The following is a 56561-nucleotide window of genomic DNA, read 5'->3' as shown; positions in this document are numbered from 1 at the left end:
CCCCAGGCGATCGATATCGTGCTGTTGATGTCGGCCAGGGACACGCCGAGGGCGCTGGCCTTCTCGTCGTCGATCTCCAGCTTGTATTGCGGCTCGTCGCTCATGCCGTTGGGGCGCACACGCTGCAGCGCAGGGTTCTGCGAGGCGAGCATGAGGAACTTGTTGCGCGCCTGGAGCAGGACTTCGTGGCCGACGCCCGCCTGGTCCTGGAGGAACAGGTCGAAGCCGGTGGCGTTACCCAGTTCCAGTACCGACGGCGGAGCGAAGGCGAACACCATCGCGTCCTTGAAGCTGAAGAAGTGCATCTGCGCGCGCTTGGCCAGTTCGAACACGCTGTTCTCGCCACCGGGACGCTCTTCCCAGGGCTTGAGCATGATGAAGGCCATGCCCGAACTCTGGCCGCGGCCGGCGAAGTTGAAGCCGGTGACGGTGAACACCGAGCTGACCGAAGAGCTTTCCTTCTCCAGCAGGTATTCGCGCATCGAGTCCACCACCACCTGGGTACGCTCGGCAGTGGAGCCCGGCGGGGTCTGTACCTGGGCGAAGAGTACGCCCTGGTCTTCGTCGGGGAGGAACGCGGTGGGAATGCGGGTGAACATCCAGATCATCCCGGCCACGATCACCACGTAGATCAGCAGGTACGGCGCGCGATGCTTGAGGATCGACGCCACGCCACGCTCGTAGCCGTGGGTGGTGGACAGGAACATCCGGTTGAACCAGCCGAAGAAGCCGCCCTTGTGCTCGCCGTGATCGCCTTTCTCGATCGGCTTGAGCATGGTCGCGCACAGCGCCGGGGTGAGGATCAGCGCCACGATCACCGAGAGGGCCATGGCCGACACGATGGTGATGGAGAACTGCCGGTAGATCACCCCGGTGGAACCGCCGAAGAACGCCATCGGCAGGAATACCGCCGAGAGCACCATGGCGATGCCGACCAGCGCGCCCTGGATCTGGCCCATGGACTTGCGCGCCGCCTCCCTTGGCGACAGGCCTTCCTCGGCCATCACCCGCTCGACGTTCTCCACCACCACGATGGCGTCGTCCACCAGCAGGCCGATGGCCAGCACCATGCCGAACATGGTCAGGGTGTTGATCGAGAAGCCGAACGCGGCGAGCACGCCGAAGGTCCCCAGCAGTACCACCGGCACGGCGATGGTCGGGATCAGCGTGGCGCGGAAGTTCTGCAGGAACAGGTACATCACCAGGAACACGAGGAGGATCGCCTCGCCGAGGGTCTTCACTACCTCATGGATCGAGGCCGAGACCACCGGGGTGGTGTCGTACGGGTAGACCACCTTCATGCCCTGCGGCATGAACGGTTCCAGGTTGGCGATGGTCTGGCGGATCGCCTTGGCGGTATCCAGCGCGTTGGCGCCGGTGGCCAGCTTGATCGCGATACCGGACGCCGGGCTGCCGTTGAACTGCGCGTTGATGCTGTAGTCCTGGCCGCCCAGGCCGACGTCGGCGACGTCCTTCAGACGCACCTGGGAACCGTCGGGATTGACCTTGAGCAGGATCTTCTCGAACTGCTCCGCGGTCTGCAGGCGGGTCTTGCCGATGATGGTGGCGTTGAGCTGCTGGCCCTTGACCGCCGGCAGGCCGCCGAGCTGGCCGGAGGAGATCTGCACGTTCTGCGCCTGGATCGCCGCACTCACGTCGCCGGGGGTCAGCTGGTAGCTGTTCAGCTTGGCCGGGTCGAGCCAGATGCGCATCGAGTACTGCGAACCGAACACCTGGAAGTCACCGACGCCCTTGGTCCGCGACAGCGGGTCCTGGATGTTGGAGACGATGTAGTTCGACAGGTCTTCCTTGGTCATGCTGCCGTCGGTGGAAACCACGCCGACCACCATGAGGAAGTTCTTCACCGCCTTGGTCACCCGGATGCCTTGGCGCTGAACTTCCTGCGGCAGCAGCGGGGTCGCCAGTTGCAGCTTGTTCTGCACCTGGACCTGGGCGATGTCGGGGTCGGTGCCCTGCTCGAAGGTCACGGTGATGGTCATGCTGCCGTCGGAGTTACTCTCCGAGGAGATGTAGCGCAGATTGTCGATCCCGTTCATCTGCTGCTCGATCACCTGGACCACGGTGTCCTGCACCGTCTCGGCCGAGGCGCCCGGGTAGCTCACCTGCACGGCGATGGCCGGCGGGGCGATGGCCGGGTACTGGTTGACCGGCAGACTGAGGATCGACAGGCCGCCCGCGAGCATGATCACCAAGGCGATCACCCACGCGAAAATGGGCCTATCAATGAAAAACTTCGACATTACGAATCCCCTTGATCAGCCCTTGCTGTCGGTTTTCGCCGGAGCGGCGTCGGCCTTCTGCGCGGACGCGACATTCTTCGCCGGCACGGTCTTCACCTCGACACCCGGCTGCACGAACTGCAGGCCTTCGGTAATGATCTTGTCGCCGGCGTTCAGGCCTTCGGTGACCAGCCACTTGTCGCCGATCACCCGGTCGGCCTTGATCACCCGCAGCTCGACCTTGTTCTGCGCGTTCACCACCAGCGCGGTGGCCTGGCCCTTGAGGTCGCGGGTCACGCCCTGCTGCGGGGCGAGGATGGCCTTCTGCTTGACGCCTTCCTGCAACTGCGCATGGACGAACATGCCGGGCAGCAGCTCGTTGTTCGGGTTGGGGAACACGGCGCGGATGGTCACCGAACCGGTGCCCTCGTCGACCGAGACCTCGGAGAACTCGAGACGGCCTTCCAGCGGGTATTGGCTACCGTCTTCCAGCTTCAGGGAAACCTTCGCCGCGTTGTCGCCGGCGCGTTCCAGCTGGCCGCTGGCCAGCTCGCGACGCAGGCGCAGCAGGGCGGTGGACGGCTGGGTGACGTCGACGTAGATCGGGTCGAGCTGCTGCACGGTGGCCATCGCGTTGGCCTGGCCGTTGGTCACCAGAGCGCCTTCGGTCACCGCGGAACGACCGATGCGGCCGGAGATCGGCGACAGTACCTTGGTGTAGCGCAGGTTGATCCGCGCCTGCTCCACCGCGGCCTTGGACTGCAGGTAGGCGGCGTTGGCGTCGGCGTACTGCTGCTTGCTCACGGCCTGGTCGGCGACCAGCAGCTTGAAGCGCTGGGCCTGCTCCTGGGTCGAGGCCAGGTTGGCCTGGGCGCTCTGGTAGTCGGCCTCGTAGGTGGCGGGGTCGATCTGGTAGAGCTGCTGCCCGGCCTTGACGTCGCTGCCTTCCTTGAACAGGCGCTTGAGGATGATGCCGTTCACCTGGGGACGCACCTCGGCGATGCGGAACGCGTTGGTCCGGCCCGGCAGCTCGGTATTCAGCGTCACCGTCTGCGCTTCCAGGGTCACGATCCCGACCTCCGGCGTCTGCGCCGGCGGCGGCGCCTCGCTTTTTCCGCACCCGGAAAGGGCCGAAATCGCGACCAGCAGGGCCGGAACCAGTACACGCATGGCTGGCGTTCGTTGCATAGCGTTGTCCTCATGAGCGAAAGCGGCCGATGCAGCGTGAAGGCGCTGCACCGGCTCGAAGAAGGCAGGCAAAATACTTACATTCATAGGTGTTTGTAAACGTCCGGAAGCCTCGCGTGAAAACACCTGAAACGTTTTAGCTCGATGGCCGGTTATCCACCCGGCGCCATGGCCCATATTCAGAACCTGAAACAAGGTTGATAAGGTCAACTAAAATAAGCAAAATGGTTGACTGGATCAACCACATTTACATTAGGTTTACTCGGCCAGACCAATGAACTACCCCGTCAACCCCGACCTGATGCCCGCGCTGATGGCGGTCTTCCAGCATGTACGGACGCGCATCCAGAGCGAGCTCGATCGCCAGCGGCTCGACCTCACCCCGCCCGACGTCCATGTCCTGAAGCTCATCGACGAACAGCGCGGGCTGAACCTGCAGGACCTGGGGCGGCAGATGTGCCGCGACAAGGCGCTGATCACCCGGAAAATCCGCGAGCTGGAAGGCCGCAGCCTGGTCCGCCGCGAACGCAACCCCAGCGACCAGCGCAGCTTCCAGTTGTTCCTCACCGACGAGGGCCTGGCTATCCACCGTCACGCGGAAGCCATCATGTCATGCGTGCATGACGAGTTGTTTGCCCCGCTCACCCCGGAGGAACAGGCCACCCTGGTGCATCTCCTCGACCAGTGCCTGGCCGCGCAACCGCTTGAGGATATTTAAGAACATTCTTTTCGAAGCACAATGAAAAACGCCGGCGATCGCCGGCGTTTTTCATTTTCAGGTATCCGCTTACTGGCGAATGCCTTCGACGGAGAGCAGCAGCTCGACTTCCTGGGATGCCGGGCCGAGGTCCATCTTGATGCCGAAGTCCTTCAGCTTCAGGGTGGCGCTGCCTTCGAAGCCGGCGCGGTAGCCGCCCCACGGGTCGTTGCCCTGGCCAAGCAGCTTGGCCTTGATGGTGACCGGCTTGGTCACGCCGTTCAGGGTCAGGTTGCCGGTGATGTCGGCGCTGTCGCCATTGGCCTTCACCTCGGTGGACTCGAAGGTCGCGGTCGGGTTCTTGCCGACGTTGAGGAAATCGCCGCTGCGCAGGTGCTTGTCACGCTCGGCATGGTTGGTGTCCACGCTGTTGGTGTTGATGGTCACCTTGACCTTGTCGGCCGACGGGTTCTTCTCGTCGAAGGTGAAGCTGCCGTCGAAGTCGTTGAAGCGGCCATACAGCCAGCTATAGCCCAGGTGCTTGATGCGGAACTCGATGAAGGCGTGCTGGCCTTCCTTGTCGATCTTGTAGTCCGCGGCCATTGCCTGGCCGGCGGTGAACAGGGCGGAGCCGAGCGCCAGCGCGGCAAGGGTCTTCTTCAGCATGGACATTCTCCTTAACGTGGTTGTTGTTCATTCGACGAGCGACCGAGCATGCGCTTTAGGGTCGGATCGCGGTCGATGAAGTGGTGCTTGAGGGCGGCGAAGGCATGGAGGACGGCGAAGACCACCAGCGCCCAGGCCAGGTAGAGATGGATTTCCCCGGCGACGTCCGCCTGGTCGGGCAGGCCGCTGAGGGTGGCCGGCACGGAGAACCAGCCGAATACGCTGATCGGCTCGCCGTCGGCGGTGGAAATCAGGTAGCCGGCGACGATCACCGCGACCAGCAGGGCGTACAGCGCCAGGTGGCCGAGCTTGCTCGCCACCCGGGTGGCGGGGCCGTGATTGGCCGGCGCCGGCGGCGGCGGGCTGACGAAACGCCAGACGATCCGCACCAGCAGGGCGATCGCCAGCAGGATGCCGATGCTCTTGTGCAGCGCCGGAGCGGGGTGGTACCAGGGGTCGTAATAGCTCAGCTCGCGCATCCACAGGCCCAGGCCGAACAGGCCGAAGACCACCAGCGCGCTGCCCCAGTGCAGGAACAGGCTGAACACGCCGTAACGAGAAGAGGTATTGCGCCACTGCATGAAAAAACTTCCTTGAAAAGCGAAGCATCAAGACTAGCGGCAAACCGATCGAATTAAAGCAAGAAAATCCTGCTTTGAAACATCGACTCACAAGATAGGTTCGCAGGCTAAGGAAAATTCCCTGGACGCCCGCGCCAGCGGCTGCGCAGGGCGCCGGAGGGTCCGGCGCCCGCGAGGGGAATCAATCGAACAGGCGGGTGAACCAGGCGAACGGGTTCTTCTTCTCGCCATCGGCCTTCGGCGCGGCGACCTTCTCGGCCTTGGCCACCATCGGCGCGCCTTCGATGACCGGGGTCTTGCCGGCGTACAGGTCGCGCACCTGGCTGGCGGCGCGCTTGCCGCTGCGCAGCGCGCCTTCGATGGTACCGGGATACAGCGCGTCGGTATGCTCGCCGGCGAAGGCCACCCGCGCCAGCGGTTGTTCCCAGATCCGCCAGAAGCGCGTGACCTGGCCCGGACCATAGGCCAGGTAGGACCCGCCGGTGCCCGGATCGGCGCTATAGCGGCGGATCTCGTAGCCGGCGAAGGCGCCACGCATCTTCGGATAGAACTTGTTCATGCGGATCAGCACCTGGTCGACCATCTGCCGGTCGCCGAAAGCCTGCAGCACGCGGGCGTTGTCGCCGGACAGGTTGATCAGCACGTTGGCGCCGCCCTTCAGCGCCGGCTCGACCCAGATCATGCCCAGACCCTGGTCGCTGAAGATCTCGCCGGAGAGGCGCGACTTGTCGTCCCACACCGGGCGCTTGAACTTCAGCAGGATCTGGTCGCGCCAGCCATAGTTGGTGCCTTTCAGGGCGGACATCTGGGTGCCGCTCAGGGCTGGGGTCATCTGGATCTGCGCCAGCGCCTTCAGCGGCACCGCGAGGACCACGTAGTCGGCCTTGTAGGTTTGGCTGCCGGCCTTGACGGTGACGCCGTCCCTGGCCTGGACGATGCTCGACACCTTGGCCTTGGTCTTGATCGTCTTGAGCTGCTTGACGAAGGCCTCGGCCAGCACCTGGCTGCCGCCGGGCAGGCGCGCCGCACGCAGGTCGCGGTCGTCGACGCCGCGGTAGGCGCGGCCCTGCTGGGCCAGGTAGAGCAGCGACAGGCGCGACGGTTCGTCGTAGCGCGAACGGATGCGCTGGTTGACCAGCAGGCGCGCGGTCGGCGACAGGTTCAGCTTGTCCAGCCAACGCGCGGCGTTCATCTGGTCGAGGGCGAACAGGGTGTTGTTCGAGGCCGGGTTGAGCGGATCGGAGATCGACGCCGAGAGGTCGTCGAGGGTCTGCTCGAAGCGCTTGAGGTCGGCGGCGACGTTCGGCTGCTTGAGGGCGAGGTCGCTGCTGCTGTAGTACAGGCCGTCGATCAGGTAGCTGGGGGTACGCACGAAGTCCGGCGCCGGTACCGATTTCAGCTTGAAGGTGTCCAGGTAGCCGTTGAGGTTGGGCTGGACCTTCTGGTTGCCGACCCATTCGCTGGTGGCCAGCCCGGAACGCCCGCCGACCTGCGGCCGCGCCTCGAGGACAGTGACCTGCCAGCCGTCCTTCTGCAGTTCGTAGGCCGCGCTCAGGCCCGCAAGGCCCGCTCCGACGACGATCGCCGTCGGTTGTTTGTCCTTGCCCAGCGCGACCGCGCTGAACACCCCCAACACGAGAAACGCCGCGGCGCGCAGCCACCTTAACGACATACAGGACTCCCCAGGAAAAGAAGCGAAGACACAACGGCGCGCAGCATACGCCAGAGCCGTTTGAGCCACCATAGGAGTCCGTCGGCGACTGCTGTCGGATGTGTCCCAACCTGCCGGGTTGTTCATCTCACCCCCATTGCATAGGCTTTGCCGACCGATCCGAGGAGACAGCCCATGGGCCTTAACGCCGACTGGATGCAGCGCGACCTGAACGTGCTCTGGCATCCCTGCACCCAGATGAAAGACCACGAACGCCTGCCGGTGATCCCGATCCGCCGTGGCGAAGGCGTCTGGCTGGAAGACTTCGAGGGCAAACGCTACATCGACGCGGTCAGCTCCTGGTGGGTCAACGTCTTCGGCCACGCCAACCCGCGGATCAACCAGCGCATCAAGGACCAGGTCGACCAGCTGGAGCACGTGATCCTCGCCGGTTTCAGCCACCAGCCGGTGATCGAGCTGTCGGAGCGGCTGGTGAAGATCACCCCGCCGGGGCTGGACCGCGTGTTCTATGCCGACAGCGGCTCGGCGGGCATCGAGGTGGCGCTGAAGATGAGCTACCACTTCTGGCTCAATAGCGGCAGGCCACGCAAGAAGCGCTTCGTCACCCTGACCAACAGCTACCACGGCGAAACCATCGCGGCGATGTCGGTGGGCGACGTGGCGCTGTTCACCGAGACCTACAAGTCGCTGCTGCTGGACACCATCAAGGTGCCCAGCCCGGACTGCTTCCTGCGTCCGGACGGCATGTGCTGGGAAGAACACTCGCGGAACATGTTCGCCCACATGGAGCGCACCCTGGCCGAAGGGCACGACGAGATCGCCGCGGTCATCGTCGAACCGCTGATCCAGGGCGCCGGCGGCATGCGCATGTACCACCCGGTCTACCTCAAGCTGCTGCGCGAAGCCTGCGACCGCTATGGCGTGCACCTGATCCACGACGAGATCGCGGTGGGCTTCGGCCGCACCGGGACGATGTTCGCCTGCGAGCAGGCCGGCATCGCCCCGGACTTCCTCTGCCTGTCCAAGGCCCTCACCGGCGGCTACCTGCCGATGTCCGCGGTGCTGACCACCGAGACCGTCTACCGGGGCTTCTACGACGACTACCAGACCCTGCGCGCCTTCCTCCACTCGCACACCTATACCGGCAACCCGCTGGCCTGCGCCGCCGCCCTGGCGACCCTGGACATCTTCGAGGAAGACAAGGTGATCGAGGCCAACCGCGCGCTGTCCACCCGCATGGCCAGGGCCACCGCGCACCTGGCCGACCACCCGCATGTGGCCGAGGTGCGCCAGACCGGGATGGTCCTGGCCATCGAAATGGTCCAAGACAAGGCATCCAGAACACCCTACCCCTGGCAGGAGCGCCGCGGCCTGAAGGTCTTCCAGCATGGCCTGGAGCGCGGCGCGCTGTTGCGCCCGCTGGGCAGCGTGGTGTATTTCCTGCCGCCCTACGTGATCACCCCGGAGCAGATCGACTTCCTCGCCGAGGTGGCCAGCGAAGGCATCGACATCGCCACCCGCGACGCGGTCAGCGTGGCGGTCAGCGACTTCCACCCGGACCACCGCGACCCGGGCTGAACGTCGCCGCCCCTTCGTCCCGAGGGGGCCGGTTCCAGCGCCCCGCGGCAGGCAGTACACTGCGCGCCTGTCGCCACTACCCTCGAATCGCCATGCGCCTGTCCCGCTTCTTCGTCGACCAGCCCCTCGCCCTCGGCCAGCACGACCTGCCCGAGGCCCAGGCCCACTACATCGGTCGCGTGCTGCGGCACGCCACGGGCGACGCCGTGCAGCTGTTCGACGGCAGCGGCCGGGAATACCTCGGCGAGCTGATCGAGGTCGGCAAGAAGAATGTCCGCGTCGAACTCCGCGAGCAGTTCGCCGGCCAGCCCGACTCGCCCCTGCGTATCCACCTGGGGCAAGGCCTGTCGCGCGGCGAGCGGATGGACTGGGCGATCCAGAAGGCCACCGAACTGGGCGTGGCGGAAATCACCCCGATCCTCAGCGAGCGTTGCGAAGTGCGCCTGAAGGACGAGCGCGCCGACAAGCGCCTGCAACACTGGCGCCAGGTGGCGATCAGCGCCTGCGAGCAGTGCGGCCGTTCGAGCCTGCCGCGGATCCATCCGCCGCTGGCCCTGGAGGACTGGCTGCGGCAACGCGACGACGAACTGCGCCTGGTCCTGCACCCGGTCGCCGCGCCCCTGGCCAGCCATGCCCGCCCCGCCAGCCTGGCGTTCCTGGTCGGCCCCGAGGGTGGCCTGGGCGATGCCGAGGTGGAGCAGGCGCAGGCGGCCGGCTTCCACTCCGCGCGCCTCGGCCCGCGCGTGCTGCGTACCGAGACCGCGCCGGTGGTGGCGCTGGCGGTGGCCCAGCAACTCTGGGGCGACTTCGCCTGATATCTCTCCCGCCGCTTTACAACGGCGGCAGCCAGTGAATACCGTTGCGCAGCCCACTTCGCAACGGATCGCACGCATGGACACGCCCGTTACCTTCGATTGGAAGATCCGCCTGCCCGATGTGCTCGGCGTACTCCGCCGAGACTATGCCGGACGCTTCCCGCAACTGGCCTCCGCCGCGCTGGAGACGCTGCTGGAGCGCCTGCGCGACGACCTGCCCGAGGATTTCCTGCCGGCCCTCGGCCAGGAGCTGGAGTCCCTGGGACTGGCGTTAGTGGAACGCCTGGACGAAGACGACAGCCTGAACCTGTACGTGGTCGGCGCCCCCCACAGCCAGCGCCTCCTCGATGCGCTCGCAGCGCAGGGCCACAACGCCCGCACGCTGCGCCAGGAAGACGCCGCCGAAGGCGCCCCGGCGACGCTCCCCGCCGCCACGCCGGCCGGCCTGGCGGCGGCTTCGGCCTACATCTGCCTCGAACGCGCCGAGCACCTGGCGCCGGGCCTGGCCACCGGCCGCCTGCCGGGCGAGGACAGCCGCGACCTGTTGGACCTGCGCCAGTGGCCCAGGCTACGGCGCCTGCCCGATGGTGCAGAGGAAACCCGGGGCGCGCTGCTCTGCCGGGCCAGTTCGGCGGACGGCCTGCACGCCTGGGTCAGGATGACCGGTTCGGGAAGCCCCTACGCCTGGCTGCAACGCTCCCGCGACCTCGCCTCGTTGACGCCCGAACTACCGCCTTTGCCGCTGCCGCCGGCGCAGTCGTTGCGCCAACGCCGCACCCCGGAACTTGCCATCGGCCTAGCCGGAGAGGACCTGCTGCTGGTCGACCGTGGCCTGGTCTTCCTCTATCCCGGCTTCGCCCGGGGCAACGGCGAACCGCGGTTGCTCTTCGAGGTGCCGCAAGCGCGGCGCTCCATCGAGAATCCGCCGGCGGTCTTCACCACTCCGGACGAGCGCGTCTGCCTGCTCTCCCGCGGGCAGTTCTTCGAATGGCGCGAGGCACGCATCCAGCCCCTGCCGTTCCCCGTCGGCAAGGATCTGCCCGCCGATCCGGCGCAACCGACCTCGGTGGCGCCCGGGAGCATAGTCTGGCTGGAGCGGGAGACGCTCTGCGAAGGCCGGCTCGACAGCGGCGAGATCCGCAGCCACTCGCTGGACGGCCTGGCCGAGGGGCCCTACCTGAAGCTCCAGGCCCTGGACGGAGGCTGGCTGCTGCTGGCGCCGTGGCTGGAACCGCATCGCTCGCGCGACCTCGCCCAACTCTGGCACCTCGAATCCGGCCGGGCGCTGCGCATCCGCTACGGCGAACTGGACCTGGAGGGCGGACTACAGCACTGGGCGAAGTTGCCCGACGGGCGGATCGTCGTCGGCGACCATGCCCGGCATGTCGACCTCGGCACGTTCGAAAGCCTGCGCCAGCGCCTGCTGCGGCGGCGCCCGGCGCTGGCCTGAGACGCTACAGGCCGCGCAGCGCCAATCCCGCCAGGCCGAGCAGGAGCACGCCGCAGCCGGCGTAGCTGACGCGGTGCCAGAACAGCGAGGTGTTGCGCCGCAGCCAGTCCACCAGCGCCGCGCAGCAGAAGCACCAGATCAGCGACGAGAGCATGAAGCCGGCGAAGAACACCAGCGACTGCGCCTGGTTCGGCGTGCCGTCGACGATCCCCGCCAGGGCGCTGCCGAGGGCCCCCCAATAGACCAGGTTCTTCGGGTTGGACAGGGAGATCGCCGCGCCGGCGCCGAAGGCGTTGCGTCCCTGCTCGCCGACGTTTTCCGCCGCCAGCGGCGGATTCCAGGCGTCGCGCAGGCCCTGCACGCCGAGCCAGGCCAGGTAGGCGGCACAAACCAGGGTCAGGGGCATCCGCACCTGCTCGTAGCCCAGCAGCAGCGCCAGTCCGGTAAGGCCGAGCAGGGCCCAGACCGCATCGCCGATCAACGAGCCCAACTGCACCAGCAACGCCGGGCGGAAGCCGCCGGTCAAACCGCGGCGCAGCGTTTCACTGAACACCGCTCCAGGGGAAACATTGAAGGCAAAACCGAACAGCAGGGCAGCGAGAAAGATGGCGAGCATGGAACGGCGACTCCGCGGGTGGGTCGCCGGATTATCCCCGTCGGCGACGCTGGAAACTTGAACCGGATTGCGCAGGTCAGCCGCGCACGGCGCGCTGGTAGCGGCCCGGCGAGATACCGTAGGCGCTGCTGAAGTAACGGGTCAGGTGGCTCTGGTCGGCGAAACCCAGGACGTGGGCCACCTCGCCCACCGCCAGGCCACGGCGCAACAGGCCGAGGGCGCGGCGGGCGCGCAATTGCATGCTCCACTGCCGGGGGCTGAGACCGGTGGCCTTCTTGAACGCCCGCAGCAGGTGGTATTTCGACAGGCCCACCTGCTCCGCCATGCCATCCAGGTCCAGCGGTTCGGCCAGGTGCTCGGCGAGCAGCGCCTGCAGGCGGGCGACAGCCGGGCGCCCAGGATCGGCCCTCTGCGGCAGGCGGGTGCCACTCGCCGCCAGCAGGCGGCCGAGGAATTCCAGCAGGCGCTCCTCGCCCCGTTCGCGGGCGAAACGGTCGCTGGCCAGCAAGGCTTCGATGCTGGCGGCCAGCTCCCGGCCCAGCGCCGGACTGCGCAGCAGCGGGCGGTCGAACTCGACGGAGGAAAGATCCAGGCTGTTCGCCAGCTCGGCGGCAGGCAGATAGAGGCTGGCGAAGCGCCAGGGCTGGCCGTCGCGGACGCCGCCGCCCTGGATCTGCCCCGGGTTGTAGAGGGTCAGGTCGCCGCTGTCGGCCTGGAAGGTGCGACCGTCCAGCCAGATGTCCTCCAGCCCGCACAGGTTGGCGCTGATGACGAACTCGTCATGGCTGTGCTTCTCGAAGCGATGCCCGGCCAGGCTGGCGCAGGCTACCTCGAGGGAGGCGCCGATCCGCGCATGCTGCAGGCCGGCCATGGGCGGCTCAGATCAGGCCGGCGTCGGCGAGCTTCTCTTCCAGTCCGGCCAGGTCCGGAATCCGCGCGGTTTCGCCGCCGATGTCCACCGCCGCCAGTTCCAGCGCCGCCAGCGGCGCGGCAGTGGCCGCAAGATTGGCGTCCAGCCGCACCGAGCGGGGGATGCCCTGCACCAGCAGGGCGAGGAATTTCACATGGGGTCGTCCGCCGAGGGCGTTGATCACCACCACCCGCGCGCTGCTGCCGAGGACCGGCTGCCGCTCGCCGCTGGAAGCCGTTTCGAAGGACAGCAGCGGCAGGCGCAGGTCGCGCCAGGCGACCTGGCCGAGGTACCACTGCGGCAGGCCGGCGGCGACCTGCGGGTTGCGATAGGCGATCAGCTCGGCCACGGCGACGTTGGGCAACAGCAGGGTGCGGTCGCTCAGCGGCAGGAGCAGCCCGGTGAGGCTGTCCGGGGTCGGGGTGGCGAGGGGTTTGCGGCTCATGCCATCCTGCTCGATCACGGCCTGGTTCATGTTTCGACTCCTGTCGGCGCGCAGCGTGCGGCCAGATGCTTGACCAATGCCTCGGCCAGTTCGCGTGGGCTGGCATTGAAACTGCTGTAACCGGCCTCGCGCAAGCTGTCCGGCATGCTCGAACAGACGCAACTGTCGGCGCGCTGGGTCCACACCTCGCCGCCCTGGCGCCGCACATAGGCGGCGGCGGCGCTGCCGTCGCTCCCCATGCCGCTGAACACGATCACCCCGCAGTCCGGGCCGAACTGCTGGGCCAGGTTGAGCATCATCTGGTCGATGGACGGCGTGTAGGGCTCGGGCCAGGGACGCTGGCTGCATTTCAGCCGCCCGTCATGGTGAAAACCGAGCTCATGGAGTACCGGCACCACCTGGACTTCGCCGCAGCGCAGCGCTTCGCCATCGCGGACGTTCTTCACGTGCCACTGGCTGTGCCGGCCGACGGCCTGCGGCAGGCTCTGCTCGAAGCTGGCATCGATGTGCTGGGCATAGAGGAAGGCGATCGGCAGGCCGCCGGGCAGGGCGTCGAGGAACGCCTTGACCGCTGCCGGCCCGCCGAGCGAGGCCGCCAGCAGCCATACCTCGCGGGCCGGCTCACCGGCCTGCAGCGGCATCGCCGCGAGATCGCCGGGAATCTCCAGGCGCGCTGGACGCTCTTCGTCGAGCAATGCGCCGAGGCTATCGCCAACGCCATCGCTGGGGTCGCCGATCAAGCGCTTCAGCTTGGCGATCAGCCGCCGCTCCCAGCGCGGGTAATGTTCGGTATGCCGCTCCGGCGCGTGGCCCTCGCCGAACAGCACCGGCGCGCGGTCCTGCTCCAGCAGGCTGTCCAGCAGCGGCGAGTCGTCCTGCTGGGTCAGGTCCACCAGCCACAGGTCGGGAGCGCACTCCAGCGCGGCGTCGTCGACCCTGGCCGGGTCGGCGTTGAGCACCACCTCGTAGCCATGGCCGAGCAGCGCCTGCTGCAGCACGTGGCGCTGCAGCGAGGTGTCGGCGATCACCGCGACCCGCGGCGTGGCACGCTCAGTCATGCTGGCCGACCAGGGACTGGATGGCTTCCAGCAGCTCGGTTTCCTGGTAAGGCTTGCCGAGGTACTGGTTGACGCCGATGCCCAGCGCGCGCTCGCGGTGCTTCTCGCCGGTCCGCGAGGTGATCATGATGATCGGCAGGTTGCCCAGGCGCTCGTCGTGGCGCACCAGGGTGGCGACCTCGAAACCGTCCATGCGCGGCATCTCGATGTCCAGCAGGAGGATATCCGGACGGTGCTCCTGGAGCTGGGCGATGGCGTCCACGCCATCCTTCGCGGTGAGCACGTTCATGCCGTTGCGCTCCAGCAGGCGCGTGGTGACCTTGCGCACGGTGACCGAGTCGTCCACCACCATCACCAGTGGCGGCCGCTGCTGCTCGCTCTCGCTCGCCGCCGTTTCCTGGCGCAACGCCAGGCGTTCGCGGCGGCTTTCCTGGCCGAGCAGCGCGTGTCGGGAACGGATGGTCGCCAGCAGGTCGAGGATCACCACCACCCGGCCATCGCCGAGCAGGGTCGCTCCGGAAATCCCGGCAACCCCGGCGAATTGCGGCCCGAGGCTCTTCACCACGATCTCGCGGGAACCGGCCAGCGAGTCGACCTGCACCGCCACCGCGTGTTCCGAGGAGCGCACCAGGATCACCGGCAGCGGCAGCGACTGGCCGACCAGCTTGGGCTCCTGGCCGTTGTTCAGCAGTTCGCCGAGGTATTTCAGCTCGTAGGACTGCCCGGCGTATTCGAAGCTGGGCGTATCCAGCCCCGCCTCGCCGCGCTGTTCGTAGAGCGCCTCCAGTTCGTAGGGGGAAACCCGCACGATGCCCTCGATGGTGTTCAGCGGCACCGCGTAGAGATCCTCGCCGGAGAGCACCATCAGCGCCCGGTTCACCGACACGGTGAACGGCAGCCGCACGTTGAAGCGGGTGCCCTGGCCCGGCTCGGTCTGGATGCTCACCGAGCCGCCGAGCTGCTTGACCTCGGAGTTGGCCACGTCGAGGCCGACGCCGCGTCCGGAGATCTGGGTGACCTTCTCGGCGGTGGAGAAGCCGGACTCGAGCACGAACTGCAACACCTCATGATCGCTCAGGTCGCTGTCGGCGCTCATCAGGCCACGCTCGATGGCCTTGCGCCGCACCGCGTCGAGGCGGATGCCGGCGCCGTCGTCGGAAAGGGTGAGGAGGATGTCGCCACCCTCGCGGCCGATGTTCAGGCGGATCGTCCCGTGCTCCGGCTTGCCGGCCGCGCGGCGCGTCTCGCCGGTCTCGATGCCGTGGTCCACGGCGTTGCGCAGCATGTGCTCCAGCGGCGCGACGATGCGCTCGAGGACGGTACGGTCCATCTCGCCGTCGGCGTTGCCGACCACGAACTCGACCTGCTTGCCAAGCTCGCCGGCGACCTGCCGGACGATCCGCCGCAAGCGCGGCACCAGGCGGTCGAACGGCACCATGCGGGTGCGCATCAGGCCTTCCTGGAGTTCGGTGTTGACCCGCGCCTGTTGCAGCAGCAGGGTCTCCGCGTCGCGGTTCTTCGCCGCCAGGGTTTCCTTCAGGTCGAGAAGGTCGGAAGCCGATTCGAACAGCGCGCGCGAGAGCTGCTGCAACTGCGAATAGCGGTCCATTTCCAGCGGGTCGAATTCCTCGTAGCCGGCGCGTTCGGCGTCGGCCTGGTGGCGCGAGAGGATCTGCGCCTGGGTCTCGGTGTCGAGGCGGCGCAACTGGTCGCGCACCCGCTCGATGGTGGACTCCATCTCGCCGAGGGTGAAGCCGACGTCGCTCACCTGCTGCTCGACCCGGCCGCGGAAAATCGAAGTCTCGCCCGCCAGGTTGACCAGGTTCTCCAGCAGTTCCGCCGGCACCTTCACCAGTTCCTGCGGGGCACGCCGGGAAGCGGCTTCCTGGGCGGCTTCCCGGGCCTTGCGCACGAACGGCAGGGTGGTGGCCGGGGCAGCCGGAGGCGCCGCCTCGGCCGCCATGATCGCGCCGGCCGCCGGGGCCAGGCGGGTCAGCTCGGCCAGCGCGGAGGCCACCGCGCGATCGGTATCGTCGGCCTGGACCGGCGCCTGGGCAGCCTCGGGGCGCTCACCGGCCTCGTCGTCCTCGGCCAGCCGCTCGCGCAGCAGGTCGACCTGCCGCTGCAGGCCTTCCAGTCCCGACTGCGCATCCAGCAGCAGGCTGTCCGGCCACGGCGCGCCCTGTTGCTGCGCGTCGGTGAGATGCTGCTCGAGGTCGTGGGCCAGGTTGCCCAGCTCGGTCTGGCCGGCCAGTCGCGCGCCGCCCTTGAGGGTGTGCAGGATCCGCAGCAGGTCGTCCAGCGGCTGGGCGTCGCCGCTGCCGCCGTCCCAGCGGCCGAGCGCCAGTTCGAGATTCTCCAGCAGGTCGTCGGCTTCCTCGAGGAAGATATCGAGGATCTCGCTCTCGTCGGCCGCCGCGCCCCTCCCCGCCAGCGGCTTGAGGCTGACGCTGGTGGGTACGCTCAGTTGCTCCTCGGGATCGCTGCGCAGGCGCCTGATCTCCGCGATCAGCGCCTGGCCGTCGGGCAGCTCGCGCTGGCCACGTACCGCCTCGAGCATCTCGGCCAGTTCGTCGTGGCAGCGCTGCAGCAGGCCGAACAAGGTCGGGCTGGCGCGCAGGCGTCCGCCGCAGAGACCCTCGTAGAGGAATTCGAGCTCGTGGGCGAGGTCGCCGATCTCGGCGATCTCGGCCATCCGCGCACCGCCCTTGAGGGTATGCAGGTCGCGCTGCAGGGCTTCCAGCTCGATGGTGTTGTCGACGTCGTCGATCCAGCGTTGCAGCGCGGCGGCGGCGCTGTCGAGGATATCGAGGCCCTCTTCGAGGAAGATTTCCACCAGCTCGGGATCGCGCTCCTCGAAAGCCTCCGCAGCGGGCTGCGGCGTCTCGGCAGGCTCCTCGCCGGCAGGCGCGACGGGTTCCTCGGCGGGACTCTGCGCCTCGCCCTGCGCCGCCTCGGCCAGCGGGCCCTGGCGGAATTGGCGGATCGCCAGGATCAGGTCTTCCGGGTCGGCCAGCGCCCGGCCGGCGCTCAACTGCTCGAGCTGCTCGGCCAGGCGGTCGTGACACGCCTGCAACAGCTCGGAGAGCCGCGGGGAATGCTGGTAGCGGCGGTCGACCAGGCCCTCGTAGAGAGACTCCAGTTCGTGGGCGAGGTCGCCGATCTCGGCGATCTGGGCCATCCGCGCGCCACCCTTGAGAGTGTGCAGGTCGCGCTGCAGGGCGCTGAGCGAAGACAGCGCGCCCGGCTCGGCTTGCCATTGGGCCAGTGCCTGGCCGGCGCTTTCGAGGATATCCACCGCCTCTTCGAGGAAGATCGACACCATTTCCTCGTCCAGCTCGCGGCCGGGAACCGGCGCAGGCGCCGCCGGCACGGTCTCCTCGACAGGCACCCCGGTCTCTTCGAAGACCGCCCCGGGGAGGGTCGACTCTTGGTCTTCCGGGGGGAAATCCTCGGCGTCGAGGCTCTCCGGATCGATGAACGGAACGGTTTCGGCGGTGGGCGTTTCCAGCAGTTCCTGCAGGGCCGCGACCCGCTCGGGACGAGGCGTCACCTGCAGGCCGGCGGCGACCTGGTCCATCATCCCGATCAATGCTTCGTGGGCCTGGCGGGCTTCCTCGAAGAACGCCGGGCTGACCGCCAGGCGGCCCTGCTCGACGGCCTCATACAGCGTCAGCAAGGCCTGGCAGAGTTCTTCCACCTGCGGCAACTCGGCGTGCTGGGCGCCGCGGCCCAGGGCGCTGAGTTCCTCGCGCAGCGCACTCAGTTCCTGGCGCTCCTGCGGATGCTCGTGCCAGCGCTCGAGCAGGTCCTCGGCGTCCAGCAGGATGTCCATGCCTTCGGCGAGGAAGGCTTCGATCAGCAGCGGATCGCGGCGCTCTCCGGCATCGCTGTAGCGATCGGCCTCGAGCGAGGCGATGCGCTCCTGATGCAGCGCCTCGATCCGCTCCAGCAACGCGACGCTGCCGGGAATCGGATTCAGCGGACGGCGCTCGCCGACCTGCTCCAGGCCGATGCGGAACAGCTGCTCGGCGTCGTGCAGCAGCTCGGCTTCGCGCAGGTCGAAGGCGAGCAGGTTGGACTTGTATTCCTTGACCAGTTTTTCCAGCGGCGTGGCGATCTCGGCGATCGGCAGGATGCCGGCCATGTGCGCGCTGCCCTTGAGGGTATGCAGGGCGCGCTGCAAGGCGTCGGTGACCGGCTGCGGCAGTTCGCGGGCGCAGTCGGCGAGGAAGCCGACCAGGGCCTCCAGGTGGGTCTCCGCCTCGTTGGTGAAGATTTCCAGCAGTTGCGGATCGAGCAGCTCGACGTCGCTCTCCGCCTCGGCGGCGGCCTGCGGCGCGTCGGCCAACGGCAGTGCCGGGGCGCCATCCTCCGGGGCCACCGGCTGCTGCGCCTCGACTTCCGGCGGTACGCCACGGTCGTCCGGCGCCGGCGGTTCCGGCAGCGGCTCGCCCCTGGCCAGGGCATGCGCGGTGGCCGCCAGCAGATCGACGTCGTCGCGCTGGCGCTGGGCGTTGGCGGCGAACTCCTCGACCAGCTCCGGCAACAGCGCCACCACCTGGTCGACCACGCTCCGCACCGGCTCGCTGGCGGCGATGCTGCGGTCGAGCACGCGATTGAACAGGTTCTCGATCGACCAGGCCAGTTCGCCGATCACCAGGGCGCGGACCATCCGTCCGCTGCCCTTGAGGGTATGGAAGGCACGGCGCACTTCGGTCAGCGCCTCGCGGTCGTCCTGGTCGGCCTTCCAGGCCGGCAGGTACTGGCCGATGGTCTCCAGGACTTCGCCGGCCTCCTCGATGAAGACCTCGCGCAGTTCCTCATCCACCGGTTCCTCGTCGGCCGGCGGCGGCAGCAGGCTGACCGGCACGTTCTGTGCCGGCGGGTTGATCGGCTGCACCGGCGCGGCCATCACCTCGGCCAGCGACAGCGCCGGCGCTTCGCTGGCGAGCGCCTCGGCAGCAGGCGGAGTCTCGACCTCGGGCAGTTGCACCTCGGGGAGATCGAGGTCGGAAAGGTCCAGCTCCTCCAGGCTCGAGCCTTCCCAGTCGGACACTTCGACCTCTGCCTCCGGCAAGGCTACATCCAGCGGCAACGGATCGAACGAATCGAGAGCCAGCTCCTGTTCAGCGGGCCCGTCGAAAGGCTCCGGCGCCGGCAACGGTTCCAGGCTTTCCAGCGGCGCGTCGAAGACCAGCGCCGGCTCTTCCAGGCTCGGTTCCAGCGCCTCGCCGGCCCGCGCCGGCTGTGCCAGGTCATCGCCGAGGCCCCACTGCTCCGGCAGCGACCAGTCCGCCAAGGGCGCCGGCTCGGAGGCCGGCGCCGCATCGGCGGGCAGGTCGAGGCCGGAGAGGTCGATCTCGTCGAGGTTGAAGTCTTCCAGGCTGCGGGCAGGCGCCGGGGACGACTGCGACTGGCCGCTCTCCTCGACCACCTCCGGCAACGCCGGCGGTACTTCGCTGGAGCCGTCCAGCGACAGGTCCAGGGCCAGGTCGAGGGAAGCCTCGCCGGCGTCGGGCGCGACTTCGCCCAGGGTCCGGTTGTCGTCGCTGGCCAGCAGCGGGGCATCTTCCGTCGTCGCCTCGGCAGAAGCCGTGTCGGCGGGCGGCTGTAGCGGCGCTTCGGCGGCCTCGGCGATCGCCTCCGGCATCTCCGGCTCGGCAACCGGTGACTCGACGGCACCGGGCTCGGACAGGCTGGGTTCGGCCGGGGCCGACGAATGCGGTTTCAGCGTATAGCCGAGGTTCGCCAGGCTGTCCTCGGCAACGTCGAGGATCAGGTCGCTCTGGCTCTCGTGGTCCTCGCTCAGACGCTCGAGATAGTACTCGACGCTGGTGATGGCGTCGGCCAGGGTATCCAGGCTCTGCCAGTCCGGCACCGCCCTGCGCGCCAGAAGCTGTTCCTGGATGTAGCGGTTGCAGGTTTCCAGCAGGCTCGCGGCGCGCTCCAGCGGGATCATCGCCAGGCCGCCACGGACCTGGGTCAGCAGCTCGGGCACGCGGGCCAGGTGTTCGTGGTTCCACTGCGAGGCGATGAACTCGATGATCGCGTCCTTGGCCTGCTCCAGGCCATTGCGCGCTTCCTTGATGACCAACTGGTGGATCTGCGCCACGTCGGTGGTCGGCAGCCGGCTTTCCTCGCTGTTGCGCTCGTCGCCGGGACCGGCCATGCCGGCCAGGGTCGCTTCGACGTAGAGCAGTGCGCCGGCGACGTCCATCAGGGTCGCGTCGCTCGGCTCGCGGCGGCCCTGGGCCAGGGCATGGACGACGTCGAGCTGGTCGAGGATGACCTTGCGCGGCTGGCCGAAGCCGAGCACCGCCAGGGTGTCGGCGATCTGCTTGAGCGGCGCCAGCAGGGCGTCCAGCTCGGCGGGATGGGCGCGGTCGCTGCGCACGAACAGGTCGAGGCTGTCCTTGATCCGCACCAGCTCCTCGCACAGCGCGCCGACCACCGACCGCATGGCGTCGCGGTCGGGTCCGGCCAGGCGGGCGCGCTCGGCGTCCACCGTCTCGTGGTCGGGCAGCGCCTCGTCGAGGCGGTACTGCTCCTTCAACGCACGGATCCGCGGCGACTGCGACGGCGCCTTGGCCACGTAGAACAGCAGGTTCTTGATCAGTTCGTCCGGCGCGGCCTGGTTCAGCCCGTCGGCGCCCTGCTCGACCAGGCGCTTGAGTTCGCGGTCGAGCTGGCGCAGCAGGGTGCGCACCGAGGCGCTGTTGACCACGCTGCCGTTGGCCAGGCCCTCGACCAGGCCGGAGGCGATGCTCCACAGCGGCCCCAGCGGCGCCTCGCGGCACAGCCCTTCGAGGCGCGCGTAGACGCGCGCCAGATAGCCGAGACTGGTAGCCACGTCCTGGTTGCGCAGCAGGCCGACCAGGGCCATCTGCTGGGTCTGGCGCAGCTTGCGCAGCAGGCCGCCGAGTTCGTCGGTGCGCAGTTGCGCGATGGCCTCGCCGTCCAGTTGCGGCTGGCGCCGCGACAGGTCGGGCGCGAACAGGCTGGTTTCCGAGAGCAGCTTCTCGCCGCGCGCGGCGCGCAGGTCGTTGAGCAGCGGCAGGACCACCATCGGCAGGTCGCGCCGGGCGGTCTGGATCCGGTCGAGGTAGACCGGCAGTTGCAGGATCGCCTGCATCAGCACTTCCAGGGCCTCGCCCTGGTTCGGCACGCGGCCGTCCAGCAACGCCTGGACCAGTTGTTCCATTTCCTCGGCGAGCAGCGCCGCGCCATAGAACTCGACCATCTGCAGGGTGCCCTGCACCTGGTGCACGTAGGTCAGGCAGAACCGCATGCGGGTCGGGTCCTGCGGGTTCTCGACGAACGCTTCCAGCGCCTGGCGCGCCTGCTTCAGGGTTTCGGCGATCTCGCCTTTCACCCACTCCAGAGCGACGTAGTCGTGCCGGTCACCCATAGCCACTCCATTCATGTGCCTGAGTACCCCTTACGGGTAAAGGCCAGGACCCGCTCGTCGGCGACCGGCTCGAGCTCCGGATGGCTCCAGTCGACCACTTCGCCGACCCCGATCACCAGCAAGCCCCCCGGCGCCAGCCGTTCGGCCAGGCGGTTGAGGATCTCGCGCCGTCGCCAGCGACGGAAGTAGATCAGCAGGTTCTGACAAAAAATCACGTCCATGCCGGACCATGGCGCCTTCGCCAGGTCCAGCACATTCAACCGGGCACAGCAGACGCGCCCGGTCAGTATCGTTTTCACGCTGAAGCTGCCATCGGCCTGGCGTTCGCAATAGCGCTCGACCATTTCCGCCGGCAGTTGCTCCAGCTTGCGGGCCGGATAGTTCGCCGCGCGCGCCCGTTGCAGGGCATGCAGGCTGATATCCGTCCCGGTGACGCCGAAAAAATCGCCCCGTTGCCACCCGCGCAGCGCCTGCGCCGCGCACATCGCCATCGAGTAGGGTTCCTCGCCGCTGGAGCAGCCGACGCTCCACAACGCCCAGGGCCTGGGCATGCCCTCGCGGCCCAGGCGCTCGCCCAGGTAGCGCTCGAGCAGCTCGAAAGACGGGGGATGGCGGAAGAAACGGGTTTCCTGGACGGTCAGGCGGTCCAGCAGGATCGCCCACTCCACCGCGCCACGCGGACCGTCGGTCACCTGGCGGTAGTAGCTGTGGTAGTCGCCGATGCCCAGTTCACGCATGCGCGCGGTCAGGCTGGTCTGCAGGAACGTCCGGCGCTGCTCGTTGAGCACCACGCCGGTGCGGTTCTCCAGCAGCACCTGCCAGTCGCGGAACTCCGCTGCCGACATGTCGGCCAGCGGCTGCAGTGACCAGACGCCGTTCGCCTGCATGCCGTGTCCCTCGTCCAAGGTGTCGACGCGGCGCCCGCCAGGCGGCCGCCACGCCTATGCTCAGGCCTGTTCCACGCCCTCCGGCAGCTTGAAGCCGGATACCGAGTTGCGCATCTCGCTCGCCATCTTCGCCAGGTTGCCGATGCTCCGCGCGGTGGCGGTGGTACCGGCGGAGGTCTGCGAGGTGATCTCCTGAATGACGTTCATGGTGTTGGAAATGTGGCCGGCCGACGATGCCTGCTGACGGGCGGCGTTGGAGATGTTCTGGATCAGCGCCGCGAGGGTCTTGGATACCTTCTCGATCTCCTCCAGGGCCACACCGGCGTCCTGGGCCAGGCGCGCGCCGCGGACCACCTCGGAGGTGGTCTGCTCCATCGAGATCACCGCTTCGTTGGTGTCGGTCTGGATGGTCTTCACCAGCGCCTCGATCTGCTTGGTCGCCGCCGAGGAACGTTCCGCCAGACGCTGTACCTCGTCCGCCACCACGGCGAAGCCGCGGCCCGCGTCCCCCGCCATCGACGCCTGGATCGCGGCGTTCAGGGCGAGGATGTTGGTCTGGTCGGCAATGTCGTTGATCAGGCTGACGATGTCGCCGATCTCCTGGGACGATTCGCCGAGGCGCTTGATCCGCTTCGAGGTGTCCTGGATCTGCTCGCGGATGTTGTCCATCCCGGTGATGGTGTTGTGCACCACCTCGTTGCCCTTGTTGGCGATGGCTACCGAACGCTCCGCTACCGCCGAGGATTCCGAGGCGTTCGCCGATACCTGGTCGATCGACACCGCCATTTCGTTGATCGCCGCCGAGGCGCCGGCGATTTCCTGCGCCTGGTGCTCGGAAGCTTCGGCCAGGTGCATCGCGGTGGACTGGGTTTCCTGGGCCGCGGCAGCCACCTGCACGGCGGTCTGGTTGATGGTTTCCACCAGCTCGCGAAGCTGGTCGATGGAGTAGTTGATCGAGTCGGCGATGGCGCCGGTGAAGTCCTCGGTCACGGTCGCGGCCACGGTCAGGTCACCGTCGGCGAGGTCGGCGATCTCATCGAGCAGACGCAGGATCGCGGCCTGGTTGCGGTCGTTCTTCTCGGCGGTCTCGGCCAGCCGGCGGTTGGTCTCGCGCACCATCACCAGACCGATCAGGATGATCGAGGCCAGGGCCAGGGCACCCAGCACGTAACCGGCGAACAGGTTGATGCTGCGTCCGCCGGCCAGGTTCTCGAAGCCGTCGGCCAGTCGCGAGGCCTTGTCCAGCAGGGTCTGCGAAACGCTGAAGATGTGGTTCGCCGCTTCCCGGACCTGGAACAGGTCGGGCGAGGTTTCGAGGATCTCGTCCACCGAGCCGGAGACGAACTCGAACAGCTCGGCGATCTCGTTCAGGCGGTCCACCGCCTCGGCGTTGGTCACCTTGGAGATGCTCATCGCCGCATTGCCTTCCTGCATGCCCTTCAGTACGCGGCCGAACAGGCTGGCGTCGCGACCGAAGCTGTCGGCGGCCTGCACCGAGTTCTCGTCGCCGGCCAGCACCTTGTTCACCGAGCCGAGGATACGTTCGGCCAGCAGCGACTGACGCTGGGCGACCGCGACCTGGTCGGCCGGGGCGCCGTTCTCCAGCAGGATGTCGACCACCTCCTCGTACTCCACCTGCAGCTGCGGGATGGTTTCGGCGAGGGTCGAGGCCACCTGGTGCAGGGACAGTACGGTCTGTTCGCTGGCGAGGATCGAGTCGGCGTTCTTGCGCAGGCCGTCCCAGTCCTGCTGCACCACGTCCATCTGCGGCTTCACCGCTTCCGGACTGGGCGGCAGCGAGGTGCTTTCGTCACCGTTGACCAGGATGTTCCAGCGCTTCTCGAAGTCGTTGCGCGCGTCCTTCAGGAGCTTGAACGCCTCGCCCTTGCCCGCCGCTGCTTCGGTGGCGTTCTTCGCGATCCGCTGCGACAGGACGCGCAGTTCACCGGCATGGCCGATGTACTGCTTGTCATGGTTCGACTGGGTGTTGAGGTAGGCAAAGTTGGCGAACAGCAACACGATCGAGACGATGAGGACGATGAACAGCCCCGCGATCACCGAGCTGCTGCGCATGCCCGCGAAAAGATTGCCTGCGTTGATTTTCTTCATATTTGGCCCCCGCCCGGACCGACCACGATTACGATTTCCATGTCACGACACGGGCCGGCAGAACCGGCCCAACCGGTGAAGCTGTTTATATGGCGACGTCGAGGAAGCCCTGGTGTTGCGCCAGCGCATGCGGGCTGAACACCAGCCACGGCTGCTCTCGATGGAAGACGCCATGAATGAAGGGTTGCAGTGCCGCTTCTAGCGGCGGCAGCTGTTCGCTGAAGGTGTCCACCGGGAAGTGCTGCATGCCGAACACCTCATCGACGATGAGGCCGGCGAACACGTCCAGGTGCTCCACCACCAGCACCCGCCGCTGCTTGCGCAAGGGCGACAGTTCGGTGCCGAGGAACCCGCAGAGGTCCATGATCGGCAACAGGCGGCCACGCACGTTGGCCACTCCCCTGACCCAGGTCTTCACGCCCGGCAGCTGGGTGTAGCGCGGCTCGTGCAGGACTTCGCCGACCTCGCCCATCGGCGCGACGAAGAACCGGCCGCCCATGCGGAAGCCGATCCCGCTCCAGCTCTGCACCGCCTCCTGCTGCGCCGGCAGGCCGGCGGCCAGGCGTCGGCAGCGCTGGTCGATGTCGACGAGGAGTTGGAAGGGGGTCTGAACGTCCGACATGCGGGGCCTGGTCTTTCCGGGTCAGGATGAGCGATGCGCTGCGGCGGACTCAGCCCGCCAGCACCGCATTGATGGTTTTCAGCAGCGTCTCTTCGTCCACCGGCTTGGTCAGGTAGTCGCGCGCGCCCTGGCGCTTGCCCCAGACCTTGTCGGTCTCCTGATCCTTGGTGGTGACGATGATCACCGGAATGGCGCTGGTCTCGGCGTCCTTGGTCAGCTGGCGGGTCGCCTGGAACCCGTTGAGGCCGGGCATGACGATATCCATCAGGACCACGTCGGGCTTTTCCTGGCGCGCCAGGGCGACGCCGTCGCCGCCGTTCTCGGCCTTGAGTACCTGGTGGCCATGCTTTTCCAGCATGGCGGTCAGCTTGTACATCTCGGTCGGAGAGTCATCAACAATCAAAATACGAGCCATGGGATCCCCATCACGAAATAAGCATCAACGGCCATGCGGCCGGATATCAGGAAGCGGCGTCCAGCGGAGTGAAGCTGGGTACGTGTGCCTTGATCGCGCCCAGCAGTTCTTCCTTGCTGAACGGCTTGGTGAGGTACTGGTCGGAGCCGACGATGCGCCCCTTGGCCTTGTCGAACAGGCCGTCCTTGGAGGACAGCATGATCACCGGGGTGGACTTGAACGCGCTGTTGTTCTTGATCAGGGCGCAGGTCTGGTAGCCATCCAGGCGCGGCATCATGATGTCGACGAAGATGATGTTCGGGTGGGTATCGGCGATCTTCGCCAGGGCATCGAAGCCGTCGATCGCCGTGATCACGTCGCAACCGACCTTCTTAAGCAGCGTTTCGGCGGTGCGACGAATCGTTTTCGAATCGTCGATCACCATCACTTTCAAACCGTCGGATTGCTGTTCCATGTTCGCCCTATATCGACTCGGTGAATCATTCTTCTGTGTTTTCTTCAGTGCGCTAACGCCCTGTCACCGACGGGCTGCGACCCAATCGCGGGCCTTTTTAGCACACTCGACGCAACTCTAGCCATAATGCCCGGAACAGGCCGGCTTTTTCCTTGACCAAGCGCAAACGGGGCGCCAACCTGAGCGTCAAACCCGCTTGCCACGCGGCCTCCCCGCCGCGACCGGACAACTCACCCCCTTTCGGAGGAACCCCCATGAGCGTACGCCTCGGGATCGTCATGGACCCCATCGCGCGCATCAACTTCAAGAAGGACAGCTCGCTCGCCATGCTGCTGGCGGCCCAGGCCCGCGGCTGGTCGCTGTTCTACATGGAACAGCAGGACCTCTACCAGAAGGCCGGTGTCGCCCGTGGCCGCATGCGCCCGCTGAAGGTCTTCAACGATGCCTCCCGCTGGTTCGAACTGGAAGCGGAAAGCGACCAGCCGCTGCACGAACTGGACGTGATCCTGATGCGCAAGGACCCGCCCTTCGATAACGAATTCGTCTATTCGACCTACCTGCTGGAGCAGGCCGAGCGCGCCGGCGCCCTGGTGGTGAACCGTCCGCAGAGCCTGCGCGACTGCAACGAGAAGTTCTTCGCCACGCAGTTCACCCAGTGCACCCCGCCGACGATGGTCAGCCGTCGATCCGATATTCTGCGCGAGTTTGCCGCGGAGCATCGTGACATCATTCTCAAACCCCTGGACGGAATGGGCGGTTCGTCGATATTTCGGCATCGCGAGGGCGACCCGAACCTCTCGGTGATCCTCGAGACCCTCACCCGGCATGGCAGCCAGCAGATCATGGCGCAGCGCTACCTGCCGGAAATCAAGGATGGCGACAAGCGCATCCTGATGATCGACGGCGAAGCGGTGCCCTACTGCCTGGCACGCATCCCGGCCCAGGGCGAGACCCGCGGCAACCTCGCCGCCGGCGGCCGCGGCGTGGCCCAGCCGCTGAGCGAGCGCGACCGCTGGATCGCCGCCGAGGTCGGCCCGCACCTGCGCGAGCGCGGCCTGCTGTTCGTCGGCCTCGACGTGATCGGCGACTATCTGACGGAAATCAACGTCACCAGCCCGACCTGCATCCGCGAAATCGACCAGGCCTTCGACACCCGCATCGGCGACAAGCTGATGGATGCCATCGCCGCCCAGTTGGCTGCCCGCTGAGCCGGTGGGCGGGCCCCGGCCCGCCCGCCTCCGCCCGCTCGATGCGCCACGGCGAGCGACCGCGTGTCCAAGGCGCGGAGTGCGTCATAGACTTTTGTGCCCCCCATCGGCAGACTTCGCCCCACGCCAGCCACCACGATCCGCAATGAACACCGCCGTCCTCAAGTCCCCCTCCGCCGTTGCCGGCGTCCGCCCGGCGGACCGTTTGGGCTTCACCCTGTTCATCGCCGCCATCCTGCACGTCGCCCTGATCCTCGGTGTGGGCTTCTCCATGCCCGCGCCGAGCCAGATCAGCAAGACCCTGGAAATCACCCTGGCCACCTTCAAGAGCGACAAGACGCCGGAGAAGGCCGACTATCTCGCGCAGATGAACCAGCAGGGCAGCGGCACCCTGGAGCACAAGGCCGTGCCGAAGACCACCGAGGTCGCGCCGTTCCAGGACAACCAGGTGAAGAAGGTGGCGCCGCCGGCCACGCCGAAGCAGGCCAGGAGCGAAGAGGCGCCCAAGGCCGCGGTGACCACCACCCGCCAGCGCCAGCAGAAGGCCCCGAGCAAGACCCAGGCACAGAAGGCCGAGCAGGTCGCCAAGCCGGCGCCGCAGTTCGACTCGTCCCAGCTGTCGGCGGAAATCGCCAGCCTCGAGGCCGACCTGGCCAAGGAACAGCAGGCCTATGCCAAGCGCCCGCGCATCCATCGCCTGAGCGCCGCCTCGACCATGCGCGACAAGGGTGCCTGGTACAAGGAGGACTGGCGCAAGAAGATCGAGCGCATCGGCAATCTCAACTACCCCGACGAGGCGCGCCGGCAGAAGCTCTACGGCAGCCTGCGGCTGCTGGTGTCGATCAACCGCGACGGGACCATCTATGAGGTGCAGGTGCTGGAGTCCTCCGGCGAACCGATCCTCGACCAGGCCGCCCAGCGCATCGTCCGCCTGGCCGCGCCCTACGCGCCATTCAGCGGCGACCTGGCCGACATCGACCGGCTGGAAATCATCCGTACCTGGCGTTTCGAGCGCGGCGACCGACTGTCCAGCAAGTAGCGCGGGCAAGACTGGCTTTCTCGCGTCCGAAGCAGGACACTAGCGGCCATGAAACAGAGCAGCCCAACCTATCTCAAGCATCATTTCCTGATCGCCATGCCGCACATGGCCGACCCCAATTTCGCCCAGACCGTGACCTACCTGGTCGAACACAACGAGCAGGGCGCCATGGGCCTGGTGATCAACCGCCCCAGCGGCCTCAACCTGGCCGAAGTCCTCGAGCAGCTCAAGCCGGACGCCCTGCCGCCGGCGCGCTGCCAGCACATCGAGATCTACAACGGCGGCCCGGTGCAGACCGACCGGGGGTTCGTCCTCCACCCCAGCGGCCTGGCGTACCAGTCGACCCTGGAACTGGGCGAGCTGGCGATGTCCACCTCGCAGGACGTGCTGTTCGCCATCGCCGCCGGCACCGGCCCGCAGAAGAGCCTGATCAGCCTCGGCTACGCCGGCTGGGAAGCCGGCCAGCTGGAGGCGGAACTCAGCGACAACGCCTGGCTGACCTGCCCGGCGGAGCCGGCGATCCTCTTCGACCTGCCCGCCGAGGAACGCCTCAGTGCCGCTGCCGCGTGCCTGGGGGTCAACCTCAGCCTGCTCACCGCCCAGGCCGGACACGCCTGATGGCCGCCGACAAGCCGCTGCGCCTGCTGCTGGGCTTCGACTACGGCACCCGGCAGATCGGTGTCGCCGTCGGCCAGGCGGTCACCGGCCAGGCTCGCGAGCTGTGCGTGCTGAAGGCGCAGAACGGGGTACCGGACTGGAACCGCGTGGAAGCCCTGATCAAGGAATGGCAGCCGGACGCCATCGTCGTCGGCCTGCCGCTGAACATGGACGGCAGCCCCAGTGAAATGAGCGAGCGCGCCGAGAAGTTCGGCCGCCGCCTCAACGGCCGCTTCAACCTGCCGGTGTTTACCCACGACGAGCGCCTGACCACCTACGCCGCCAAAGGCGAACGCCTGGCCCAGGGCCAGCGCGACGGCTACCGCGAGCGTCCGGTCGACGCCCTGGCCGCCGCCCTGCTGCTGGAAGGCTGGCTGGCCGAACAGCCGAATTGACCCACGGCAGCCGGCGCCGCGCCGACCGCCGCTAAGCTTGCGCCACCGCGGGCGCCCTCCGCCCCGGCGGCCATCCCATCGATGTCAGCGAGGAGCCACCATGAGCCTACCCAACCCCGCCGAACTGCTGCCGCGCATGGCCAGCGACCTGCGCGCCCATCTCGCCGAGCGTGGCATCGAGCGGCCACGCTACGTCGGCATCCACACCGGCGGTATCTGGGTCGCCGAGGCCCTGCTGAAGGCGCTGGGCAACGAAGAACCGCTGGGCACCCTCGACGTCTCCTTCTACCGCGACGACTTCACCCGGAACGGCCTGCACCCGCAGGTCCGACCGTCGGCGCTGCCGTTCGAGATCGACGGCCAGCACCTGGTCCTGGTGGACGACGTGCTGATGAGCGGCCGGACCATCCGCGCCGCGCTCAACGAACTGTTCGACTACGGACGCCCGGCCAGCGTGACCCTGGTCTGCCTGCTCGACCTGAATGCCCGCGAACTGCCGATCCGCCCCGACGTGGTCGGCCAGACCCTGTCCCTGGGCCGCGATGAACGGGTAAAATTGGTCGGTCCCGCACCGCTCGCCCTCGAGCGCAAGGTCCTCTCCCCCGCTTCCTGATCCTCTTCACTAGGGCCTGCCCCATGCCGACAGACGCCAAGCGCCCGCTGCAGCTCAACGACCAGGGCCAGCTGCGCCACTTCATCTCGCTCGACGGATTGCCCCGCGAGCTACTCACCGAAATCCTCGACACCGCTGACTCCTTCCTGGAAGTCGGCGCCCGCGCGGTGAAGAAGGTCCCGCTGCTGCGCGGCAAGACCGTTTGCAACGTGTTCTTCGAGAACTCCACGCGCACCCGCACCACCTTCGAGCTGGCCGCCCAGCGGCTGTCGGCCGACGTGATCAGCCTGAACGTATCGACCTCCTCCACCAGCAAGGGCGAGACGCTCACCGACACCCTGCGCAACCTGGAGGCGATGGCCGCCGACATGTTCGTGGTGCGCCACAGCGACTCGGGCGCGGCGCACTTCATCGCCGAGCACGTCAGCCCCAACGTGGCGGTGATCAACGGCGGCGACGGCCGCCACGCGCACCCCACCCAGGGGATGCTCGACATGCTGACCATCCGCCGGCACAAAGGGAACTTCGAGCAGCTATCGGTGGCGATCGTCGGCGATATCCTGCATTCACGGGTGGCCCGCTCGAACATGCTGGCGCTCAAGACCCTGGGTTGCCCGGACATCCGCGTGATCGCTCCGCGCACCCTGCTGCCGGTCGGCCTGGAAGAACAGTACGGCGTGCGCGTCTTCACCAACGCCGACGAAGGCCTGAAGGACGTCGACGTGGTGATCATGCTGCGCCTGCAACGCGAGCGCATGCAGGGTGGCCTGCTGCCCAGCGAGGGCGAGTTCTTCAGGCTCTACGGCCTGACCGAGAAGCGCCTGAAGCTGGCCAGGCCGGATGCCATCGTCATGCACCCGGGGCCGATCAACCGTGGCGTGGAGATCGAATCGGCGGTGGCCGACGGGGCCCAGTCGGTGATCCTCAACCAGGTCACCTATGGCATCGCCATCCGCATGGCGGTGCTGTCCATGGCCATGAGCGGCCAGAACACCCAACGCCAGCTGGAACAGGAGGACGCCGAATGACCATCAGTATCCGAGGCGCCCGCGTCATCGACCCGGCCAGCGGCCTGGACCAGGTCGGCGATCTCCACATCGAGGCCGGCAGGATCGTCGCCATCGGCGCCGCGCCGGCCGGCTTCAGCGCCCAGAAGACCCTCGACGGCGCCGGCCTGGTGGCTGCGCCTGGACTGGTCGACCTCAGCGTCGCCCTGCGCGAGCCGGGCTACGGACGCAAGGGCAACGTCGAAAGCGAGACCCGCGCCGCCGCCGCCGGCGGCACCACCAGCCTGTGCTGCCCGCCCTACACCCGGCCGGTGCTGGACACCCCGGCGGTGGCCGAACTGATCCTCGACCGCGCCCGCGAGGCCGGCAACGCCAAGGTCTACCCCATCGGCGCGCTGACCCGCGGCTTCGGCGGCGAGCAGCTGTCGGAACTGGTGGCGCTGCGCGACACCGGTTGCGTGGCCTTCACCAATGGCCTGCATGGCTTCGCCAGCAACCGCATCCTGCGCCGCGCGCTGGAGTACGCGGCAACCTTCGACCTGACGGTGATCTTCACCTCGCAGGATCCCGATCTCGCCGAAGGCGGGCTCGCCCACGAAGGTCCGACCGCCAGTTTCCTCGGCCTCGCCGGGATCCCGGAAACCGCCGAGACCGTGGCCCTGGCCCGCAACCTGCTGCTGGTGGAACAGAGCGGCGTGCGCGCGCACTTCAGCCAGCTGACCAGCGCCCGCGGCATCGAGCTCGTCGCCCAGGCCCAGGCCCGCGGCCTGCCGGTGACCTGCGACGTGGCGCTGTACCAGTTGATCCTCACCGACGAAGCGCTGGTGGGTTTCTCCAGCCTCTACCACGTGCAACCGCCGCTGCGCACCAGGGCCGACCGCGAAGCCCTGCGCGAGGCGGTGAAGAGCGGCGTGGTACAAGCCATCGCCAGCCACCACCAGCCCCACGAGGCGGACGCCAAGAATGCGCCGTTCGCCGCCACCGAGCCGGGCATCAGCGGCGCCGAACTGCTTCTGCCGCTGGCGATGACGCTGGTCCAGGACGGCCTGCTCGACCTGCCGACCCTGCTCGCCCGCCTCGCCCACGGCCCGGCCCAGGCGCTGCGCCTGCCCGCCGGGCGCCTGGCGGTCGGCCAGACGGCCGACCTGGTGTTGTTCGACCCGCAGGGCTCGACCCTGGCCGGCGAAAGCTGGTACTCGAAGGGGCAGAACAGCCCGTTCATCGGTCACTGCCTGCCGGGGCGGGTGCGCTACACCCTGGTGGACGGGCACCTGACCCACGAGGGTTGATCCCTGCCAGCATGAAAAAGCCCGTCATCCGGCGGGCTTTTTCATCTTCGCGTTCGCGATTGCGGAGGCCTATCCGTTGCCGGGGCGGGCGCCCTCTCCCGGACGGGAGGGGCGACGATCTGCAGCAGGAGGCAGAGCCTCTGCCACCAACCCGCCTCAACGGCAGGGCGAATAACGCGGAGCGTTATCCGCCGAGGCATGCTCGCCGGAAACACCCGATGGCCGGCAGCCGCGCCGGTCGGCGCCGCTCCCTGCGGAGCCTCAGATCTTCGCCAGCGCCTGCGCCAGGTCGGCCTGCAGGTCCTCCAGCGCCTCGACGCCCACCGACAGGCGGATCAGCGAGTCACCGATGCCCAGTTCGGCGCGGGTTTCCGCCGGGATGCTGGCGTGGGTCATGATCGCCGGATGCTCGATCAGGCTTTCCACCCCGCCCAGGCTCTCCGCCAGGGAGAAGATCCGCACGTTCTCCAGGAACCGCCGGGCGCCGGCCAGGTCGCAGCGCAGGTCGAGGGAGATCATCCCGCCGAAACCACGCATCTGCCGTTTCGCCAGCTCATGCTGCGGGTGCGAAGCCAGCCCGGGATAGTACACCCGCGCCACCTGCGGCTGACGCTCCAGCCACTGGGCCAGGGCCAGGGCATTGCTGCAGTGGCGCTCCATGCGCAGCGCCAGGGTCTTCACCCCGCGCAGGGTGAGGAAGGCGTCGAACGGCCCGGAGATGGCGCCCACCGAGTTCTGCAGGAAGCCCAGGCGTTCGCGCAGGTCCGGGTTGTCGCCAACGATGGCGATGCCGCCGATCACGTCGGAGTGGCCGTTCAGGTACTTGGTGGTGGAGTGCACCACCACGTCGAAGCCCAGCTCCAGGGGACGCTGGATATAGGGACTGGCGAAGGTGTTGTCGGCCACGCTGATGATACCGCGGGCGCGGCAGAGCTGGGCGATGGCGCGCAGGTCGGTGAGGCGCAGCAGCGGATTGCTCGGGGTTTCCACCCAGACCATGCGGGTTTCCGGGGTCAGCGCGGCCTCGAAGGCCGACAGGTCGGTCGGATCGACGAAGCTGAAGCGATGCCCGGCGCTGCGCCGGCGGACCCGCTCGAACAGGCGGAAGGTGCCGCCGTAGAGGTCATTGCCGGAAACGATGTGGGAGCCGGCGTCGAGCAGTTCCAGCACCGAGGAGATCGCCGCCAGGCCGGAGGCGAAGGCGAACGCCTGGGCGCCGCCTTCGAGGTCGGCGACGCAGCGCTCCAGGGCCCAGCGCGTCGGGTTGTGCGAGCGGCCGTAGTCGAGCCCCTTGTGCACCCCGGGGCTTTCCTGGATGTAGGTGGAGTTGGCGTAGATCGGCGGCATGATCGCGCCGGTCGAGGGATCGGGGGCCTGCCCGGCGTGGATGACCCGGGTCGCGAAGGCCTGGGCCGGGGCGTCGGGGTTCTGGTCGTGCTGGCTCATGTGAGCTTTCTCCGCAAATGGTTCAACAGGTCGAAACGGGTGATCAGGCCGTGGAAGCCGCTGGCGTCGGCGACGATCGCCACCAGGCCGCGGTCGAGGACCGCCTGCAGCTCGCCCAGGCTGGCGCCGGGAGCCAGGGTCTCCGGCGCGGCGTTCATCGCGCTGCTTACCGCATCGCGGAAGCGCGGCGCATCGGCGTGCACGCCGAGCAGGATATCCGACTCGTCGATCACGCCGACCAGTTTTCCGTTGTCCAGCACCGGCAATTGCGAAACGTCGGCCAGGCGCATGCGCTGGAAGGCGGTGAGCAAGGTGTCGTCCGGGCCGACGCTGATCACCCGGCCCTCCTCGAAGCGCCGCGCGATGATGTCGCGCAGGTCGCCATAATGCTTGCGCTGGAGCAGACCCTGGTCGGTCATCCACTGGTCGTTGTAGATCTTCGACAGGTAGCGGGTACCGGTATCGCAGACGAAGCTGACCACCCGCTTCGGCACCGTCTGCTCGCGGCAGTAGCGCAGCGCCGCGGCCAGCAGGGTGCCGGTGGAGGAGCCGCCGGAGATGCCCTCGACCCGCAGCAGCTCGCGGGCCATGGCGAAGCTTTCCTCGTCGCCGATGGAATAGGCGTGGCGCACGCTGGAAAGATCGGCGATGGCCGGCACGAAGTCTTCACCGATGCCTTCCACCGCCCAGGAGCCGGGCGTTCCCAAGGTCCCGGAGCGCGAGTACTCGGCCATGATCGAGCCCTGCGGATCGGCGAGGACCATCTCCAGATCCGGCTGGACCTTCTGGAAGAACCGGGTCAGCCCGGTCAGGGTGCCGGAAGAGCCGACGCCGACGACGACGGCGTCGAGGTCGTGGCCGGTCTGCGCCCAGAGCTCCGGGCCGGTGCCGCACTCGTGGGCCAGCGGGTTGGCCGGGTTGTTGAACTGGTCGGCGAAGAAGGCCCCGGGAATGTCCTGCGCCAGGCGCGCGGCAACGTCCTGGTAGTACTCCGGATGGCCCTTGCCGACGTCCGAGCGGGTGATGTGCACCTCGGCGCCCATGGCGCGCAGGTGCAGGACCTTCTCGGTGGACATCTTGTCCGGCACCACCAGCACCACCCGGTAGCCCTTGGCGCGGCCGACCAGGGCCAGGCCGAGGCCGGTGTTGCCGGCGGTGGCCTCGACGATGGTGCCGCCGGGCCGCAGGCGACCGTCGCGTTCGGCGGCCTCGATCATGGCGACGCCGATGCGGTCCTTGATGGAGCCGCCGGGGTTCTGCGATTCGAGCTTGAGGAACAGGGTGCAGGGGCCGGTATCGAAGCGCGTCACGCGAACCAGCGGGGTATTGCCGATCAGGTCGAGCACGGCGGGGCGTGAGTCGGAAGTCATCTCTTCTCCTATCGGTGTTTCCGTACGGAGCGATACGGTGCGCGGCCTCGTGAGCCATTGCACCTATCCGTTCTGGGGCCTGCAGACCATAGGGGCTGGCGCGCGCGGGCGCCAATAACCTACAGGTAGAACGTTAGAACCTTTGGTTCCTTGCGGCCGCCGGAAGGATTCCCGCCGCCCGCCGCGACGCCCATGAAAAAGCCCGCCGGATGGCGGGCTTTCTCGCGACTGGCGACGGACCTCAGATGCGCTGCGGCCCGTTGCGCTCGGACACCTGTCCGTTGAGGGTCCAGAAATCGTAGAGCACGCCGAGGAAGAACAGGCCGCCAGTGAACAGGTAGATGATCCCGGTGATCCACTTGCCCATGTACATCCGGTGCACACCCAGTGCGCCGAGGAAGGTGAGCAGGATCCAGGCCACGTTGTAGTCCAGGTTGCCGCCCTGGAAACGGCGGTCGGCCTCGCGGTCCATCGATGGAATGAGGAACAGGTCGACGATCCAGCCGATGAAGAACAGGCCGAAGGTGAAGAACCAGATGGTCCCGGTGATCGGCTTGCCGTAATAGAAGCGGTGCGAACCGGTGAAACCGAAGATCCATAGCAGATAGCCAATGGCCTTGCTGTGGGTGTCGTGCTGCTGCGTCATGCGTCCCCCTTGTTCCATGCGGCGCCTGCGGCCGCGTCTGAGCCGCAGGGTAGCGGAGCGGCGGACGCCGCGCCAGAGCGTGCCGGCGCATGACAGTTTTGCAATTGCCTATCCTGTAGGCTGGTTCTGCCGCAACCGCCCCAGGAGCCGCCATGAGCGCCGGACACGAGCACAGTTTCGCCCAGACCAACGAAACCCGCCTGAAATGGGCCCTTTTGCTGACCGGCAGCTTCCTCGTCGCCGAGGTCGTCGGCGGCATCCTCACCGGCAGCCTGGCGCTGATCTCCGACGCCGCGCACATGCTCACCGACGCCATGGCCCTGGTCATCGCCCTGGCCGCGATCAACATCGCCAAGCGCCCGACCAACGATCGCCTGACCTACGGCTACCACCGCTTCGAGATACTCGCCGCGGCGTTCAATGCGATCCTGCTGTTCGGCGTGGCCTTCTATATCCTCTACGCGGCCTACGAGCGGCTCAGCCAGCCGGCGGAGATCCAGTCCGTCGGCATGCTGGTGATCGCCGTCCTCGGCCTGCTGGTGAACCTGGCCAGCATGCGCCTGCTGGCACCGGCCCAGGGTAACAGCCTGAACGTCAAGGGCGCCTACCTGGAAGTCTGGAGCGACATGCTCGGCTCGCTGGGGGTGATCGTCGCCGCGATCGTCATCCGCGTCACCGGCTGGGCCTGGGTCGACTCGCTGGTGGCGGTGCTGATCGGCTTCTGGGTCCTGCCACGCACCTGGATTCTGCTGCGTGAAAGCCTGCACGTGCTGCTCGAAGGGGTGCCGAAGGAAATCCAGTTGGCCGAGCTGCGCGAGGCGCTGCTGGGGATTCCCGGCGTGACCGGGCTGCACGACCTCCACGTGTGGTCGATCACCAGCGGCAAGATCAGCCTGACCAGCCACCTGGTCTACGATCCCAACCAGGTCGACGCCGAGGCGCTGCTGGGAACGGTGAAGGCGCTGCTGCACGACCGCTACGAGATCGAACACAGCACCCTGCAACTGGAAACCTCGGCCTGCGCCCAGGCCGAGGAACCACTGGCCTACTGAGCGCGGTTCAGCGGAAGCGCCGACCGGCCGGGTCGTCGTCGGTGATCTCCAGGCTCAGGCCCTGGGTCATGCTCGACAGATGGTCGGCGTCGCTTTCCGAACCGAGCTTGATCATCAGTCGCAGGTCGTTGGCCGAGTCGGCGTGGGCCAGGGCGTCCTCGTAGGTGATCTCGCCCTGGGTGTAGAGCTGGTACAGCGCCTGGTCGAAGGTCTGCATGCCTTGCTCGGTGGAGCGCTTCATCAGCGGCTTGAGCTCGTGCACCTCGCCCTTGCGGATCAGGTCGGCGGCCAGCGGGGTGTTCAGCAGCACCTCGATCACCGCCCGCCGCCCCTTGCCGTCGGGGGTCGGCACCAGTTGCTGGGCGACGATCGCCTTGAGGTTCAGCGACAGGTCCATCCACACCTGACCATGACGGTCGGCCGGGAAGAAGTGGATGATCCGCTCCAGCGCCTGGTTGGCGTTGTTCGCGTGCAACGTCGCCAGGCACAGGTGGCCGGTCTCGGCGAAGGCCACGGCGTGGTCCATGGTCTCCCGCGAGCGCACCTCGCCGATCATGATCACGTCCGGTGCCTGGCGCAGGGTGTTCTTCAGCGCCACCTCGAAGGAGTCGGTATCCAGCCCCACCTCGCGCTGGGTGACGATGCAGCCCTGGTGCTGGTGGATGTATTCGATCGGGTCCTCGATGGAGATGATGTGCCCGGTGGAGTTCTTGTTGCGGTAGCCGATCATCGCCGCCAGCGAAGTGGACTTGCCGGTGCCGGTGGCGCCGACGAAGATCACCAGGCCGCGCTTGGTCAGCGCCAGCTTCTTGAGGATTTCCGGGAGCTTCAGCTCGTCCAGGGTGGGAATGTTGGTCTCGATCCGGCGCAGCACCATGCCCACCAGGTTGCGCTGGTAGAAGGCGCTGACCCGGAAGCGGCCGATGCCGCGGGCGCTGATGGCGAAGTTGCACTCGTGGTTCTCGGCGAAATCGCGGCGCTGCTGCTCGTTCATCACGCCGAGCACGGTCTCGCGGGTCTGCTCCGGCGACAGCGGGGTCTTGGTCACCGGCATCACCCGGCCGTTGACCTTCATCGACGGCGGCACGCCGGCGGTGATGAACAGGTCGGAGCCGCCTTTCTCCACCATCAGGCGCAGCAGCTTTTCGAATTCCATGATGTTCTCGCTCACTCAGGGGCGCGCCGCGACGGCGAACCGGATGCCGGCGGGCGCCCCCGGGGAGGCGCTCGCCGACAAGGATTTGGCTGGGAATGCGCTACGGTACCGTTCTCCCGTCCTTGAATCCTAGACGCAGTTCCGGGATTCGGGCGAAGCGCGGCGGAACGGCGCCGGGATCAGAAGTTTTCCGGGATCTTCGCCTTCTCGCGGGCGTTCTCGCGGCTGATCAGGCCCTTGGCGACCAGGCCCTTGAGGCACATGTCGAGGGTCTGCATACCCAGCGAGCCGCCGGTCTGGATCGCCGAATACATCTGCGCGACCTTGTCCTCGCGGATCAGGTTGCGGATCGCCGGGGTGCCGATCATGATCTCGTGTGCCGCCACCCGGCCGCCGCCGATCTTCTTGATCAGGGTCTGCGAGATCACCGATTGCAGCGACTCGGAGAGCATCGAGCGGACCATGGCCTTTTCCTCGGCCGGGAACACGTCGACCACCCGGTCGATGGTCTTCGCCGCCGAGGTGGTATGCAGGGTGCCGAATACCAGGTGGCCGGTCTCCGCCGCGGTCAGGGCCAGGCGGATGGTCTCCAGGTCGCGCATCTCGCCGACCAGGATGATGTCCGGGTCCTCCCGCAGCGCCGAGCGCAGCGCCTCGCTGAAGCCGAGGGTGTCGCGATGCACCTCGCGCTGGTTGACCAGGCATTTCTTCGACTCGTGGACGAATTCGATCGGGTCCTCGATGGTGAGGATATGGTGGTACTTGGTGTTGTTCAGGTAGTCGAGCATCGCCGCCAGGGTGGTGGACTTGCCCGAGCCGGTCGGCCCGGTGACCAGCACCAGCCCGCGCGGCACGTCTGAAACACGTTTGAACACTTCTCCCATGCCAAGCTCCTCCATGGTCAGTACCTTGGAGGGAATGGTCCGGAATACCGCGCCGGCGCCCCGGTTCTGGTTGAAGGCGTTGACCCGGAAACGCGCGACGCCCGGCACCTCGAAGGAGAAGTCGGTCTCGAGGAATTCCTCGAAATCCTTGCGCTGCTTGTCGTTCATGATGTCGTAGATCAGCGCGTGCACCTGCTTGTGCTCCAGCGGCGGCAGGTTGATCCGGCGCACATCGCCATCCACCCGGATCATGGGCGGCAGGCCGGCGGAGAGATGCAGGTCCGAAGCGCCCTGTTTGGCACTGAAGGCGAGCAGCTCGGTAATATCCATGGGACTCCCCAATTACAAGCAAGCAGGTAGAATGCCGCCAAAGCCGCCGTCTCGGACAAGGAAAACACCGGATGACCCAGGGTGCTTCCAGGACACGCGTGGTGTCCTGCGCCGGAGGCGAAACCTCGACACTGGAACAGGAAGATGGCCATCGGGGCCGGCGGTCTCGAGGGCGTCGAGCCGACGCCGACCGCACTTCCATAGGGCGCAGGTAATGTCCACGATAGCAGAGAATATTGCAAAGGTTGCCGCGCGCATCCGTGAGGCAGCGCAAGCTGCGGGGCGCGATCCGGCCACGGTCGGGCTGCTCGCGGTGAGCAAGACCAAGCCCGCCGCCGCGGTGCGCGAGGCGCACGCGGCCGGCCTCCGCGACTTCGGCGAGAACTACCTGCAGGAGGCCCTCGGCAAGCAGGCCGAACTGGCCGACCTGTCCTTGAACTGGCACTTCATCGGCCCCATCCAGTCGAACAAGACCCGCCCCATCGCCGAGCATTTCCAGTGGGTGCACTCGGTGGACCGGTTGAAGATCGCGCAGCGCCTGTCGGAGCAACGCCCGGCCGGCCTGCCGCCCCTGAATATCTGCCTGCAGGTCAACGTCAGCGGCGAAGCCAGCAAGTCCGGCTGCGCCCCGAGGACCTGCCGGCCCTGGCCGAGGCCGTGAAACTCCTGCCCAACCTCCGACTGCGTGGCCTGATGGCCATCCCCGAGCCCACCGTCGAACGCGCCGCGCAACACGCCGCGTTCGCCCGCCTGCGCGAGCTGCTGCTGGGTCTGAACCTTGGCCTGGACACCCTGTCCATGGGCATGAGCGACGACCTCGAGGCGGCCATCGCCGAAGGCGCGACCTGGGTCCGCATCGGTACCGCCCTGTTCGGCGCGCGCGACTACGGCGCGCCGACTTCTTGAAGGAATCCTCTATGAGCACACCCCGCATAGCGTTCATCGGCGCCGGCAACATGGCCGCCAGCCTGATCGGCGGCCTGCGCGCCCAGGGCGTGCCGGCGGAACGCATCCGCGCCAGCGATCCGGGCGCCGAACAGCGTGCGAAGATCGCCGGCGAATTCGCCATCGACGTGGTCGAGTCCAACGCCGAGGCGGTGGCCGGCGCCGACGTCGTGGTCCTGGCGGTCAAGCCCCAGGCCATGAAGGCCGTGTGCCAAGCCTTGGCGCCGGCGCTACAGGCGGAACAACTGATCGTCTCCATCGCCGCCGGCATCCCCTGCGCCAGCCTCGAAGCCTGGCTCGGCCAGCCGCGCCCGGTGGTCCGCTGCATGCCCAACACCCCGGCACTGCTGCGCCAGGGCGCCAGCGGGCTGTACGCCAACGCGCAGGTCAGCGCCGTGCAACGCGAGCAGGCCGGGCAGTTGCTGTCCGCGGTGGGCATCGCCCTGTGGCTGGACGACGAAGCGCAGATCGACGCGGTGACCGCGGTGTCGGGCAGCGGCCCGGCGTATTTCTTCCTGCTGATGCAGGCCATGACCGACGCCGGCGAGAAGCTCGGCCTGTCCCGCGAGACGGCCTCGCGCCTGACCCTGCAGACCGCCCTCGGCGCGGCGCAGATGGCGCTGTCCAGCGACGCCGGGCCGGCCGAACTGCGGCGCCGGGTGACTTCGCCGAACGGCACCACCGAAGCGGCGATCAAATCCTTCCAGGCCAACGGCTTCGAAGCACTGGTGGAGCAGGCCCTGAACGCCGCCAGCCAGCGCTCCGCCGAGCTGGCCGAACAGCTTGGCCAATAAGGAGTAGTCGATGATCGGCCTCAATACCGCTGCTATCTATATCCTCCAGACCCTCGGCAGCCTGTACCTGCTGATCGTGCTGCTGCGCTTCATCCTGCAGCTGGTCCGCGCGGACTTCTACAACCCCCTCAGCCAGTTCATCGTGCGCGCCACCAAGCCGCTGCTGAACCCGCTGCGGCGGATCATCCCCGGTTTCGGCGGGATCGACCTGGCCTCGCTGGTGCTGGCGATCCTGATCCAGCTGGTGCTGATGATCCTGATCCTGATGCTGATGGGCTACGGCGTCGGCGGCTTCATCATGCAACTGCTGATCTGGTCGATCATCGCCGTCACCTCGCTGTTCCTGAAGGTGTTCTTCTTCGCCCTGATCATCAGCGTGATCCTTTCCTGGGTCGCCCCGGGCAGCTACAACCCCGGCGCGCAGCTGGTGAACCAGATCTGCGAGCCGTTGCTGATGCCGTTCCGCAAGCTCCTGCCGAACCTCGGCGGACTGGATATCTCGCCGATCTTCGCGTTCCTCGCGCTGAAGCTGATCGACATGCTGGTGATCAACAACCTGGCGGCCATGACCGGCATGCCCCAGCAGCTGAGCATCTTCCTCTGAGCTTCTACCGCTGGGACGGCGAGGACCTGCTCCTCGATTGCCACCTGCAGCCCAAGGCGAGCCGCGACGAGTTCGCCGGGCTGCATGGAGAACGCCTGAAGATCCGCCTTACCGCACCGCCGGTGGAAGGCAAGGCCAATGCCCATCTGCTGGCCTTCCTCGGCAAGGCCTTCGGCGTGGCCAAGAGCCTGGTCAGCCTGGAGAGCGGCGAGCTGAACCGGCAGAAACGGGTACGCATCCGCCGCCCGACCCGGCTGCCGGAGGAGCTGGGAATCGCCGCTCGACCCGCTTGACCGACCTTACGTGCAGGAATGTGAAGCAGGCCAATTGACGCTCCTCCGCGCCCCCGCATAATCCACGCCATCCTTCCCCCGCCGGTCCCGCGCCCTGGAGCCCCTGGATGAGCATGGAAAGACTCAGCCATCAAATCGACGCCTACGTCGCCTGGAAGCGCGAGCTGATGCGGGAGATCACCCGCTATCGCGGCTGGCTGGAGCGCAGTCGGCTGAGCAGCCCGGCGGTCGAGGCCAAGCTCGAGCGCGCCTTGCGCCAGTTGCGCGCGGACCACATCACCCTGGCCTTCGTCGGCGAGTTCTCGCGTGGCAAGACCGAACTGATCAACAGCCTGTTCTTCGCCGGCTACGGCCAGCGCATGCTGCCGTCCCATGCCGGGCGCACCACCATGTGCCCGACCGAGCTGTTCCACGATCCGCGCGCCGAGCGCAGCTATATCCGCCTGCTGCCGATCGAGACGCGCCTGGCCGACGCCAGCGTCGCCCAGTTCAAGCGCGTGCCACGGCACTGGGTGAACATTCCGCTGGACACCAGCGACCCGGAGGGCATGGCCCAGGCCTTCGCCCAGGTCGCCAAGACCAAGGCGCTGCCGGTGGAACAGGCGATCCAGCTCGGCTTCCATCCGGACGCCCTGGAAGCCGCCGACGAGCCCGACCAGGTGCGCGTCCCGGCCTGGCGCCACGCCCTGGTCAACTTCGACCACCCGCTGCTGCGCCAGGGCCTGCGGATCCTCGACACGCCCGGCCTGAACGCCCTCGGCAGCGAGCCGGAGCTGACCCTGTCGATGCTGCCCAACGCCCAGGCGATCCTGTTCCTGCTCTCCGCCGACGCCGGCGTCACCGCCTCGGACATGGAAATCTGGCAGAAATACATCCAGCCACTGCGCGAGGACGGCCACAGCAGCCTGTTCGCCGTGCTGAACAAGATCGACGTGCTCTGGGACGATCTCTCCGGCGAGCGCTTCGTACAGAACGCCATCCGCCTGATCCAGGACGGCACCGCCCGCCAGCTCGGCCTGCAGCGCGGCGACGTGCTGCCGCTGTCGGCGAAGCAGGCGCTGCTGGCCAAGGTCCGCGGCGAACCGGCGCTGCTCGAGCGCAGCCGCCTGGACCGCCTGGAAGCGCTGCTCTGCGAGCGCATCGTCGCGCAGAAGGAGGCGCTGCTGGAGAACGCCGTGCTCGGCCAGGTCCTCGGCCTGCTGCACAACAGCCAGCACCTGCTGCGCCTGCGCCTGGAAAAGGTCGAGGAACAGCGCGCGCTGCTCGACGACAAGCAACGCGACAGCGGCCAGCTGCTGTTCGAACTGACTGCGAAGACCAAGGACGACCACGGCCGCCACCACCGCCGCCTGCTCAACCTGAAGACCAACCAGCGCCTGTTGCAGCACCAGGGTGCGACGCTGCGCGAGACGATCCGCAGCGAGCGCATGGAACAGCACCTGCAGAAGGTGCGGCGCAACCTCAACGGCAGCCTGACCACGGTCGGCATCAACCAGGCGATCCTGGCGTTCTTCCGCGCGGTGGAACACGACCTCGACAACCTCGAGCACGAGGCCGGCATGGCCAACCGCATGGTCGCCGCCATCTACCGCCGGCACAACGAGGAGAACCCGCTCTACGCCCTCGACGCGCCGCAGCTGCGGGTCCAGCGCTACCAGCACGAACTGTTGCAGCTGAAGAAGAAGGGCGACCAGTTCCGCCTGCAGCTGAAGACCGTGCTCACCGAGCAGCGCCTGCTGACCCGGCGCTTCTTCGCCACCCTGGTGCAGGAAGTGGTCGGCCTGTACCAGCGCCTGCGCGAGGAAACCGAGCGCTGGGCCGGCGACGCGCTGCTGCCGCTGATGCAGCACACCCTGGAGAACAAGCAGTTGCTCGAAAGCCACATGCTCCGCCTCAAGGGCCTGGCCCAGGAAACCCAGCAGGTGCGCCAGCGCAGCCAGGCCTTCGCCGGGTTCGCCGAGGAACTGCAGGAACAGATGCGCGAAGCCGGCGACATCCTCCGCCAGTTGCGCCGGCCCTCGCCCCTGCAGCGCCAGGCCAAGGTGGTCAACCTGCCCGGCTCGCAGCGCGCCTGAACCCCGCTCCCGCGCCGCGCGCCTGCGCGCTTGCCGCTGGGGGCGACGCTCTTTAGACTGGCGCCCTCCTTTGTTCGAGAGCAGGGTCGATGCCCACAGTCTTCCCCGACGACTCCGTCGGTCTGGTCTCCCCCCAGACGCTGCACTTCAACGAACCGCTCGAGCTGACCAGCGGCAAGTCCCTGGCCGAGTACGACCTGGTGATCGAAACCTACGGCGAGCTGAACGCCACGCAGAGCAACGCGGTGCTGATCTGCCACGCCCTCTCCGGCCACCACCACGCCGCCGGCTACCACAGCGCCGAAGATCGCAAGCCGGGCTGGTGGGACAGTTGCATCGGTCCGGGCAAGCCGATCGACACCCGCAGGTTCTTCGTCGTCGCCCTCAACAACCTCGGCGGTTGCAACGGATCCAGCGGCCCCGCCAGCATCAATCCGGCGACCGGCAAGGTCTACGGCGCGGACTTCCCGATGGTCACGGTGGAAGACTGGGTGCACAGCCAGGCGCGCCTGGCAGACCGCCTCGGCATCCGCCAGTGGGCCGCGGTGGTCGGCGGCAGCCTCGGCGGCATGCAGGCGCTGCAATGGACCATCAGCTATCCCGAGCGCGTCCGTCACTGCCTGTGCATCGCCAGCGCGCCGAAGCTGTCGGCGCAGAACATCGCCTTCAACGAAGTCGCCCGGCAGGCGATTCTTTCCGACCCGGAGTTCCTCGGCGGCTACTTCCAGGAACAGGGCGTGATTCCCAAGCGTGGCCTCAAGCTGGCGCGGATGGTCGGCCATATCACCTACCTGTCCGACGACGCCATGGGCGCCAAGTTCGGCCGCGTACTGAAGACCGAGAAGCTCAACTACGACCTGCACAGCGTCGAGTTCCAGGTCGAGAGCTACCTGCGCTACCAGGGCGAGGAGTTCTCCACCCGCTTCGATGCCAATACCTACCTTTTGATGACCAAGGCGCTGGACTACTTCGACCCCGCCGCCGCCCACGGCGACGACCTGGTGCGTACCCTGGAGGGCGTCAAGGCGGACTTCTGCCTGATGTCCTTCACCACCGACTGGCGTTTCTCGCCGGCCCGTTCGCGGGAAATCGTCGACGCCCTGATCGCGGCGAAAAAGAACGTCAGCTACCTGGAGATCGACGCCCCGCAAGGCCACGACGCCTTCCTCATGCCGATCCCCCGGTACCTGCAAGCCTTCAGCGGTTACATGAACCGCATCAGCGTGTGAGGACCCGATGCGCGCCGATCTCGAAATCATCCAGGAATGGATTCCCGCCGGCAGCCGCGTCCTCGACCTCGGCTGCGGCGACGGCGAACTCCTGGCCTGGCTGCGCGACCACAAGCAGGTCAGCGGCTACGGCCTGGAGATCGACCCCGACAACATCGCCCGTTGCATCGAAAACGGGGTGAACGTGATCGAGCAGGACCTCGACAAGGGCCTAGGCAACTTCGCCAGCGACAGCTTCGACGTGGTGGTGATGACCCAGGCGCTACAGGCCGTGCACTACCCGGACAAGATCCTCGAAGAGATGCTGCGGGTCGGCAAGACCTGCATCATCACCTTCCCCAACTTCGGCCACTGGCGCTGCCGCTGGTACCTGGCGCGCAACGGCCGGATGCCGGTCTCCGAGTTCCTGCCGTATACCTGGTACAACACGCCGAACATCCATTTCTGCACCTTCCAGGACTTCGAGCGCCTGTGCCGCCAGTTGCGCATGCGCGTGCTCGACCGCCTCGCCGTGGACCGTGACCACCGGCATGGCTGGGCCAGCCGGCTGTGGCCTAATCTATTGGGAGAGATCGGTATCTACCGGGTCACCGGGCCCGGAGTACAGACCCGCAGCCTCGCCGTCTAGGAACGCGCCGGGCTGCGGGCCAGGGCCGGGCGCCCCTCCGCTCGTCCTCGGGAGAGCGCTGCCGAAGCCGGCCAAGGCCGCCGGCAGCAGACCATGGACAACCTCCATGCCACCTTTCAGGAGAACCACATGCGCCGCTTCACCGCTTTCGTCCTCGGCCTCTGCCTGAGCCTGCCGGTCCTCGCCGAGCAGGTGCAGCGCTTCGGCGACCTGGACGTCCACTACAACGTGTTCAACTCCAGCTTCCTCCAGCCCAACGTGGCCAGCGCGGTCGGCCTGGTGCGCAGCAAGGCGCAGGGCGTGATCAACGTGGTGCCGATGGAGAAAGGCAAGCCGGTGGAGGCCAGCGTGACCGGCTCGGCCAGGGACCTGACCGGCAAGGTCATTCCCCTGGAATTCCGCCGCGTCAGCGAGGAAGGCGCCATCTACAACCTGGCGCAGTTCCCGATCAGCCAGCGCGAGACCCTGGTCTTCACCATCAAGGTCGAGGCCAAGGGCGAACCCGCGCAGACCTTCAGCTTCAACAAGGAAATCTTCCCGGACGAATGATCAAGCTCGAACAGCTGGTGCTGGCCAGTCACAATGCCGGCAAACTCAAGGAACTCCAGGCCATGCTCGGCGCCAGCGTGAAGGTGCGCTCGATCGGCGAGTTCAGCCAGGTGGAGCCGGAGGAAACCGGTCTTTCCTTCGTCGAGAACGCCATCCTCAAGGCGCGCAACGCCGCGCGCATCTCCGGCCTGCCGGCGCTGGCCGACGACTCCGGGCTGGCGGTGGACTTCCTCGGCGGCGCGCCGGGCATCTACTCGGCGCGCTACGCCGACGGCCGGGGCGACGCGGCGAACAACGCCAAGCTGCTGGAGGCCCTGAAGGACGTCCCGGACGCCGGGCGCGGCGCGCAGTTCGTCAGCGTGCTGGCGCTGGTGCGCCACGCCGACGACCCGCTGCCGATCCTCTGCGAGGGCATCTGGGAAGGCCGCATCCTCCGCGAAGCCCGTGGCGCCCATGGCTTCGGCTACGACCCGCTGTTCTGGGTGCCGGAACGCGACTGCTCCAGCGCCGAGCTGGCGCCCGAGGAGAAGAACCGCCTCAGCCACCGCGCTCGCGCCATGGCCCTGCTCAAGCAGCGCCTGGGCCTCTGAGCCGCAGCCGCCGGCTGCCGCCCCCGGGCGGCGTCGGCACGGCGTTTCGTCCGGCCGCCTTGGAGGTTGGCCGAACTCATGCCACGATAGCGCCCCGAAACCGCCCCCACCCCGCCCCGCCGTGACCCAAGCCGCCCCGTTCCAGCTCCCGCCCCTGGCCCTGTACGTGCATATCCCCTGGTGCGTGCGCAAGTGCCCGTATTGCGACTTCAACTCCCACGCCGCTGGCCCGGAGCTACCTGAAGAGGCCTATGTCGACGCCCTGCTCGCCGACCTGGAGCAGGACCTGCGCCATGTCCATGGTCGGCGCCTGGGTTCGATCTTCTTCGGCGGCGGCACGCCCAGCCTGTTCTCGGCCAAGGCCCTGGGCCGGCTACTGGAAGGCGTCGAGCGCAGGGTCGGCTTCGCCGACGGCATCGAGATCACCCTGGAAGCCAACCCCGGCACCTTCGAACAGGCCAAGTTCGCCGACTACCGGCGCCTCGGCATCAACCGCCTGTCCATCGGCGTGCAGAGCTTCCAAGCCGACAAGCTGCAGGCCCTGGGCCGCATCCACGACGGCGACGAGGCCGTGCGCGCCGCCGACATGGCGCGCCAGGCCGGCTTCGACAACTTCAACCTCGACCTGATGCACGGCCTGCCCGGGCAACGCCTCGACGACGCCCTGGCCGACCTGCGCCAGGCTCTCGCCCTGGCCCCTACGCACCTCTCCTGGTACCAATTGACCATGGAGCCGAACACGGTGTTCTGGAGCCAGCCACCGGAGCTGCCCGAGGACGACATCCTCTGGGATATCCAGGAAGCCGGCCAGGCCCTGCTCGACGAACACGGCTACCGCCAGTACGAGACCTCCGCCTACGCCCGCGACGGCCTGCGCGCCCGGCACAACCTGAACTACTGGAGCTTCGGCGACTTCCTCGGCATCGGCGCCGGCGCCCACGCCAAGCTGAGCGCGCCGGACGGACGCATCGCGCGGGCCTGGAAGACCCGCCTGCCGAAGGATTACCTCAACCCGCAAAAGGCCTTCCAGGCCGGCGAGCGCCCGCTGGAGGCGGCCGACCTGCCATTCGAGTTCATGATGAACGTGCTGCGCCTGGTCGACGGCGTCCCCGCCGCGCTCTACCCGCAGCGCACCGGCCAGCCGCTGGCGGCGCTCGCCGATGCCTGCGCCGCCGCGCGCGACGCCGGGCTGCTCGCCGACGATCCGCAGCGCCTGCGCCCCACCGAACGCGGCCAGCTGTTCCTCAACGACCTGCTGCAACATTTCCTGCCGTGACGACGGATGCACGCCCATCCGTGCCGACAGGCAGGTAAACTCCGCCGACCGACACGCCGATTCGCTACAAGGAACCCTCGATGGATTACGCGCTGGACCTGATCGCCACCCTGTCGCGCTGGAGCCGCAGCCACCTGTCGGACATTTCCCTGGCCATCATGGCAACCCTGCTGGTGCTGTTCGGCCCGGCGATCAACGCCTGGGTACAGCAGCGCATCGGCAGCCTCAACTTCGTCTTCCGCACCCTGCTGTTCGTGCTGATCTGCGCGGTCGGCTACGGCCTGGCGATGGTCTTCGTCACCCCCTGGCTGGCCAAGGGCCTGGGCTACTTCAACAACTACACCCTGGCGCCCGTGCTCCTGCTAGTGTTCTTCGTGATCGGCATGATCGCCGATCGCAGCTGAGCCCCCGGTCTCCCGGCGGCCAGCGCCGTCCCCACGAGCGTCATGGCCTCCGGGAGCCCGCATGAAACCGATCAAGCACCTCTACCTGCATTTCACCGACGGCCAGCGCCTGTCGCTGCGCTTCCCGCGCCAGCAGGACGACCCGGCCGAGGTCGCCCGCAGCATCCGCCAGCAACTGGACACGCCCTACCTCAGCGTCGAGGTCGACGGCGACCTGCTGCTGATCCCGCGGGACAGCATCAAGTACCTGCAGATCAGCCCGGCGCCGGCGCGCCTGGACGACGACGGTACGCTGCGCGGCGCCGAGCTGATCGTCTGAAGGCTGTCCTCGCCGGCGTCAGTTGCCCTCCCGGCGCAGCGCCTGCGGGGTGAAGTCGCGCGGCCCGACCTGCACGCCGAAGTCGTACATCGGCTCGTTGTTGTCCAGCCCATCGACGAAGTAGCGGCCGCCCTTGAAGTCGTAGATCGCTTCCAGGGTGCTGGAGACCAGCGGCACATCGTAGTAGTTGATCGGGTGGACCTCCTGGGCCCGGGTCAGCGCACCATCCTTGTCGTAGATGTCGGCGGCGAGGATCTGCCAGCTGTCCTCGTCGAGGTAGAAGCGGCGCTTGGCATAGGGATGGCTGAAGCCCTTGCGCAGGGTCGCCTCGACCACCCAGACGCGATGCAGCTCGTAGCGCAGCAGGTCGGGATTGATGAAACGGCTCTTGAGGATGTCGCCATAGGCGAGGCCCTTCTGGTGCACCGCGTAGCTGTTGTAAGGCACCAGCATCTCGCGCTTGCCGAGCAACGCCCACTCGTAGTGGTCCGGTGCGCCGTTGTAGACATCCACGGTGTCCGCCGTGGCCATGCCGTTGGTGTCCGGCTGCAGGCTGTCGTAGGCCAGCGTCGGCAGGCGCCGCACGCGCCGCTCGCCACGGTTGAAGCGCCAGGCCTTGCGGATCGACAGCACCTGGTCGAGGGTTTCCTGCACCACCAGCGCCGAACCGGCCAGGCGCGCCGGCGCGACCACCTTGTACTTGTAGTAGAACAACGTGTTGTCGAGGTTCTCCGGGATCATCCCCGCGCGGCCATAGACGAAATACAGGTAGCGGTCGAGCTTGAGCAGGTTGTAGCTGCCGTTGGCCAGCACCGCCGCCTGGTTGGTCTGCAGGTGCAGTTGCTCGCCGCGGTAGCGCATGATGTGGTTCCAGATCGCTTCCTGGCCGCTCTGCGGCAGGGGGAAGGGCACGCCGGCGGCGGCCCCCTGCACGCCGTTGCCGTCGGCGATCAGCTCGGCGCGGCTGGCGTTGGCGCGGGTGGCGTCGTAGAGGCGCTGCGGCAGGGATGCGCTGCGGCGGGTGGGGAAGACCCGCAGGTGGTAGTCCGGGTTGGCCTGCAACAGGGCCTGGGTGCCCGGCGTCAGCAACGCCTGGTAGGCGGCCATGTTGCGGCTGTCGACGAGCAGGCGCGGACGATCGGCGGCGAACGGGTCCAGGTGATGCATGCCGGGCCGGTAGCCGGCCGGCGCCTGGGTGATGCCGCCGGTCCAGGGCGGGATGCTGCCATCGGCGTTGCCGGCCCGCTCCGCTCCCAGCGGGGTCAGGTCCTGGCCCAGGCGCGCGGCCTGGACCTCGTCTACCTTGGCTTGCGCCGCCCAGGCGCAACCGGCGCCGAGCAACAGGATGCCCAGTTTCTTCAACACAGCAGTCTCCTTTGCAGCCGGCCGAGCCGTGCCGCTCTTATTATTGGATCCGGCCGGAGCCGGGAAACGTGCAGCTTGAAGGTGAGGTCCGCCGGGTTTTCCCGGTCTGCTTGGAGTCCCGGCGCCGGTTCGGCGCCAGGGGTACGACGCTGGTGCGGTGGATCAGTCGACGCGCTCGAACTTGAGATCCCAGACACCATGTCCCAGGCGCTCCCCGCGCCGTTCGAACTTGGTCACCGGGCGCTCTTGCGGGCGCGGCACGAAGCGGCCGTCTTCGGCCTGGTTGCGGTAGCCCGGCGCCGCGCTCATGACGTCCAGCATGTGCTCGGCATAGGGCTCCCAGTCGGTGGCCATGTGCAGCACGCCGCCGATCTTCAGCTTGCGCCGCACCAGTTCGGCGAATTCCGGCTGGACGATCCGCCGCTTGTGGTGGCGCTTCTTGTGCCAGGGATCGGGGAAGAACAGCAGCAGCCGATCGAGGCTGGCGTCGGCCACGCAGTGGCGCAGCACTTCCAGCGCGTCGCAGCTATACACCCGCACGTTGCCCAGGCCCTGGGTCAGCAGGCCGTTGAGCAGCGCGCCGACGCCCGGCTTGTGCACCTCGACGCCGATGAAGTCGAGGTCAGGCGCGGCGGCGGCCATTTCCAGGGTGGAATGGCCCATGCCGAAGCCGATCTCGAAAGTCCGCGGCGCCTGGCGGCCGAAGATCGCGTCGAAGTCCTGGACCTTGTCGCTCAGTTCCAGGCCGAACTTCGGCCAGCCCAGGTCGAGGCCACGCTGCTGGCCTTCGGTCATGCGCCCGGCGCGCATCACGAAGCTCTTCACGGTGCGCATCGGCCGTGCTTCGTCGTGTTCCGCCAGGGAGTCCTGGGCCGGGGGTTGCGGGGTATCGCTCATGGAAAAGAAAACCTTGCTAGAGACAGAAGGGCGGGCTGCCTGCCGGACGCTTCCCGCATCCGGCGGACAGCCCGCCCCGGGTAGTCGGAATCAGTCGATCAGGCCATCCAGCGGCGACGAGGCGCTGGCATACAGCTTGCGCGGCATGCGTCCGGCCAGGTAGGCGAGGCGACCGGCGACGATCGCGTGCTTCATGGCCTCGGCCATCATCACCGGGTCCCTGGCATGGGCGATGGCGGTGTTCATCAGCACCGCCTCGCAACCCAGCTCCATGGCGATCGCCGCGTCGGAAGCGGTGCCCACGCCGGCGTCGACCAGCACCGGGACCTTGGCTTCCTCGAGGATGATGCGCAGGTTGTAGGGGTTGCAGATGCCCAGGCCGGAGCCGATCAGGCCGGCCAGCGGCATCACCGCGATACAGCCGGTCTCGGCCAACTGGCGGGCGATGATCGGGTCGTCGCTGGTGTACACCATCACGTCGAAGCCGTCCTTCACCAGTTGCTCGGCGGCCTTGAGGGTCTCGACGACGTTGGGGAACAGGGTCTTCTGGTCGGCCAGGACTTCCAGCTTGACCAGGTTGTGCCCGTCCAGCAGCTCGCGGGCCAGGCGGCAGGTGCGCACGGCCTCGACCGCGTCATAGCAGCCGGCGGTGTTCGGCAGGATGGTGTAGCGATCCGGCGGGATCACATCCAGCAGGTTCGGCTCGCCGGGGTTCTGGCCGATGTTGGTGCGGCGCACCGCCACCGTGACGATCTCCGCTCCGGAGGCCTCGATGGCCCGGCGGGTCTCGTCGAGGTCCTTGTACTTGCCGGTCCCCACCAGCAGGCGCGAGCCATAGGTACGGCCGGCGATGACGAAGGGGGTATCGGTGCTGGATGCTTGGCTCATCGGATGACTCCTGGATGGAAAGGCTTGCGGGGCCGATGGAAGAAATTCGGGGCCTAGCCGCCGCCGATGGCGTGGACGATCTCCACGCGGTCGCCATCCTTGAGCGCGGTGCTGGCGTGCTGGCTGCGCGGCACGATATCCAGGTTCAGCTCGACGGCCACGCGGCGGCCGCCAAGCTCCAGGCGGGCCAGCAGGTCCGCGACGCTCTGCGCGTCGGGGAGCTCGAAGGCCTCGCCGTTCAGTTGAATCTGCATGGCTGGACGGTCACGAAAGTGTAAGGGAGCGGCATTCTAGCCCGATCCACCCCGATGACCAAGGCGCCTTGTCGACAAGTGCGCCGCCCGAGGCAACCGGTCTCAGGCGTTGCCCAGGCGCCAGGCGGCCAGCCCCAGGCACAGCCAGCCGGCGAGGAAGGAAACGCCGCCGAACGGGGTGACGATGCCGAGCTTGCCGACGCCGCTGAGGGTCAGCAGGTAGAGACTGCCGGAGAACAGCAGGATGCCCAGGGTGAACAGGCCACCCGCCGCGCTCACCAGGCGGCCGTCCAGGCGGGTGGCGAGCAGCGCCACGCCGAACAGCGCCAGGGCGTGGATCAACTGGTAGTGCACGCCGGTCTGGAATACCGCCAGGTGCTCGGCGCTGAGCTGCTTCTTCAGGCCGTGGGCGGCGAACGCCCCGAGGGCCACGCCGGTGAAACCGAAAAATGCCGCCAACAACAGGAAGGGACGAAGCATGGACAAGACTCCGGTGATAGCATCCAGCCCGTTATAATGGCCGCCCCCTTCTTCCAAGCCAAGCCACGCATGTTGCGATCCCTGCTCCGTCGCCTGTTCAAGTACCTGCTCTGGTTCATGGCCGCCAGCGTCGTGCTGGTCGCGGTCCTGCGCTGGGTGCCGCCACCGGGGACCATGGTCATGCTCGAACGCAAGGTCGGTTCCTGGGTCGACGGCCAGCCCATCGATCTGCAACGCGACTGGCGCTCCTGGGAGCAGTTGCCGGACAGCCTGAAGGTCGCGGTGATCGCCGGCGAGGACCAGCACTTCGCCGAGCACCACGGCTTCGACCTGCCGGCCATCCAGCAGGCGCTCGCGCACAACGAGCGCGGCGGCAGTATTCGCGGCGCCAGTACGCTCAGCCAGCAGGTAGCGAAGAATGTCTTCCTCTGGTCCGGGCGCAGTTGGTTGCGCAAGGGCCTGGAGGCCTGGTTCACCCTGCTGATCGAGACGCTCTGGACCAAGCAGCGGATTCTCGAGGTCTACCTCAACAGCGCCGAATGGGGCCCGGGCGTCTTCGGCGCGCAGGCTGCGGCACGCTATCACTTCGGCCTCGACGCCGAACGCCTGAGCCGCGCCCAGGCCAGCCAGCTCGCCGCGGTGCTGCCCAGCCCGCTGAAATGGAGCGCGGCCAGGCCGGGACCCTACGTGCGCCAGCGCGCGGCCTGGATTCGCCAGCAGATGTGGCAGTTGGGCGGCGAAGACTACCTGTTGCGCCTGGAGCACTAGCTAACCGGCGGCCCAGCCTCTCGCTCCTGGGTGAGGACTTGGTGGCGCGTCGAAGGCCTGCACGATAGTCGCCATCGAACCATTCTTCTGCGAAATAAGGATTCCTCTGATATTCCAACATTGAACCGAGCTGCAGGATCAGGGCTTTGGATGCCTATGGGCACCTGCCTTCGTTTCCGCTGAGCGTTTCAGGATGAAAGCGGGTGCTCGTCGATCACGGCCCGGTTCCCGCTCAGCGTGCGCGGAGCAGGACCAGCAGGGAGCACCGCATGTCCATCCGATGCGATTTGCGCTTCACCTTCACCGCCGGCCCCGAGGCGTTCGAGGTCATCGAGTTCCACCTCGTCGAAGGCCTCTCCGAGACCTTTCACCTCGACGTCCATCTCAGCTGCGCCAACCCCGCCGTCGACTTCGGCCAGATCCTCGACCGTCCGGCGCTCCTCACTATCTGGCAGGGCGGCCAGCCCGTGCGCTACGTGCATGGCTCGGTGACCTCGTTCCAGCAGGGCAACACCGGCTTTCGCCGCACTCGCTACCGCGCCATCGTCGAGCCGCGCCTGGCCCGCCTGCAGCTGGCCTCGGACTGGCGCATCTTCCAGACCCTGTCCGTGCCCGACATCGCCACCGCCGTACTGAAGAAGCACGCCATCACCCTGGACTATGAGCAGAAGGTCACCAACCTCCACGCTCCGCGCGAGTACTGCGTACAGGCCGGCGGCACCGACTACCACTTCGTCGAGCGCATCATGCGCGAGGAAGGCTTTTTCTACGGCTTCCTGCACAACGCCGAAGGCCACCGCCTCATCCACTGCGACCGCCTGTGGATTTTCGGCAAACAGCCTGGCCTGCCGGTGGAGTACAACCCGCAGGCCGGCGGCGACCGCCCGGGCCCGGCGCTGCGCAGCTTCACTTACGGCGAGAACGTGCGCACCGCGCGCCAGACCCAGCGCGACTACAACTTCAAGAACCCGCTGTACAACCAGCAGACCAAGCGCTAGGGCGAGGGCGAGGGCGAGGGCGAGGGCGAGGAAATCTACTGCGACGAATTTGGCCGAGTGAAGGTGCAGTTCCCCTGGGACCGGGAAGGCCGCCACGACGAGCACAGCTCCTGCTGGATACGGGTGTCGCAGAAAATCGCCGGCGCGCTCTGGGGCCACATGGCCATCCCGCGCATCGGCCAGGAAGTCATCATCTCCAACTTCGATAGCGACCCGGACCAACCGGTCATCACCGGCAGGAGCTTCAATGCCAACCAGCGCCCGCCCTACGAGCTACCCCGGCACAAGACGCGCATGCCCCTCAAGAGCCAGACCCACAAGGGCGAGGGCTTCAACGAGCTGCGCTTCGAGGACGAGGCCGGGCAGGAGGAAATCTTCATCCACGCCCAGGAGGACCAGAACAACATCGTCAACCATGACGAGACCACCTTTGTCGGCCACGACCGCAAAGAACAGGTCGAGCCCGACGAAGTCATCGACATCGGGCATGACCGCACGGAAACGGTAGGCAACGACGAGCGGGTGACCATTGGCCAGGACCGGCGCCACGACATCGACCGCGACGACTACCTGACCATCGAGCGTAACCACACCATTACCACCGGCAAGACCGCACCGAACAGGTGGGCAACCACCGCCGCGACAAGACCGCCGCCAACCACTGGGTGGAGATTGGCGGGCACCTGGAGCAACGGGTGGAGGGCAATGCGCTGTTGGAAGCGGGCAAGTCAATTATCCAGCGCTCGCGCGTTGTCGAGCTACAGGCTGGCGAAGTCTTCCGCCTGTACGGCCCCGGCGGAACCATCACGCTGCACGACGGAGGCATCACACTGGAGGGGATCGCCATCGCCCTGAAGGGGCCGATGAGGGTGCAGCCTGGTGGCAGTGGCCATGCGCTGTCCTGGACAGCCAGCCGCTAATCGGCCTCCCCTTCGATCCATCCAGCCTGCCTCTGCCCGTGGCAAAAAGGCTGGAGGGCAGTTATCTTGGAAACTACTATTTGATGACTGTAGTGACTGCCTGCATTGTCAGCTCTTGATGTCAGATCAATCAGACCGATCTGCTCAAAAAACCGATCAAGACGGAACTTTTATTATTGTAATACAAACTCGCGAAGGCGAGAAACTTAGACTTTCAGGGAGGTATCGTGTGGTTGCCGAGATTCCGTATTTGAATACCCTGGGGTACGCACTAAGTATAGTCTATACCCTCTTGTCTTGATTGAATTTCTTTAAGAACAGGACTGGCTGCCAAACTCAACATTTCGGAATATCTAAAGCTGTGATTTCCGGAGAGGCAGTAGACAATTTTATTAAAAAATTAAATGTTATCTTCATAATTAACGCCAAGAACTGCAAGTGCTTGCAAAGCAAGAGCCTGCCCTTCTTTAGTGCCTGACTTTTGTGCGAACTCAACTAGTTTTTTAATTAAACTGACGCTACCTTGATCTGGCTCGACGAACTCAGATATGTTGTCCATAGCAACAGCGGTGTCCCACACAGCCTGATTGAGTATCTCTAGGCATGATGAATCAGCCCTTGATGTATCACGAGCCTTTGCCAAATTGGACTTGGTTCGATCTAAGGCTTCGTGCGCGATCTGAAGTAGCAAGTAAGGGAAGGGGGGGGTTGGGGTTCGGCGCTTCCTGCACGAGTCGCTGATAAGTCCAGCAAGCATTGCTGAGCCTTCGGCCTCAATACGGAGGGACTCATCTGGAACTGAGTTAGTTCTAGCCTTTGCGATATAGCCTAAGACGTAAGCGTCGAACTGTGTCTCGGCTATCATGGCTTGGATCTGATTATTTCGATTATTATAGTTCATAAGTTGCCCTTGATCAGGGGGAAGAGTCTAGTTAGTGTGATTTGTTTCTGAATGACGTAGTAGACTTCCCCGTCCAACGCCTAAACGCGTGCCTAAAGCAAGCTGGCTCTGAGTATCCCAGAATATCGCTAATACGTTCTACTGGAATTGACGAATTCAAAAGTAGTGAAATTGCCCGAGCTTTGCGTGCCGTATCTACAATCTGGCGGTAGGAACAGCCTTCGTCCGCAAGGCGCCGTCTGATAGTCCGTTCATTCATCCGTAGATGCTTTGCGGTAGTCACCAAACTAGGGTAGCAATCAGGTATGGACTCAAGAAATAATTCAATTCGCTGACGGAGTCCTCCCATCTCTATTTCTAGCAAAGCATTGAAGGTTTCACTGGCCATAGCCAGAGCCGACTGAAACACCGCTGGGTTGGCAGTTACTAGTGTTTTACTCATTTGTTGAGCTGGAAATTTGAATACTATCTCACTCAA

51 protein-coding genes and 2 pseudogenes (2 of these 53 only partly in view) are annotated in these 56561 nt (G+C 66.9%); 26 read left to right on the top strand and 27 right to left on the bottom strand.

All coding sequences use genetic code 11. The features are described from left to right. Both mexB and mexA read right to left on the bottom strand, forming a co-directional pair. Positions 1-2261, bottom strand: the 5' portion of a protein-coding gene (gene mexB, locus B7D75_RS02140) for a multidrug efflux RND transporter permease subunit MexB (RefSeq protein ID WP_003153085.1). Its footprint begins 880 nt before the window's first position; 2261 of the gene's 3141 nt are visible here — the first part of the coding sequence; its start codon is at positions 2259-2261; its stop codon lies beyond the left edge, outside the window. 15 nt (positions 2262-2276) lie between these two features. Continuing rightward, positions 2277-3428, bottom strand: coding sequence for a multidrug efflux RND transporter periplasmic adaptor subunit MexA (gene mexA / locus B7D75_RS02135; RefSeq protein ID WP_033999646.1), 1152 nt, complete (start codon positions 3426-3428; stop codon positions 2277-2279). Between the two features lie 274 nt (positions 3429-3702). Here mexA and mexR point away from each other — a divergent pair, with 274 nt between their 5' ends. Further along, positions 3703-4146 carry a MarR family transcriptional repressor MexR gene (gene mexR / locus B7D75_RS02130; RefSeq protein WP_003153084.1) on the top strand — a complete coding sequence of 148 codons (444 nt, stop codon included), beginning with the start codon at positions 3703-3705 and terminating at the stop codon, positions 4144-4146. Positions 4147-4215: 69 nt separating this feature from the next. Here mexR and B7D75_RS02125 read toward each other — a convergent pair whose 3' ends face one another. From B7D75_RS02125 to B7D75_RS02115, 3 genes are all read right to left on the bottom strand, one after another. Beyond that, on the bottom strand, positions 4216-4791 hold the full coding sequence (locus B7D75_RS02125; RefSeq protein WP_003155469.1) for a YceI family protein: 576 nt from the start codon (positions 4789-4791) through the stop codon (positions 4216-4218). A gap of 11 nt (positions 4792-4802) precedes the next feature. Continuing rightward, entirely contained in the window at positions 4803-5372 is a 570-nt protein-coding gene (locus tag B7D75_RS02120) for a cytochrome b (RefSeq protein WP_003155470.1), read from the bottom strand. A gap of 181 nt (positions 5373-5553) precedes the next feature. Then, complete coding sequence (locus B7D75_RS02115) at positions 5554-7044, bottom strand: flavin monoamine oxidase family protein (protein ID WP_012074009.1); 1491 nt, start codon at positions 7042-7044, stop codon at positions 5554-5556. 174 nt (positions 7045-7218) lie between these two features. Here B7D75_RS02115 and B7D75_RS02110 point away from each other — a divergent pair, with 174 nt between their 5' ends. From B7D75_RS02110 to B7D75_RS02100, 3 genes are all read left to right on the top strand, one after another. Beyond that, the gene (locus tag B7D75_RS02110; RefSeq protein WP_012074008.1) at positions 7219-8622 is read left to right on the top strand and encodes an adenosylmethionine--8-amino-7-oxononanoate transaminase; all 1404 of its coding nucleotides are present in this window, start codon (positions 7219-7221) and stop codon (positions 8620-8622) included. A gap of 92 nt (positions 8623-8714) precedes the next feature. Next, positions 8715-9437 carry a 16S rRNA (uracil(1498)-N(3))-methyltransferase gene (locus B7D75_RS02105; RefSeq protein ID WP_043099035.1) on the top strand — a complete coding sequence of 241 codons (723 nt, stop codon included), beginning with the start codon at positions 8715-8717 and terminating at the stop codon, positions 9435-9437. Positions 9438-9471: 34 nt separating this feature from the next. Further along, the gene (locus tag B7D75_RS02100) at positions 9472-10887 is read left to right on the top strand and encodes a hypothetical protein (RefSeq protein WP_107113697.1); all 1416 of its coding nucleotides are present in this window, start codon (positions 9472-9474) and stop codon (positions 10885-10887) included. Positions 10888-10891: 4 nt separating this feature from the next. Here the strand turns inward: B7D75_RS02100 and B7D75_RS02095 are convergent, their stop codons facing one another. From B7D75_RS02095 to pilG, 10 genes are all read right to left on the bottom strand, one after another. Continuing rightward, positions 10892-11503 (bottom strand): LysE family translocator, encoded by a 612-nt coding sequence (locus B7D75_RS02095; protein WP_107113696.1) that lies wholly within the window; start codon positions 11501-11503, stop codon positions 10892-10894. Between the two features lie 76 nt (positions 11504-11579). Then, on the bottom strand, positions 11580-12374 hold the full coding sequence (locus tag B7D75_RS02090) for an AraC family transcriptional regulator (protein ID WP_107113695.1): 795 nt from the start codon (positions 12372-12374) through the stop codon (positions 11580-11582). Positions 12375-12381: 7 nt separating this feature from the next. Beyond that, positions 12382-12888: a chemotaxis protein CheW gene (locus tag B7D75_RS02085; protein ID WP_034080823.1), complete on the bottom strand. Its 507-nt coding sequence runs from the start codon at positions 12886-12888 to the stop codon at positions 12382-12384. After that, entirely contained in the window at positions 12885-13916 is a 1032-nt protein-coding gene (locus B7D75_RS02080) for a chemotaxis protein CheB (protein WP_012074002.1), read from the bottom strand. Before B7D75_RS02080 ends, B7D75_RS02085 begins: the two co-directional genes overlap by 4 nt. Further along, positions 13909-21327 (bottom strand): chemotaxis signal transduction system protein ChpA, encoded by a 7419-nt coding sequence (gene chpA / locus B7D75_RS02075; RefSeq protein WP_107113694.1) that lies wholly within the window; start codon positions 21325-21327, stop codon positions 13909-13911. Before chpA ends, B7D75_RS02080 begins: the two co-directional genes overlap by 8 nt. Before the next feature lie 11 nt (positions 21328-21338). Then, the gene (gene pilK / locus B7D75_RS02070) at positions 21339-22214 is read right to left on the bottom strand and encodes a type 4 fimbrial methyltransferase PilK (RefSeq protein ID WP_003148852.1); all 876 of its coding nucleotides are present in this window, start codon (positions 22212-22214) and stop codon (positions 21339-21341) included. A 60-nt stretch (positions 22215-22274) separates the two neighbouring features. Then, positions 22275-24323 carry a chemotaxis chemoreceptor PilJ gene (pilJ, locus tag B7D75_RS02065; protein ID WP_012074000.1) on the bottom strand — a complete coding sequence of 683 codons (2049 nt, stop codon included), beginning with the start codon at positions 24321-24323 and terminating at the stop codon, positions 22275-22277. Positions 24324-24408: 85 nt separating this feature from the next. After that, positions 24409-24945, bottom strand: coding sequence for a chemotaxis protein CheW (locus B7D75_RS02060; protein WP_003148849.1), 537 nt, complete (start codon positions 24943-24945; stop codon positions 24409-24411). Positions 24946-24994: 49 nt separating this feature from the next. Continuing rightward, complete coding sequence (gene pilH / locus B7D75_RS02055; RefSeq protein ID WP_003084587.1) at positions 24995-25360, bottom strand: twitching motility response regulator PilH; 366 nt, start codon at positions 25358-25360, stop codon at positions 24995-24997. Between the two features lie 46 nt (positions 25361-25406). Continuing rightward, on the bottom strand, positions 25407-25814 hold the full coding sequence (pilG, locus tag B7D75_RS02050; RefSeq protein ID WP_003148848.1) for a twitching motility response regulator PilG: 408 nt from the start codon (positions 25812-25814) through the stop codon (positions 25407-25409). Between the two features lie 254 nt (positions 25815-26068). Between pilG and gshB the strand changes: the two genes are divergently transcribed. From gshB to B7D75_RS02015, 7 genes are all read left to right on the top strand, one after another. Beyond that, on the top strand, positions 26069-27022 hold the full coding sequence (gene gshB / locus B7D75_RS02045) for a glutathione synthase (RefSeq protein WP_012073999.1): 954 nt from the start codon (positions 26069-26071) through the stop codon (positions 27020-27022). A 145-nt stretch (positions 27023-27167) separates the two neighbouring features. Next, on the top strand, positions 27168-28061 hold the full coding sequence (locus B7D75_RS02040; RefSeq protein ID WP_043099040.1) for an energy transducer TonB: 894 nt from the start codon (positions 27168-27170) through the stop codon (positions 28059-28061). Positions 28062-28109: 48 nt separating this feature from the next. Next, positions 28110-28679: a YqgE/AlgH family protein gene (locus B7D75_RS02035; protein WP_043099042.1), complete on the top strand. Its 570-nt coding sequence runs from the start codon at positions 28110-28112 to the stop codon at positions 28677-28679. Then, entirely contained in the window at positions 28679-29113 is a 435-nt protein-coding gene (gene ruvX / locus B7D75_RS02030; protein WP_034080818.1) for a Holliday junction resolvase RuvX, read from the top strand. The genes B7D75_RS02035 and ruvX overlap by 1 nt, the downstream gene beginning before the upstream one ends. 100 nt (positions 29114-29213) lie before the next feature. After that, entirely contained in the window at positions 29214-29726 is a 513-nt protein-coding gene (pyrR, locus tag B7D75_RS02025) for a bifunctional pyr operon transcriptional regulator/uracil phosphoribosyltransferase PyrR (protein ID WP_003157749.1), read from the top strand. 23 nt (positions 29727-29749) lie between these two features. Next, positions 29750-30754 carry an aspartate carbamoyltransferase catalytic subunit gene (locus B7D75_RS02020; protein WP_003157750.1) on the top strand — a complete coding sequence of 335 codons (1005 nt, stop codon included), beginning with the start codon at positions 29750-29752 and terminating at the stop codon, positions 30752-30754. Next, positions 30751-32022 (top strand): dihydroorotase, encoded by a 1272-nt coding sequence (locus B7D75_RS02015; RefSeq protein ID WP_033999668.1) that lies wholly within the window; start codon positions 30751-30753, stop codon positions 32020-32022. Before B7D75_RS02020 ends, B7D75_RS02015 begins: the two co-directional genes overlap by 4 nt. Before the next feature lie 261 nt (positions 32023-32283). On the opposite strand, the gene B7D75_RS02010 is transcribed toward B7D75_RS02015, so the two are convergent. From B7D75_RS02010 to B7D75_RS02000, 3 genes are all read right to left on the bottom strand, one after another. Beyond that, positions 32284-33468 (bottom strand): cystathionine gamma-synthase, encoded by a 1185-nt coding sequence (locus B7D75_RS02010; protein WP_034080815.1) that lies wholly within the window; start codon positions 33466-33468, stop codon positions 32284-32286. Then, a complete protein-coding gene (locus tag B7D75_RS02005) occupies positions 33465-34838 on the bottom strand; it encodes a pyridoxal-phosphate dependent enzyme (RefSeq protein WP_058136540.1) in 1374 nt (457 codons plus the stop codon). Before B7D75_RS02005 ends, B7D75_RS02010 begins: the two co-directional genes overlap by 4 nt. Positions 34839-35079: 241 nt before the next feature. Beyond that, positions 35080-35484, bottom strand: a complete 405-nt coding sequence (locus B7D75_RS02000) for an NINE protein (protein WP_003155375.1) — start codon at positions 35482-35484, stop codon at positions 35080-35082. Between the two features lie 152 nt (positions 35485-35636). Between B7D75_RS02000 and czcD the strand changes: the two genes are divergently transcribed. Beyond that, positions 35637-36536, top strand: coding sequence for a CDF family zinc transporter CzcD (gene czcD / locus B7D75_RS01995; protein ID WP_012073995.1), 900 nt, complete (start codon positions 35637-35639; stop codon positions 36534-36536). A gap of 7 nt (positions 36537-36543) precedes the next feature. Here the strand turns inward: czcD and pilU are convergent, their stop codons facing one another. Beyond that, on the bottom strand, positions 36544-37692 hold the full coding sequence (gene pilU, locus B7D75_RS01990) for a type IV pilus ATPase PilU (protein ID WP_033999672.1): 1149 nt from the start codon (positions 37690-37692) through the stop codon (positions 36544-36546). Between the two features lie 179 nt (positions 37693-37871). Further along, positions 37872-38906 carry a type IV pilus twitching motility protein PilT gene (gene pilT, locus B7D75_RS01985; RefSeq protein ID WP_003084552.1) on the bottom strand — a complete coding sequence of 345 codons (1035 nt, stop codon included), beginning with the start codon at positions 38904-38906 and terminating at the stop codon, positions 37872-37874. A gap of 214 nt (positions 38907-39120) precedes the next feature. On the opposite strand from pilT, the pseudogene B7D75_RS01980 reads away from it, so the two are divergent. The 12 genes and pseudogenes from B7D75_RS01980 (at position 39121) to B7D75_RS01925 (ending at position 48612) form a co-directional block, all read left to right on the top strand. Further along, a pseudogene (locus B7D75_RS01980) lies at positions 39121-39812 on the top strand (YggS family pyridoxal phosphate-dependent enzyme). An 11-nt stretch (positions 39813-39823) separates the two neighbouring features. Then, a complete protein-coding gene (gene proC / locus B7D75_RS01975; RefSeq protein ID WP_034080813.1) occupies positions 39824-40645 on the top strand; it encodes a pyrroline-5-carboxylate reductase in 822 nt (273 codons plus the stop codon). 10 nt (positions 40646-40655) lie between these two features. Beyond that, positions 40656-41249 carry a YggT family protein gene (locus tag B7D75_RS01970; RefSeq protein WP_003155373.1) on the top strand — a complete coding sequence of 198 codons (594 nt, stop codon included), beginning with the start codon at positions 40656-40658 and terminating at the stop codon, positions 41247-41249. Next, the gene (locus tag B7D75_RS01965) at positions 41246-41542 is read left to right on the top strand and encodes a DUF167 domain-containing protein (protein ID WP_031628111.1); all 297 of its coding nucleotides are present in this window, start codon (positions 41246-41248) and stop codon (positions 41540-41542) included. Before B7D75_RS01970 ends, B7D75_RS01965 begins: the two co-directional genes overlap by 4 nt. Before the next feature lie 107 nt (positions 41543-41649). Further along, the gene (locus B7D75_RS01960; protein WP_107113693.1) at positions 41650-43617 is read left to right on the top strand and encodes a dynamin-like GTPase family protein; all 1968 of its coding nucleotides are present in this window, start codon (positions 41650-41652) and stop codon (positions 43615-43617) included. Positions 43618-43706: 89 nt separating this feature from the next. Beyond that, positions 43707-44846, top strand: a complete 1140-nt coding sequence (gene metX, locus B7D75_RS01955) for a homoserine O-succinyltransferase MetX (protein WP_034080810.1) — start codon at positions 43707-43709, stop codon at positions 44844-44846. 7 nt (positions 44847-44853) lie between these two features. Beyond that, positions 44854-45474: a methionine biosynthesis protein MetW gene (gene metW / locus B7D75_RS01950; protein WP_003155370.1), complete on the top strand. Its 621-nt coding sequence runs from the start codon at positions 44854-44856 to the stop codon at positions 45472-45474. A gap of 129 nt (positions 45475-45603) precedes the next feature. Further along, positions 45604-46023: a DUF4426 domain-containing protein gene (locus B7D75_RS01945; protein ID WP_012073992.1), complete on the top strand. Its 420-nt coding sequence runs from the start codon at positions 45604-45606 to the stop codon at positions 46021-46023. After that, entirely contained in the window at positions 46020-46613 is a 594-nt protein-coding gene (gene rdgB, locus B7D75_RS01940) for an RdgB/HAM1 family non-canonical purine NTP pyrophosphatase (RefSeq protein ID WP_012073991.1), read from the top strand. Before B7D75_RS01945 ends, rdgB begins: the two co-directional genes overlap by 4 nt. Positions 46614-46734: 121 nt before the next feature. Continuing rightward, a complete protein-coding gene (hemW, locus tag B7D75_RS01935) occupies positions 46735-47889 on the top strand; it encodes a radical SAM family heme chaperone HemW (protein ID WP_107113692.1) in 1155 nt (384 codons plus the stop codon). 80 nt (positions 47890-47969) lie between these two features. Then, entirely contained in the window at positions 47970-48293 is a 324-nt protein-coding gene (locus tag B7D75_RS01930; RefSeq protein ID WP_003084525.1) for a DUF3392 domain-containing protein, read from the top strand. Positions 48294-48354: 61 nt separating this feature from the next. Then, entirely contained in the window at positions 48355-48612 is a 258-nt protein-coding gene (locus B7D75_RS01925) for a hypothetical protein (protein ID WP_003084524.1), read from the top strand. Positions 48613-48630: 18 nt separating this feature from the next. Here the strand turns inward: B7D75_RS01925 and B7D75_RS01920 are convergent, their stop codons facing one another. From B7D75_RS01920 to B7D75_RS01900, 5 genes are all read right to left on the bottom strand, one after another. Continuing rightward, complete coding sequence (locus B7D75_RS01920; protein ID WP_043103195.1) at positions 48631-49977, bottom strand: DUF1329 domain-containing protein; 1347 nt, start codon at positions 49975-49977, stop codon at positions 48631-48633. A 162-nt stretch (positions 49978-50139) separates the two neighbouring features. Continuing rightward, on the bottom strand, positions 50140-50811 hold the full coding sequence (trmB, locus tag B7D75_RS01915) for a tRNA (guanosine(46)-N7)-methyltransferase TrmB (protein ID WP_221411135.1): 672 nt from the start codon (positions 50809-50811) through the stop codon (positions 50140-50142). A 153-nt stretch (positions 50812-50964) separates the two neighbouring features. After that, positions 50965-51762, bottom strand: coding sequence for a thiazole synthase (locus B7D75_RS01910; RefSeq protein ID WP_107113690.1), 798 nt, complete (start codon positions 51760-51762; stop codon positions 50965-50967). Positions 51763-51815: 53 nt separating this feature from the next. Continuing rightward, positions 51816-52016: a sulfur carrier protein ThiS gene (gene thiS / locus B7D75_RS01905; RefSeq protein ID WP_003156175.1), complete on the bottom strand. Its 201-nt coding sequence runs from the start codon at positions 52014-52016 to the stop codon at positions 51816-51818. A 102-nt stretch (positions 52017-52118) separates the two neighbouring features. Beyond that, a complete protein-coding gene (locus B7D75_RS01900; RefSeq protein WP_107113689.1) occupies positions 52119-52496 on the bottom strand; it encodes a DUF423 domain-containing protein in 378 nt (125 codons plus the stop codon). Between the two features lie 36 nt (positions 52497-52532). Between B7D75_RS01900 and mtgA the strand changes: the two genes are divergently transcribed. Both mtgA and B7D75_RS30060 read left to right on the top strand, forming a co-directional pair. Then, a complete protein-coding gene (mtgA, locus tag B7D75_RS01895) occupies positions 52533-53264 on the top strand; it encodes a monofunctional biosynthetic peptidoglycan transglycosylase (protein ID WP_079976441.1) in 732 nt (243 codons plus the stop codon). 269 nt (positions 53265-53533) lie between these two features. Next, positions 53534-55182, top strand: a pseudogene (locus B7D75_RS30060) (type VI secretion system Vgr family protein). A 400-nt stretch (positions 55183-55582) separates the two neighbouring features. Here B7D75_RS30060 and B7D75_RS01885 read toward each other — a convergent pair. Then, positions 55583-56083 (bottom strand): hypothetical protein, encoded by a 501-nt coding sequence (locus B7D75_RS01885; protein WP_058174713.1) that lies wholly within the window; start codon positions 56081-56083, stop codon positions 55583-55585. 31 nt (positions 56084-56114) lie between these two features. Beyond that, positions 56115-56561 carry the final stretch of a helix-turn-helix domain-containing protein gene (locus B7D75_RS01880; protein ID WP_107113688.1) on the bottom strand. Its footprint extends 537 nt past the window's final position, so the window shows 447 of its 984 coding nt (coding positions 538-984); the start codon falls outside the window, past its right edge; its stop codon occupies positions 56115-56117.

Origin of the sequence: Pseudomonas paraeruginosa (assembly GCF_003025345.2) — a bacterium.
Lineage (GTDB): Bacteria > Pseudomonadota > Gammaproteobacteria > Pseudomonadales > Pseudomonadaceae > Pseudomonas > Pseudomonas paraeruginosa.
This window is presented reverse-complemented; position numbering and strand designations above follow the sequence as displayed.

Bases quoted from the DNA above. Each gene is read 5' to 3' on its own strand.
- pilG (WP_003148848.1), bottom strand. From the start codon at position 25,814: ATGGAACAGCAATCCGACGGTTTGAAAGTGATGGTGATCGACGATTCG.
- B7D75_RS02085 (WP_034080823.1), bottom strand. From the start codon at position 12,888: ATGAACCAGGCCGTGATCGAGCAGGATGGCATGAGCCGCAAACCCCTC.
- metX (WP_034080810.1), top strand. From the start codon at position 43,707: ATGCCCACAGTCTTCCCCGACGACTCCGTCGGTCTGGTCTCCCCCCAG.
- B7D75_RS02080 (WP_012074002.1), bottom strand. From the start codon at position 13,916: ATGACTGAGCGTGCCACGCCGCGGGTCGCGGTGATCGCCGACACCTCG.
- pilU (WP_033999672.1), bottom strand. From the start codon at position 37,692: ATGGAATTCGAAAAGCTGCTGCGCCTGATGGTGGAGAAAGGCGGCTCC.
- trmB (WP_221411135.1), bottom strand. From the start codon at position 50,811: ATGCGCACCGTGAAGAGCTTCGTGATGCGCGCCGGGCGCATGACCGAA.
- B7D75_RS02090 (WP_107113695.1), bottom strand. From the start codon at position 12,374: ATGGCCGGCCTGCAGCATGCGCGGATCGGCGCCTCCCTCGAGGTAGCC.
- B7D75_RS02040 (WP_043099040.1), top strand. From the start codon at position 27,168: ATGAACACCGCCGTCCTCAAGTCCCCCTCCGCCGTTGCCGGCGTCCGC.
- pilT (WP_003084552.1), bottom strand. From the start codon at position 38,906: ATGGATATTACCGAGCTGCTCGCCTTCAGTGCCAAACAGGGCGCTTCG.
- B7D75_RS01925 (WP_003084524.1), top strand. From the start codon at position 48,355: ATGAAACCGATCAAGCACCTCTACCTGCATTTCACCGACGGCCAGCGC.
- B7D75_RS02060 (WP_003148849.1), bottom strand. From the start codon at position 24,945: ATGTCGGACGTTCAGACCCCCTTCCAACTCCTCGTCGACATCGACCAG.
- pilK (WP_003148852.1), bottom strand. From the start codon at position 22,214: ATGCAGGCGAACGGCGTCTGGTCACTGCAGCCGCTGGCCGACATGTCG.
- mexA (WP_033999646.1), bottom strand. From the start codon at position 3,428: ATGCAACGAACGCCAGCCATGCGTGTACTGGTTCCGGCCCTGCTGGTC.
- chpA (WP_107113694.1), bottom strand. From the start codon at position 21,327: ATGGGTGACCGGCACGACTACGTCGCTCTGGAGTGGGTGAAAGGCGAG.
- B7D75_RS01930 (WP_003084525.1), top strand. From the start codon at position 47,970: ATGGATTACGCGCTGGACCTGATCGCCACCCTGTCGCGCTGGAGCCGC.
- B7D75_RS02110 (WP_012074008.1), top strand. From the start codon at position 7,219: ATGGGCCTTAACGCCGACTGGATGCAGCGCGACCTGAACGTGCTCTGG.
- B7D75_RS02000 (WP_003155375.1), bottom strand. From the start codon at position 35,484: ATGACGCAGCAGCACGACACCCACAGCAAGGCCATTGGCTATCTGCTA.
- metW (WP_003155370.1), top strand. From the start codon at position 44,854: ATGCGCGCCGATCTCGAAATCATCCAGGAATGGATTCCCGCCGGCAGC.
- B7D75_RS01885 (WP_058174713.1), bottom strand. From the start codon at position 56,083: ATGAACTATAATAATCGAAATAATCAGATCCAAGCCATGATAGCCGAG.
- mtgA (WP_079976441.1), top strand. From the start codon at position 52,533: ATGGCCGCCCCCTTCTTCCAAGCCAAGCCACGCATGTTGCGATCCCTG.
- rdgB (WP_012073991.1), top strand. From the start codon at position 46,020: ATGATCAAGCTCGAACAGCTGGTGCTGGCCAGTCACAATGCCGGCAAA.
- B7D75_RS02115 (WP_012074009.1), bottom strand. From the start codon at position 7,044: ATGTCGTTAAGGTGGCTGCGCGCCGCGGCGTTTCTCGTGTTGGGGGTG.
- pyrR (WP_003157749.1), top strand. From the start codon at position 29,214: ATGAGCCTACCCAACCCCGCCGAACTGCTGCCGCGCATGGCCAGCGAC.
- pilJ (WP_012074000.1), bottom strand. From the start codon at position 24,323: ATGAAGAAAATCAACGCAGGCAATCTTTTCGCGGGCATGCGCAGCAGC.
- B7D75_RS02035 (WP_043099042.1), top strand. From the start codon at position 28,110: ATGAAACAGAGCAGCCCAACCTATCTCAAGCATCATTTCCTGATCGCC.
- B7D75_RS01970 (WP_003155373.1), top strand. From the start codon at position 40,656: ATGATCGGCCTCAATACCGCTGCTATCTATATCCTCCAGACCCTCGGC.
- B7D75_RS01910 (WP_107113690.1), bottom strand. From the start codon at position 51,762: ATGAGCCAAGCATCCAGCACCGATACCCCCTTCGTCATCGCCGGCCGT.
- pilH (WP_003084587.1), bottom strand. From the start codon at position 25,360: ATGGCTCGTATTTTGATTGTTGATGACTCTCCGACCGAGATGTACAAG.
- B7D75_RS02015 (WP_033999668.1), top strand. From the start codon at position 30,751: ATGACCATCAGTATCCGAGGCGCCCGCGTCATCGACCCGGCCAGCGGC.
- B7D75_RS02120 (WP_003155470.1), bottom strand. From the start codon at position 5,372: ATGCAGTGGCGCAATACCTCTTCTCGTTACGGCGTGTTCAGCCTGTTC.
- B7D75_RS02010 (WP_034080815.1), bottom strand. From the start codon at position 33,468: ATGAGCCAGCACGACCAGAACCCCGACGCCCCGGCCCAGGCCTTCGCG.
- B7D75_RS02125 (WP_003155469.1), bottom strand. From the start codon at position 4,791: ATGCTGAAGAAGACCCTTGCCGCGCTGGCGCTCGGCTCCGCCCTGTTC.
- thiS (WP_003156175.1), bottom strand. From the start codon at position 52,016: ATGCAGATTCAACTGAACGGCGAGGCCTTCGAGCTCCCCGACGCGCAG.
- B7D75_RS02005 (WP_058136540.1), bottom strand. From the start codon at position 34,838: ATGACTTCCGACTCACGCCCCGCCGTGCTCGACCTGATCGGCAATACC.
- czcD (WP_012073995.1), top strand. From the start codon at position 35,637: ATGAGCGCCGGACACGAGCACAGTTTCGCCCAGACCAACGAAACCCGC.
- B7D75_RS02020 (WP_003157750.1), top strand. From the start codon at position 29,750: ATGCCGACAGACGCCAAGCGCCCGCTGCAGCTCAACGACCAGGGCCAG.
- ruvX (WP_034080818.1), top strand. From the start codon at position 28,679: ATGGCCGCCGACAAGCCGCTGCGCCTGCTGCTGGGCTTCGACTACGGC.
- B7D75_RS02105 (WP_043099035.1), top strand. From the start codon at position 8,715: ATGCGCCTGTCCCGCTTCTTCGTCGACCAGCCCCTCGCCCTCGGCCAG.
- B7D75_RS01900 (WP_107113689.1), bottom strand. From the start codon at position 52,496: ATGCTTCGTCCCTTCCTGTTGTTGGCGGCATTTTTCGGTTTCACCGGC.
- mexR (WP_003153084.1), top strand. From the start codon at position 3,703: ATGAACTACCCCGTCAACCCCGACCTGATGCCCGCGCTGATGGCGGTC.
- gshB (WP_012073999.1), top strand. From the start codon at position 26,069: ATGAGCGTACGCCTCGGGATCGTCATGGACCCCATCGCGCGCATCAAC.
- B7D75_RS01945 (WP_012073992.1), top strand. From the start codon at position 45,604: ATGCGCCGCTTCACCGCTTTCGTCCTCGGCCTCTGCCTGAGCCTGCCG.
- proC (WP_034080813.1), top strand. From the start codon at position 39,824: ATGAGCACACCCCGCATAGCGTTCATCGGCGCCGGCAACATGGCCGCC.
- B7D75_RS02095 (WP_107113696.1), bottom strand. From the start codon at position 11,503: ATGCTCGCCATCTTTCTCGCTGCCCTGCTGTTCGGTTTTGCCTTCAAT.
- B7D75_RS01960 (WP_107113693.1), top strand. From the start codon at position 41,650: ATGAGCATGGAAAGACTCAGCCATCAAATCGACGCCTACGTCGCCTGG.